General features: G+C 71.2%; 55 protein-coding genes and 2 pseudogenes (1 of these 57 only partly in view). 33 read left to right on the top strand and 24 right to left on the bottom strand.

Annotation, left to right across the window (positions count from 1 at the left end; translation table 11 throughout):
* Nucleotides 1–142: 142 nt before the first annotated feature.
* From AC07FY_RS29030 to AC07FY_RS29020, 3 genes are all read right to left on the bottom strand, one after another.
* The gene (locus tag AC07FY_RS29030) at nt 143–2,770 is read right to left on the bottom strand and encodes an RICIN domain-containing protein (RefSeq protein ID WP_479012038.1); all 2,628 of its coding nucleotides are present in this window, start codon (nt 2,768–2,770) and stop codon (nt 143–145) included.
* A gap of 42 nt (nt 2,771–2,812) precedes the next feature.
* A complete protein-coding gene (locus AC07FY_RS29025; protein WP_479012036.1) occupies nt 2,813–5,182 on the bottom strand; it encodes a non-reducing end alpha-L-arabinofuranosidase family hydrolase in 2,370 nt (789 codons plus the stop codon).
* Nucleotides 5,183–5,823: 641 nt separating this feature from the next.
* Complete coding sequence (locus AC07FY_RS29020; protein WP_479012034.1) at nt 5,824–7,392, bottom strand: sigma-70 family RNA polymerase sigma factor; 1,569 nt, start codon at nt 7,390–7,392, stop codon at nt 5,824–5,826.
* Nucleotides 7,393–7,622: 230 nt separating this feature from the next.
* Between AC07FY_RS29020 and AC07FY_RS29015 the strand changes: the two genes are divergently transcribed.
* Nucleotides 7,623–9,608 carry a bifunctional metallophosphatase/5'-nucleotidase gene (locus AC07FY_RS29015; protein ID WP_479012031.1) on the top strand — a complete coding sequence of 662 codons (1,986 nt, stop codon included), beginning with the start codon at nt 7,623–7,625 and terminating at the stop codon, nt 9,606–9,608.
* A 327-nt stretch (nt 9,609–9,935) separates the two neighbouring features.
* On the opposite strand, the gene AC07FY_RS29010 is transcribed toward AC07FY_RS29015, so the two are convergent.
* Nucleotides 9,936–10,472: a DUF4240 domain-containing protein gene (locus AC07FY_RS29010; protein ID WP_479012028.1), complete on the bottom strand. Its 537-nt coding sequence runs from the start codon at nt 10,470–10,472 to the stop codon at nt 9,936–9,938.
* 590 nt (nt 10,473–11,062) lie between these two features.
* Between AC07FY_RS29010 and AC07FY_RS29005 the strand changes: the two genes are divergently transcribed.
* From AC07FY_RS29005 to AC07FY_RS28985, 5 genes are all read left to right on the top strand, one after another.
* Nucleotides 11,063–11,272: a hypothetical protein gene (locus tag AC07FY_RS29005; protein WP_356799253.1), complete on the top strand. Its 210-nt coding sequence runs from the start codon at nt 11,063–11,065 to the stop codon at nt 11,270–11,272.
* Between the two features lie 145 nt (nt 11,273–11,417).
* Nucleotides 11,418–12,044 (top strand): restriction endonuclease, encoded by a 627-nt coding sequence (locus AC07FY_RS29000; protein WP_479012058.1) that lies wholly within the window; start codon nt 11,418–11,420, stop codon nt 12,042–12,044.
* A gap of 911 nt (nt 12,045–12,955) precedes the next feature.
* The gene (locus tag AC07FY_RS28995; RefSeq protein ID WP_199885690.1) at nt 12,956–13,321 is read left to right on the top strand and encodes a hypothetical protein; all 366 of its coding nucleotides are present in this window, start codon (nt 12,956–12,958) and stop codon (nt 13,319–13,321) included.
* On the top strand, nt 13,318–13,992 hold the full coding sequence (locus tag AC07FY_RS28990; protein ID WP_479012024.1) for a nucleotidyl transferase AbiEii/AbiGii toxin family protein: 675 nt from the start codon (nt 13,318–13,320) through the stop codon (nt 13,990–13,992). Before AC07FY_RS28995 ends, AC07FY_RS28990 begins: the two co-directional genes overlap by 4 nt.
* A 380-nt stretch (nt 13,993–14,372) precedes the next feature.
* A complete protein-coding gene (locus AC07FY_RS28985) occupies nt 14,373–15,743 on the top strand; it encodes a tetratricopeptide repeat protein (protein ID WP_479012021.1) in 1,371 nt (456 codons plus the stop codon).
* Here AC07FY_RS28985 and AC07FY_RS28980 read toward each other — a convergent pair.
* From AC07FY_RS28980 to AC07FY_RS28970, 3 genes are all read right to left on the bottom strand, one after another.
* Entirely contained in the window at nt 15,740–16,057 is a 318-nt protein-coding gene (locus AC07FY_RS28980) for a hypothetical protein (RefSeq protein WP_479012018.1), read from the bottom strand. The genes AC07FY_RS28985 and AC07FY_RS28980 overlap by 4 nt on opposite strands.
* A 561-nt stretch (nt 16,058–16,618) precedes the next feature.
* A complete protein-coding gene (locus tag AC07FY_RS28975; RefSeq protein ID WP_479012015.1) occupies nt 16,619–17,167 on the bottom strand; it encodes a YrhB domain-containing protein in 549 nt (182 codons plus the stop codon).
* 111 nt (nt 17,168–17,278) lie between these two features.
* Nucleotides 17,279–17,623, bottom strand: coding sequence for a hypothetical protein (locus AC07FY_RS28970; RefSeq protein WP_479012013.1), 345 nt, complete (start codon nt 17,621–17,623; stop codon nt 17,279–17,281).
* 6 nt (nt 17,624–17,629) lie between these two features.
* Here AC07FY_RS28970 and AC07FY_RS28965 point away from each other — a divergent pair, with 6 nt between their 5' ends.
* The 12 genes from AC07FY_RS28965 to AC07FY_RS28910 all read left to right on the top strand — a co-directional run bounded on the left by AC07FY_RS28965 (nt 17,630) and on the right by AC07FY_RS28910 (nt 29,477).
* Nucleotides 17,630–17,782, top strand: coding sequence for a hypothetical protein (locus AC07FY_RS28965; RefSeq protein WP_479012010.1), 153 nt, complete (start codon nt 17,630–17,632; stop codon nt 17,780–17,782).
* Nucleotides 17,783–18,102: 320 nt separating this feature from the next.
* The gene (locus AC07FY_RS28960; RefSeq protein WP_479012055.1) at nt 18,103–19,518 is read left to right on the top strand and encodes an anthranilate synthase component I family protein; all 1,416 of its coding nucleotides are present in this window, start codon (nt 18,103–18,105) and stop codon (nt 19,516–19,518) included.
* Complete coding sequence (locus AC07FY_RS28955; protein ID WP_361760190.1) at nt 19,515–20,099, top strand: anthranilate synthase component II; 585 nt, start codon at nt 19,515–19,517, stop codon at nt 20,097–20,099. The genes AC07FY_RS28960 and AC07FY_RS28955 overlap by 4 nt, the downstream gene beginning before the upstream one ends.
* A 105-nt stretch (nt 20,100–20,204) precedes the next feature.
* The gene (locus AC07FY_RS28950; RefSeq protein WP_479012007.1) at nt 20,205–20,924 is read left to right on the top strand and encodes an SDR family NAD(P)-dependent oxidoreductase; all 720 of its coding nucleotides are present in this window, start codon (nt 20,205–20,207) and stop codon (nt 20,922–20,924) included.
* 213 nt (nt 20,925–21,137) lie between these two features.
* On the top strand, nt 21,138–22,580 hold the full coding sequence (locus AC07FY_RS28945) for a phenylacetate--CoA ligase family protein (RefSeq protein ID WP_479012004.1): 1,443 nt from the start codon (nt 21,138–21,140) through the stop codon (nt 22,578–22,580).
* Nucleotides 22,570–23,205 (top strand): hypothetical protein, encoded by a 636-nt coding sequence (locus tag AC07FY_RS28940; protein ID WP_479012001.1) that lies wholly within the window; start codon nt 22,570–22,572, stop codon nt 23,203–23,205. The genes AC07FY_RS28945 and AC07FY_RS28940 overlap by 11 nt, the downstream gene beginning before the upstream one ends.
* Before the next feature lie 90 nt (nt 23,206–23,295).
* Complete coding sequence (locus AC07FY_RS28935; RefSeq protein ID WP_479011998.1) at nt 23,296–24,681, top strand: amidohydrolase family protein; 1,386 nt, start codon at nt 23,296–23,298, stop codon at nt 24,679–24,681.
* Nucleotides 24,681–25,880, top strand: coding sequence for an MFS transporter (locus AC07FY_RS28930; RefSeq protein WP_479011995.1), 1,200 nt, complete (start codon nt 24,681–24,683; stop codon nt 25,878–25,880). The genes AC07FY_RS28935 and AC07FY_RS28930 overlap by 1 nt, the downstream gene beginning before the upstream one ends.
* Before the next feature lie 20 nt (nt 25,881–25,900).
* Nucleotides 25,901–26,575, top strand: coding sequence for a flavodoxin family protein (locus AC07FY_RS28925; RefSeq protein ID WP_479011993.1), 675 nt, complete (start codon nt 25,901–25,903; stop codon nt 26,573–26,575).
* 288 nt (nt 26,576–26,863) lie between these two features.
* Entirely contained in the window at nt 26,864–27,358 is a 495-nt protein-coding gene (locus AC07FY_RS28920; protein ID WP_479011990.1) for a phenylalanine--tRNA ligase beta subunit-related protein, read from the top strand.
* On the top strand, nt 27,355–28,056 hold the full coding sequence (locus AC07FY_RS28915; RefSeq protein WP_479011988.1) for a hypothetical protein: 702 nt from the start codon (nt 27,355–27,357) through the stop codon (nt 28,054–28,056). Before AC07FY_RS28920 ends, AC07FY_RS28915 begins: the two co-directional genes overlap by 4 nt.
* A gap of 59 nt (nt 28,057–28,115) precedes the next feature.
* Nucleotides 28,116–29,477: a recombinase family protein gene (locus tag AC07FY_RS28910; RefSeq protein WP_479011985.1), complete on the top strand. Its 1,362-nt coding sequence runs from the start codon at nt 28,116–28,118 to the stop codon at nt 29,475–29,477.
* Between the two features lie 45 nt (nt 29,478–29,522).
* Here the strand turns inward: AC07FY_RS28910 and pdxR are convergent, their stop codons facing one another.
* Complete coding sequence (gene pdxR / locus AC07FY_RS28905) at nt 29,523–30,911, bottom strand: MocR-like pyridoxine biosynthesis transcription factor PdxR (RefSeq protein ID WP_361760161.1); 1,389 nt, start codon at nt 30,909–30,911, stop codon at nt 29,523–29,525.
* Nucleotides 30,912–31,035: 124 nt separating this feature from the next.
* On the opposite strand from pdxR, the gene trpD reads away from it, so the two are divergent.
* The 5 genes from trpD (at nt 31,036) to AC07FY_RS28880 (ending at nt 38,294) form a co-directional block, all read left to right on the top strand.
* Nucleotides 31,036–32,106: an anthranilate phosphoribosyltransferase gene (gene trpD / locus AC07FY_RS28900; protein WP_479011982.1), complete on the top strand. Its 1,071-nt coding sequence runs from the start codon at nt 31,036–31,038 to the stop codon at nt 32,104–32,106.
* Between the two features lie 109 nt (nt 32,107–32,215).
* On the top strand, nt 32,216–33,493 hold the full coding sequence (locus AC07FY_RS28895; RefSeq protein WP_479011979.1) for an ATP-grasp domain-containing protein: 1,278 nt from the start codon (nt 32,216–32,218) through the stop codon (nt 33,491–33,493).
* The gene (locus AC07FY_RS28890; protein WP_479011976.1) at nt 33,490–34,749 is read left to right on the top strand and encodes an MFS transporter; all 1,260 of its coding nucleotides are present in this window, start codon (nt 33,490–33,492) and stop codon (nt 34,747–34,749) included. Before AC07FY_RS28895 ends, AC07FY_RS28890 begins: the two co-directional genes overlap by 4 nt.
* Before the next feature lie 6 nt (nt 34,750–34,755).
* Nucleotides 34,756–37,986 carry an amidohydrolase family protein gene (locus tag AC07FY_RS28885; protein ID WP_479011973.1) on the top strand — a complete coding sequence of 1,077 codons (3,231 nt, stop codon included), beginning with the start codon at nt 34,756–34,758 and terminating at the stop codon, nt 37,984–37,986.
* An 8-nt stretch (nt 37,987–37,994) separates the two neighbouring features.
* Complete coding sequence (locus AC07FY_RS28880) at nt 37,995–38,294, top strand: chorismate mutase (RefSeq protein ID WP_479011970.1); 300 nt, start codon at nt 37,995–37,997, stop codon at nt 38,292–38,294.
* Nucleotides 38,295–38,978: 684 nt separating this feature from the next.
* Here the strand turns inward: AC07FY_RS28880 and AC07FY_RS28875 are convergent.
* Nucleotides 38,979–39,146 carry a hypothetical protein gene (locus AC07FY_RS28875; RefSeq protein ID WP_479011968.1) on the bottom strand — a complete coding sequence of 56 codons (168 nt, stop codon included), beginning with the start codon at nt 39,144–39,146 and terminating at the stop codon, nt 38,979–38,981.
* 137 nt (nt 39,147–39,283) lie between these two features.
* Here AC07FY_RS28875 and AC07FY_RS28870 point away from each other — a divergent pair, with 137 nt between their 5' ends.
* A complete protein-coding gene (locus tag AC07FY_RS28870) occupies nt 39,284–39,844 on the top strand; it encodes an ATP-binding cassette domain-containing protein (protein WP_479011966.1) in 561 nt (186 codons plus the stop codon).
* Nucleotides 39,841–40,605 carry an ABC transporter permease gene (locus tag AC07FY_RS28865; protein ID WP_479011963.1) on the top strand — a complete coding sequence of 255 codons (765 nt, stop codon included), beginning with the start codon at nt 39,841–39,843 and terminating at the stop codon, nt 40,603–40,605. Before AC07FY_RS28870 ends, AC07FY_RS28865 begins: the two co-directional genes overlap by 4 nt.
* A gap of 27 nt (nt 40,606–40,632) precedes the next feature.
* Here AC07FY_RS28865 and AC07FY_RS28860 read toward each other — a convergent pair.
* A pseudogene (locus tag AC07FY_RS28860) lies at nt 40,633–40,788 on the bottom strand (mycothiol transferase); the annotation flags it as partial.
* 146 nt (nt 40,789–40,934) lie between these two features.
* On the opposite strand from AC07FY_RS28860, the gene AC07FY_RS28855 reads away from it, so the two are divergent.
* Both AC07FY_RS28855 and AC07FY_RS28850 read left to right on the top strand, forming a co-directional pair.
* Nucleotides 40,935–41,345: a HEAT repeat domain-containing protein gene (locus AC07FY_RS28855; RefSeq protein WP_479012053.1), complete on the top strand. Its 411-nt coding sequence runs from the start codon at nt 40,935–40,937 to the stop codon at nt 41,343–41,345.
* Nucleotides 41,346–41,655: 310 nt separating this feature from the next.
* On the top strand, nt 41,656–42,642 hold the full coding sequence (locus AC07FY_RS28850; protein WP_479011960.1) for an SDR family oxidoreductase: 987 nt from the start codon (nt 41,656–41,658) through the stop codon (nt 42,640–42,642).
* On the opposite strand, the gene AC07FY_RS28845 is transcribed toward AC07FY_RS28850, so the two are convergent.
* On the bottom strand, nt 42,633–43,691 hold the full coding sequence (locus tag AC07FY_RS28845; protein WP_479011958.1) for a helix-turn-helix transcriptional regulator: 1,059 nt from the start codon (nt 43,689–43,691) through the stop codon (nt 42,633–42,635). The genes AC07FY_RS28850 and AC07FY_RS28845 overlap by 10 nt on opposite strands.
* Before the next feature lie 163 nt (nt 43,692–43,854).
* On the opposite strand from AC07FY_RS28845, the gene AC07FY_RS28840 reads away from it, so the two are divergent.
* Complete coding sequence (locus tag AC07FY_RS28840; RefSeq protein ID WP_479011955.1) at nt 43,855–44,241, top strand: hypothetical protein; 387 nt, start codon at nt 43,855–43,857, stop codon at nt 44,239–44,241.
* Between the two features lie 52 nt (nt 44,242–44,293).
* Here the strand turns inward: AC07FY_RS28840 and AC07FY_RS28835 are convergent, their stop codons facing one another.
* The 9 genes and pseudogenes from AC07FY_RS28835 to AC07FY_RS28795 form a co-directional block, all read right to left on the bottom strand.
* Nucleotides 44,294–44,938, bottom strand: a complete 645-nt coding sequence (locus AC07FY_RS28835) for a CBS domain-containing protein (protein ID WP_479011952.1) — start codon at nt 44,936–44,938, stop codon at nt 44,294–44,296.
* A gap of 232 nt (nt 44,939–45,170) precedes the next feature.
* Nucleotides 45,171–45,800: a class F sortase gene (locus AC07FY_RS28830; protein ID WP_479011949.1), complete on the bottom strand. Its 630-nt coding sequence runs from the start codon at nt 45,798–45,800 to the stop codon at nt 45,171–45,173.
* 94 nt (nt 45,801–45,894) lie between these two features.
* Nucleotides 45,895–46,866, bottom strand: a complete 972-nt coding sequence (locus AC07FY_RS28825; protein WP_479011946.1) for a hypothetical protein — start codon at nt 46,864–46,866, stop codon at nt 45,895–45,897.
* A 777-nt stretch (nt 46,867–47,643) separates the two neighbouring features.
* Nucleotides 47,644–47,991 carry a VOC family protein gene (locus tag AC07FY_RS28820; RefSeq protein ID WP_479011944.1) on the bottom strand — a complete coding sequence of 116 codons (348 nt, stop codon included), beginning with the start codon at nt 47,989–47,991 and terminating at the stop codon, nt 47,644–47,646.
* Between the two features lie 63 nt (nt 47,992–48,054).
* Nucleotides 48,055–48,273, bottom strand: a complete 219-nt coding sequence (locus tag AC07FY_RS28815) for a hypothetical protein (protein ID WP_479011942.1) — start codon at nt 48,271–48,273, stop codon at nt 48,055–48,057.
* A gap of 371 nt (nt 48,274–48,644) precedes the next feature.
* Nucleotides 48,645–48,902, bottom strand: a complete 258-nt coding sequence (locus AC07FY_RS28810; RefSeq protein WP_479011939.1) for a hypothetical protein — start codon at nt 48,900–48,902, stop codon at nt 48,645–48,647.
* Complete coding sequence (locus AC07FY_RS28805) at nt 48,899–49,270, bottom strand: hypothetical protein (protein ID WP_479011936.1); 372 nt, start codon at nt 49,268–49,270, stop codon at nt 48,899–48,901. The genes AC07FY_RS28810 and AC07FY_RS28805 overlap by 4 nt, the downstream gene beginning before the upstream one ends.
* Nucleotides 49,271–49,666: 396 nt before the next feature.
* Nucleotides 49,667–49,956, bottom strand: a pseudogene (locus AC07FY_RS28800) (NAD(P)/FAD-dependent oxidoreductase); the annotation flags it as partial.
* Nucleotides 49,957–49,989: 33 nt separating this feature from the next.
* Nucleotides 49,990–50,421, bottom strand: coding sequence for an arsenate reductase ArsC (locus tag AC07FY_RS28795; protein ID WP_479011933.1), 432 nt, complete (start codon nt 50,419–50,421; stop codon nt 49,990–49,992).
* 71 nt (nt 50,422–50,492) lie between these two features.
* Between AC07FY_RS28795 and AC07FY_RS28790 the strand changes: the two genes are divergently transcribed.
* From AC07FY_RS28790 to AC07FY_RS28775, 4 genes are read left to right on the top strand one after another with little or no spacing between them, the layout of a single operon-like run.
* Entirely contained in the window at nt 50,493–50,807 is a 315-nt protein-coding gene (locus AC07FY_RS28790) for an ArsR/SmtB family transcription factor (RefSeq protein WP_479011930.1), read from the top strand.
* A gap of 53 nt (nt 50,808–50,860) precedes the next feature.
* Nucleotides 50,861–51,646, top strand: coding sequence for an aquaporin (locus AC07FY_RS28785; protein WP_479011927.1), 786 nt, complete (start codon nt 50,861–50,863; stop codon nt 51,644–51,646).
* On the top strand, nt 51,643–52,683 hold the full coding sequence (locus AC07FY_RS28780) for an ArsO family NAD(P)H-dependent flavin-containing monooxygenase (protein WP_479011924.1): 1,041 nt from the start codon (nt 51,643–51,645) through the stop codon (nt 52,681–52,683). The genes AC07FY_RS28785 and AC07FY_RS28780 overlap by 4 nt, the downstream gene beginning before the upstream one ends.
* A 36-nt stretch (nt 52,684–52,719) precedes the next feature.
* Nucleotides 52,720–53,262 (top strand): DinB family protein, encoded by a 543-nt coding sequence (locus AC07FY_RS28775; RefSeq protein WP_479011921.1) that lies wholly within the window; start codon nt 52,720–52,722, stop codon nt 53,260–53,262.
* Here the strand turns inward: AC07FY_RS28775 and AC07FY_RS28770 are convergent.
* The 4 genes from AC07FY_RS28770 to AC07FY_RS28755 form a co-directional block, all read right to left on the bottom strand.
* Nucleotides 53,255–53,755, bottom strand: coding sequence for an N-acetyltransferase family protein (locus tag AC07FY_RS28770; protein ID WP_479011919.1), 501 nt, complete (start codon nt 53,753–53,755; stop codon nt 53,255–53,257). The two genes, AC07FY_RS28775 and AC07FY_RS28770, sit on opposite strands and share 8 nt — an antisense overlap.
* The gene (locus AC07FY_RS28765; RefSeq protein ID WP_479011916.1) at nt 53,745–54,068 is read right to left on the bottom strand and encodes an ArsR/SmtB family transcription factor; all 324 of its coding nucleotides are present in this window, start codon (nt 54,066–54,068) and stop codon (nt 53,745–53,747) included. The genes AC07FY_RS28770 and AC07FY_RS28765 overlap by 11 nt, the downstream gene beginning before the upstream one ends.
* Nucleotides 54,069–54,130: 62 nt before the next feature.
* On the bottom strand, nt 54,131–54,499 hold the full coding sequence (locus AC07FY_RS28760; protein WP_479011913.1) for an ArsR/SmtB family transcription factor: 369 nt from the start codon (nt 54,497–54,499) through the stop codon (nt 54,131–54,133).
* Nucleotides 54,500–54,543: 44 nt separating this feature from the next.
* Entirely contained in the window at nt 54,544–55,602 is a 1,059-nt protein-coding gene (locus AC07FY_RS28755; protein WP_479011910.1) for a flavin-containing monooxygenase, read from the bottom strand.
* Nucleotides 55,603–55,706: 104 nt separating this feature from the next.
* Between AC07FY_RS28755 and AC07FY_RS28750 the strand changes: the two genes are divergently transcribed.
* On the top strand, nt 55,707–56,268 hold the 5' portion of the coding sequence (locus tag AC07FY_RS28750) for an NAD(P)-binding domain-containing protein (protein ID WP_479011907.1). It continues 794 nt past the right edge of the window; only the first 562 of its 1,356 coding nucleotides appear in the window; the start codon lies at nt 55,707–55,709; the stop codon falls past the right edge of the window.

Raw genomic sequence — 56,268 nt, 5'->3', positions numbered from 1 at the left:
GCCCGCTGGCCTTTTGGGGGTGGGGGGGTTTTTGGGGGAGAAAAACAGACAACAGACCGGGAAGGCCCCCCCCCCCCCCCCCCGGGGGGGGGGGGGGGGGGCCCCCCCCCCCCCCCCCCTCCCCCCCCGCCCGGTTGTCGGGTCAGGAGGGATCGCCGTACTGCAGGCCGCGGCCGTTGGTTCCGACGTACACGCGCCCGAAGGCGTCGGGGTCGCCGGTGATGACGCCGGTGCCGCCGATGCCGCCCCACTGGTGGGCGTCGTCGTTGACGCGGAGCCAGGTGGCGCCCTTGTCGGTGGAGCGGAAGACGCCGGTGACGTCCTTGACGGTGCCGATCAGGTACAGGGCCTGGTAGGAGGCGCCCGGTGCGGCCTTGCCGAAGCCGACGGCGGAGGCCGACTTCACCGGGGCGAGCCGGGTGAAGGTGCGGCCGCCGTCGGTGGAGTGCAGCAGCCCCTGGCCGCCGCCGGCGATCCACAGGTCGCCCGCGGCTCCGGGGACCGCCTCCAGCCGGCCGTCGGCGGGCAGGCCCGTGGCCCGGGCGCTGAAGGTCGCCCCGCCGTCGGTGCTGGCGTACAGGGTGCCGCCGGCCAGGGAGTAGAACGTCCCGGCCGAGGAGCGGTCGGCGACGACGACGGCGTTGGTGCCCAGGCCGTTGACCTTCGACCAGCTCGCTCCCTTGTCGGTCGAGCGGTACGGGGCCTGGCCGGTCTGCGTCCAGACGATGGCCGAGCCGTCGGCGGAGAGCGCCACCCGGCCGCTGTCGGCGCCGGCCACCGGCTCGGACGCGAAGCCCTTCCAGCTGCGGCCGCCGTCGGCGGAGTAGGCACCGTCCTGCGCGCCGCCCCGGCCGACGCGGACCATCATCGAGGGGTTGGACTGGGCGAAGTCGATGGATGTGCTGTTGGCCATCATCGGGTTCGTCAGCCGCCCGGAGGGCACCTCGGTCAGGGAGTCGTGGCGGAATCCGCCCAGGTCGCCCAGGGCCGTGACGACGTGGGCGCCGCCGGGCGGCGCGATCGCGTCCAGCACGGCGGTCTCTTCCAGCCCGCGGGCGCCCACGCTCCAGTGGCTGGTGCCGCCGCTGTCGGAGGCGTTGGCGTCCTTGCTGCGCAGGATGCCGCTGCCGGTGCCGTACAGCACGTGGCCGGAGTCGAAGGGGTCGATGGCCAGGGCGGTCATCCAGTGCCCGGTGCCGGTGCCCACGTACGGAGCGGCGGAGGCGTCCCGCACCGACGTGGCGGCCAGCGCCTTCCACGTCGTGCCGCCATCGGTCGTCCGGTAGATCTCGTCCTCCGGCCACCAGCGGTCGAGGGTGGTGACCATCACCGTGGAGGGCTTGCGCGGGTCGACGGCCAGACCGGAGAACCCGTAGGTGCCCTGGGAAGGGGAGACGTTCTTCCACGTTCCGCCTGCCGGCGTGTGCTTCCAGACCGAGCCCCCCGTCACGCCGTTGGGGCCAAGGGCGTTGGTGTACGTCAGGTACAGCGAGCCGTCGCCGGAGAGCACGCCGTGCTGGGGCATCTGTCCGGTGGGCTGTCCGGGGACGGCCTGCCACGTGCTGCCGCCGTCGGTGGAGCGGTAGAGGGAGGTGGTCTTGTCGGCGACGCCGACGTAGACCGTCTTGCTGCCGGCCGGGCCGTACGTCACGAAGGAGATGCCCGCGCCGCTGCCCGCCCCGTCCTTGACGGGGAACGAGGGGACCTGGCTCCAGGTCGCGCCGTGGTCGGTGCTGCGCCACAGGCCGTTCTTGCGCGTGCCCAGCAGCAGGGTGCCGTTGTCCGCGGGGTTGACCGCCAGCCGTTCGCCCGCTCCGCGGCCGTCCTCGTTGCCGCCCAGCTTGAAGGGCAGGTCGGTGCGCTGGAAGGTGCGGCCGCGGTCCGTGGAGCGGAGGATCGCGCCGTTGCCCGCCCAGTCGTTGGTGTAGGTGCCGGTGGCGAGGTAGAGCCGGCCGGGGTCGACCGGATCGGTGGCCAGCGCGTCGATGCCCAGCAGGTTCCAGTCCTTCTCGCCGATCCAGTCGGTCAGCGGGATCCACTGCTCGGCCCCGGTGTCCCAGCGGTAGGCGCCGCCCATGTCGGTGCGCGCGTACAGCAGGCCCTTCTCGCGGGGGTTGAACACGACTCCGGTGACGTAGCCGCCGCCCACCACCTGGGCGTTGCGCCACGCGTACGGTCCGGACCCGGGCGTCTTGGCCCCGGTCGTCCTGACCAGCTTCCACTGCTGGTTGGTGCCGCCGTGGCCGCGGTACTGGATGACTTCCGCGCCGTCGGCCGTGGAGCTGCCGGAGACGTCCAGGACCTGGCCGCTCCTGCGGGAGGTGAGGACGACGGCGTCGGATCCGCTCACGTCGTCGATCCGCCATTCCTGCGAGGTGGCGGAGCCGTCGGTCTGCTGCTCGGCGGCGGCCGCCTGGGCGGTCGAGTCGCCGGCTATGCCCAGCACCTTGCCGCTGTTGCGGTTCACCAACTCGTGGTAGCCGTCCCCGGTGGGCCGCAGCTGCCACTGCTGGTTGGCGGTGTTCTGGTCGGTCCACTGCTGGATGCGGGTGCCGTCGGCGGTGGAGAAGGCGTTGACGTCCAGCGCCTTGCCGCTGCGCACGGAGACCAGCCGGTAGTAGGCGCCGGCGTCGACCGTCGCGGCCTGCGAGTCGTCCTGCACGTACAGGAGGTACGGCACCAGGACGGCGGGTACACCGAGCAGCAGTCCGGTCCCGGTCCAGCGGCGGCGGTGGCGTCCGCGGCGCCCGCCGTTCGTGGGGTTCTTCATGGGGGGTTGTGCTCCTTGCTTGGCTCTGTGGATCGGGGCAGGTCAGCGCTGGAGGGTGAGGAGACCCGGCCGGTAGGGCAGTCGGTCGTAGGGGCCGCCTGCCGCGGGCGCCTTGCCCTGGTAGAGGAACCGCAGGTTGCAGGGGTCGACGGTCATGGTCTGGTCGGGGTTGTCGCGCACCAGGTCGCCGTGACTGATGTCGTTGGTCCAGGTGGCTCCGCTGTTCGCCTTGCCGGCGAAGGGGTTGCTCTCGGTGGCGGCCTGGGGGGTCCACGGACCGTTCAGGCTGGAGGCCGTGAACGAGCGGAAGTAGCGGGCCTGGTTCGCGCCCCTGGCTTCGACGATCATGAGGTACTGGTTCTGGCCCTGGACCTTGTAGACCTGCGGCGCCTCGAACAGGTTGTCGGGCGAGTCGCTCATGACCGTCGTGTAGGAGGAGCCGAAGTTGCCGGGGAAGTTTCCGATCGGCATGCTCGCCCGGTAGATCTTGCCGTTGTCACCGGCGAAGAACAGGTACATGTTCTTGTCGTCGGCGATCAGTGTCTGGTCGATCGGGCCGGTGGGGGAGTCGGTGCGGGGGATGCTGCCGGTGAACAGCGGCTGCGGCGCGGACCAGCCCTCGGGGTTGGCCGGGTCGCTCGACGTGCGGTAGATGAAGGGCCACGCCCCCCACTGGTACGCCAGCACCCAGATCTTCTTGGGCGCGAAGTAGAACAGCGTGGGAGCCACCGTGGCCTGGCTCATCCCGCTCTGGCGGGCCGACGCCATGTCCGACCAGTTCGCGAAGGGCCCCGACATCATGGAGCCGTACGAGGATCCCGAGAAGTACGAGCCGTAGACCAGGTGCTTGCCGTTGTACGTCACGTGGGTGAAGTCCTTCAGCGAGGCCCACCCGTTCGCCGGCTGCGCCAGCGCACCCGTCGACGTCCACCGGTAGGTCGACGGAAGAGCACACGTGCCCGTCGGCGCGGGAGTTGTCGGGGTCGGCGTCCCGGACGGGCCGGTCCACTTCTGGTTGCCGCCGGACCAGCAGGAGTGCAGCTGGATTTTGGTGCCGTTGGCGGTGCCCGCGCCGACGGCGTCGAGGCACAGCCCGGACTGGACGCCGGAGATCGTGCCGTCGGTCTTGATGTTCCACTGCTGGCCGGCGCCGCCGTTGCAGTCCTCGATGACCACCGCGGTGCCGTTGCCGGTGCCCTTGTCCTTGGCGGCGAGGCACTTCTTGCCGTAGACCGTCAGCTGTTTGCCGGAGGTGTGGGTCCAGCGCTGGTTGGTCCGTCCGTGGCAGTCCCACAGCTGCGCCTGGGTTCCGTTGGCGGTGGTGGAGCCGTTGATGTCGATGCAGCGGCCGGAGGCGACGCCCTTGATCGTGCCGGTGCCGGTGCCGGTGCCGGGGGCGGCCTTGAAGGCGTTCACGACGGCGGTGTAGGCGGCCTTGGGGTTGCCGTTGCTGTCGAACAGCAGGGGGTTCTCACCCTTGCGCCAGGAGTCGCTGTCCCGGATGCCCCAGACGGTGATGCCGGTACACCGGGCCACCGCCAGGCAGGACTTCACCGTGTTGGCGTAGTGGGTCGGCGACGCCTGGGCGATGTCCAGCTCGGTGATCTGGACGTCGACGCCCAGGGCGGCGAAGTTGGCCAGGGTGGTCTGGAAGCTCGCCGGGGGACCGCCGGCGCCGAAGTGGCTCTGGAACCCGACGCAGTCGATCGGCACGCCACGGGACGTGAAGTCCTTGACCATGTTGTAGACGCCCTGGGTCTTGGCGTCCGACCAGTTCTCGATGTTGTAGTCGTTGTAGCAGAGCTTGGCGGAGGAGTCGGCCGCCCGGGCGGTGCGGAACGCTTCCTCGATGAAGCCGTTGCCCAGCACGTTCTGGAACACCGAGCTGCGGTGCTGGGTCGACCCGTCGGCGAACGCCTCGTTCACCACGTCCCAGGAGTGGATCTTGCCTTTGTAGCGGGTCATCAGGGTGGTGATGTGGTTGTTCATCACCCCGCGCAGGGTGTTCGCGTCGCTGATGGAGCTGACCCAGGAGGGGAGCTGCGCGTGCCAGACCGCGGTGTGGCCGCGCAGGCGCTGGCCGTGCGTCGCGGCACGGTTGACGATCTGATCGGACGCGCCGAAGGTGAATGTGCCGCGGGACGGCTCGACGGCGTCCCACTTCATCTCGTTCTCCGGGGTGATCATGTTGAATTCCCGGTCCAGGATGGCGGTGTACTTCGCGTCGCCGAGCCTGCCGGCGGCCACAGCGGTGCCGAAGTACCTGCCCGAGGGCGCCGCCTGCGTGCCCAGGGGCGTTGCGGCTCCGGCAGAGCTCGGCAGGAGCGTCACGGCACCCCCCACCAGCGCCGCGGCGGCCAGTCCGATCGTCAGTGTCCGCCGGCGCCGACCGTGCCGGTGCAGGCCCTTCATGCTGCTCCTCGGAGGTCTCGGGTCGCCTCGCGGGGCGTGACCGTGGGCGCACCGGCCGATGCGGCCTGATCCGCCGCGGGGGCGGGGTGGGTGCGGTGCAGGACGAGGCGCCGCTCCTGCGTACGGGGCGTGCGGCGTTCAGGGGTATGTCGCGTCATGGGGCGCTTCCTTCCGGGGATGTGCCGATGGCTGCGGGGGCCTCTCACACCGCCTCGCATGGTGAGCGGCGGGAAGAACCCCACGAAGTGGAGGCTTCCGAACGCGAGGCGGCGTAACGAAAAAGCCGCGCCATCCCGAAGATCTGCCCGTGATGCATCTCGCAGGCAGGAAGTGTTACGCCCAGCCCCTCGGTTTGGACGTCCACGGGGGAGGGGAGGGCAGCGCTGCTCACGGGTGCTGTTCGTCAGAGCACCGGCCGATAGCCCGCCGTGCTCGGCCTTCAGGCCGACCGGTTCGGCGAGGCGCCCGTCGACGCAGGCTGATCGACCCCGGACCGGTGCGGCACGGCGGCGGCCCACCGCAGGGGTGTGCGCTGCGCAGTGCCGGAGCCGGCTGCGAGCGGCTCGCCGGCTGTCACTGCGCGGCTCGCGGCTCGCGGTTCGCGGCTCGCGAATCCGTGCGCGCTGCTCAGCGACCGGTTTTCAGAACCAGGCCTTGCGGACGACGAAGGAGGCTTGGCCGGCGAAGGCCCGGCTGCCGTCCGAGCCGTCGAGCCAGATGCCGCCGTCGCGGTGGCGGAGGACCGATCCGGGGTAGTTGTGCGAGTGCAGGGTCACCGACCCCGCGACCGCCCCGGGACGCGGACAGAAGGTGGCGTCCTTCCGGAACAGTTCGCTGCCGTCGTCGGTGCTCAGCCGCAACCGCAGGTAGTGGTGGCGCAGGTAACGGCCGTCGGCCGAGCGGAGGGTGACGCACCCCGTGTCGGCCAGGCCCCGGACCACCGTGAACGTGACGCGCTGCCGTGCCTGCGTACTGCTGGACGCGGAGACCGGACCCAGCGCCGCGAAGTCGCCGCCATATGTCAGGTAGAGGTCGGGTCGGTCCACGGACTCCAGAGAGTGTGCACCCAGCGGAACAGTGCCTCCTGTGACGGCGGACGGACTCGCCGACGGCGGTACGGCCGACGGCGGTCCGGCCGACGTGGGGGTGCCCGACGGGGCCGGCCCGGGATGGCCGGCCGTGGGAGCGGCACTGACGCCGGGCGCCCGGGGCTCCGGTTCCGGCCAGGTCGCGTAGGTGGCGGCCCCGGTGATGAGCACCGCGCCGGCGGCCAGGCTCGCCAAGGGATGGGCGGTCACCACGTGGAGTTTGCCGGCCACCGCGCCGTGCGCACTGCCTCCCATCGTCGCCGTGCCGGCGGCAACGGGGACCATGGCCGGCGCGGCGGCGATCGCAGCCGAACCCGACAGCAGGCCCTTGGCGGTCAGCGTGGCGATGAGTCCGGCAGGGACGGCCAGGGGCGCGAGGCTGAGGAGCAGCACCTCGACAGGGACCCGGTTCGTCGTCGTCGCCGTGCAGAGCGGGCAGTCGCGGGTGTGCCGCGCGATCCGCTTCCGCCACACCGAGGTACGTAGACCGTCCCAACCGGCGACGGTCTCGCCCAGCTGCGGGCACCGCGGGTCGGCCGCCAGGGCGGCGACGATCGTCCGGCTCAGGTCCAGCTGCTCGCGCATGCGTTGCAGGCGTACCCCGGCGTGGGCGACAGTCAGGCCCGTCGCGGCGGCGATGTCCTCACGGCTCAGCAGTCCGGCGCGCTCCTGCCACCACAGCGAGAGCAGCACCCGGTGGTCCGGGTCGAGCCACCGACCGGCCTCGGCGATCTGACGGCGCTCGTCCGACACATGGAGACGCAGGATCGTCGCGTCCTCGGGTTCGGGGCCGGCATCCGGTATGTGGAGTGCGTCGTCGAGGACCGCGGTCCGGCCGGCGAAGACGCGCTGCCGCTGCCCATGGGTGTGGATCTGGCGAAGCGTGATCGACACCAGCCAGGAGCGGAAGCTGTCGGGGGCGCGCAACGCAGGCAGATCCCGCACCACGCGCAACAGCGTCTCCTGGACGACGTCGTCGACGTCGGCATGTCCGCTCAGCGCCCGGCGGACGATGTTGTAGACCAACGGCAGGTAGGCGGCGATCAGCTCTTCGCGCGCCCGGGCATCCCCGGCCTGCGCCGCGACGACCAGCCCGGCGTGATCCGCGTCCATGAGCCCCATTCCCACCCTCCTCACCAAGGCGTCAGACCCTAACGTCCGCAAAGGTGTACGACCAAAGCTGAGGCCCCAGGCCAAGGATCGGGACCCTGCCGGCGGCAGGGTCCCGGCACAGCGGCCTCGCCGCCAAGGGGGTTGCTGCAGCTGGAAACAACACCTGTCGGAGTGAACGCGGCTATCGCACAGCGGGCGTTGGGCCGATCGCGTCGAGGCGTCACGGCATAGTCCGCTGCATGAGTTCACTGGAAGCGGCCAAGCCGTGGAATGACGTACGCACCGGTCGCCGTTCCTTCCTCACTGCCCTGGGCGCCATCGGTACCACCATCGCAACCGGCGTCCCCGCCTACGCATCGGACAGCGCGCGGGACGTCGGCAAGGCCGACGGCTACGTGGACGTCCAGTTGCTGAGCATCACGGACCTGCACGGCTATCTGGCCGCAGCTCCGGGCAGCAACGCCACCATCCACGGCAACAGTGGCCAGACCTACACGGTGGGCGGAGTCGCCTACATGGCCGCACACCTGAAGCGGCTCAGAGAGGGACGGGTGAACTCCCTCTTCTTCAGCCCGGGCGACAACTTCTCCGGGTGGGAGTTCGACTCGGCGGTCTTCGCGGACGAGCCGACGATCGAGGCGCTCAACCTGATGAGGCTGGACTTCTCCACTGCGGGCAACCACGAGTTCGACAAATCACCGGCCATGATCACACAGCACATGGAGCAGGGAATCCCCTTCCCGGTCGTAGGCCAAGACACGTCGTTCATCGACTCCACCGGCCGAAGGTTCCGCGGGGCGGATTTCCTCTACTACACCGGCAACGTGCAATGGCGCGCGGACGGCACCGACGTGCTCCCCTCCTACAACATCAGGTACGTCTCCGGCCCCGGGGGAGAGGCCATCCCCATCGGCTTCATTCACCTGACGCCCGTCGGTACGGAGTCCAGCACCACCGCGTACCTGCCCGCCGTGACGACACGTGACGAGCTCCAGACGGTCAACCGCTGTGCCGCACTCCTCAAGCAGCGAGGAGTCAACGCGATCGTGCTCAGCATGCACGACGGAGCCGTCGCCGGCGGCGACTTCAACGCCGGGCACAATCCCTCCGGGCCCGCCTACGAGCTTGCCCTGCACGCATCGCCCGACATCGACGTCATCGTCACCGGCCACTGGCACACCCGGTTCAACATGATGCTGCCCGACCCTGACGGGGTGCCCCGGCCGTTCGTGGAGGCCGGTTGCTACGGCCAGCTCATCAACGAGATCAACCTCAAGCTGGACCCGCTCACCGGCACGGTGGTACGCGAGCTGACCGTGTCCACCAACCACCCCAACACACGGACCGACATCGCGCCGGACCCCGAAATGCAGCAGCTCGTCTCGTACTGGAACGTGCAGGCAACAGCACGTGCCCATTCGAAGATCGGCAGGCAGAGCGGCTCGTTCCTCCGCAAGAGGAACGCCGCGGGGGAGAGCACGATGGGCGATCTCGTCGCCGACTGGGCGCTGTGGGCCGGCAGCCGGCCGACGGACAAGAACTTCAACGGCAACAGCCACCCGAACGTGCCGGGGCAGCTCGCCCTGGTGGCCACCGCTCCCCGCGTCGGGCAGTCGGTCATCGCCGGAGACCTCGTCTACGACCAGGCCACAGACGGCGCGGTCCAATTCGTGCAGGCGTGGCGCGGCGTGGGATACGGCGACCCGATCGTCAGCGTCTGGGTCACGGGGCAGCAGATCCACGACGCCCTGGAGCAGCAGTGGACGACGAAAGAGGGCGGGGGAATCCAGTACGCCCCGCTGGCCGTGTCGAAGAACGTGCGCTACAGCTTCGACTCGGTCGCCGCCGTCGGATACCGAGTCGACCCCTACGACGTGTACATCGACGGCGAGCGCCTTCAGCTGGAGCAGCGCTATCGGCTGGCTACCTTGGCTTACACCCTGCTGGGGGCTGACGGGTATCCCGCTCTGACCGAGTTCGAAGAGCCCTTCACCCACCAGCGGGACTTCGAAAGCTTCGTGTCGTTCGTCAGGCAGGCGGGCACCCTCATCCCCGCACCGACCGACCGTGTGTCGGTGATGTCATCCGGAGAGCTGGAGTCGAAGCTGGGGGAGATCACGGATCCGGCGCAGCCCGTCTTCTCCGACGGAACCCCGCTCCCTCGGCCCGAGGCCGCCATCGTCACCGCCGCAAGGCCGGACGACCGCCCCTACCCGCCGTGCTGACGGACCACCGGCAACGGCGTACCGGCAGCCCGTCAGCATGGCTCACGCGGTGGACGTTGCTGCGTGCGACTCTCTCGCAGTCGCGTCGCAATCCGTGGAGAGCTGGGGTACTCGACGTGCATGCGCTGTGCCTGTCGCCCAGTGCCGATCGAGCGGACCCGCGAACGGGAACGCAAGCCCTCGCCGACTCTCTCCTGAGCTGATCACCGGCACTGGCGGAATGCGCCATGTCCTCCGAACGACGCGAACACTCGCAGGGGGCGGAGACAGGGGCAGAGACAGGGGCAGACTCGACGTGACCTCATCTTCTGGCTGCGAGCTTTCCGCTTACTCCAGGTAGAGAGCTGCCAAGCGGGGCAGTCGGCGCGTCATTTCGTCGTGGTCATCGAAATCGAAGTTCCAAGCGGGGTCCAGCTCCCGGTAGCGGATGGTGAATGAGTCCGCGGGGAGCTGATCACCGGCCGCGGAGATGTGTGCGTTCCAGGCGATGCCCAGCATGTCCTCGCCCTCCAGATCGACGCCGTCGGCTGCGGCGGCTTGAACGACGGGCAGTTCTGCCAGGGCATCGGGATCAGCGACTACGCGCTCGAACACTTCACGGCCCTGGGCGATCAACCAGCCGCGGAAGTAGTCGAAGCCGTCGTCGGAGCACCCGCCGTTGACGCTGTAAGCAGCGGCCCACAGAGGATTGGTGTAGGAGTCGACCATCAGATCCCACAGCACCTGCTCAGCGGCGACGATCTCCTCGACCGGCCGGGAGGCGAGCAGCGAGGTGGCTTCGCGAGCGACCGCTTCGCCGTCGTTCGGATTGGACGCCTGTTCGCGGGCTGCCTCGATGAGCTGCCAGAACTGCTGCTTGTTCATGGAGGCAGAGCCTGCCACCTGGTACTGACATCGGGCTGATCGGGAGAGCCCGCCATCAGAGCAGCCGCGTCGCTCCTGTCAGCTTGTGTTCTCGCCGGGTGCACAGATCGGCTCCAGGTTCGGCTTGGAAGACGAGCTGGCGGATCGCGGAGGTCCTGGGACGGGTGCGCCCTGGCGTTCGCAGATCCCGAAGCCGTTCCCTTCGGCGCTGCCGGAGTCGTTGGTGGGTCAATCCCCGCCTGCGCGGGGAGCAGGTCCAGCACGATCGCGGCGACAAGGGGGACGCGGGTCAATCCCCGCGTGCGCGGGGAGCAGGCTTGCTGACCTGGGACTCTACTCAAGCAGACCGTTGTTTTCCGCGTACTTTCGCCGAGTCCGACATACAGCACGAAATCTCAGTGACACGGCGAGCAAGGCCGGCGGACAGCCCCGTGCAAGGACGCTTTCGAACGCGCTGCCTGCCGAATTCGGCCAGCCCGTTGCATTGCCGCCAATCCCCTGCAAACCGGCCCCATCGTCGCTGACCTCCCACTACACAAGAACCGGGGGCTGTCGTCCGCTGCCCCTTGTTCTGGCGGGGGGACGGGCACTTGCTGACGATCAATGTCGCGGTACTGCTGGTGGTCATCGTTGTGCTGCGGCTGCGCCGGCGCACCGAGGCCCGCAGCCGGTTCGACGAGAAGATGACCGTGGTCATCGTCCTGGCGCTGGGCATCATGCTTGCCCCCACCGACGTAGGCCAGGGCATCGCCGGCTTCCTCGGCCAGCTTGTCAGCGGCGTATCGCAGGCGGGCCAATGACCTCTGCCGATTCCCTTCGCCCATCGCTCGGCTGCGATACGGCGGGTTCCTCATCCGTGTGGAGGAGCAGGTGAGCGGGCGGCGCCGTCCGGTCCGGCGCTCCGTACGGCGACCCCGGCGGCGCAAGAACCAGAACGTGGAGCAGATGCTCCTGTTCGCTTTCGCGGCCGCGGTCGTATTCAGTCTGGTTGCCACCGCACTGCGGTGGCTGGCCGAGCATCCCTGGGTCGTCGTCCTCCTCGTCCTGGCGGCGGCAGGGGCGGGCGGGGCCTGGATCTGGCGGCGCGGGGAAGCAGCGCGCTGGGAGCAGGTGCGCGCGCAGGGTCTTCGCTACGCGATGGAGCAGCTGGACCGCCTGCACCACACGCAGTTCGAGTTCGCGGTGCGCGACCTCATGCACCGGGACGGCTGCGCGGACGCGCAGCGGGTCGGCGGCCGCGGCGACAACGGTGCGGACGTGAAGGCGACCGATCCGTACGGGCGGCGCTGGGTGATCCAGTGCAAGCACCGCACGGCCGGCTGGTCCGGGAAGCCGGTCGGCACCCCCGATCTCCACGTCCTCAACGGCACCGGCCGGCAGGTCCACGGCGGCGACGTCCTGGTCATGCTGACCAACGGCAGGATCACCAGCAACGCCGTCGACTTCGCCAAGGACCAGCGCCTGCACCTGGTGGACCGCCACGTGCTCGCCGAATGGGCCGCTGGTTCGCGACCCCTGTGGGAGTTGCTGCGCGCGGTACCTCCGCCCCGCCGCCAGTCCCCCCTCTCCTAGCGATAGCGGCACCCGTGCTCGGCCCGTGCGCGATCTGCGTGCCCGGCGTTGTCAGTGAGCGGGTCTACTTTGAAAATTGCGGCCGAGCGGGCCGTCGTCGCGCACCTCCCCGACTCGTCAAGGGATGGACCACCCATGGCTCACGTCAAAGGGCACTACCGCAAGGACGGCACCTACGTCCGGCCGCACACACGGCGGACCCGGCCCAAGTCGGCTCATGCGATCCCATCGCAGCGTACTGGCCCGCGCCCTTCGCTCCCGCAGGACGTGGTCCTGACCACGGGCGTGCGCGGGCACTACCGGGCGGACGGTACCTACGTACGGCCTCACCGCCGGCGGATCGGGACGCCGGCGGCCGCGGCTGCCGCAGGCGGCGGGGGGCTGCTCATCCTCATCCTGATCCTGGCGGCACTCGGCGGCGGAGGCGGCGGCACGCCGCAGACCTCGAACCCGTCGGCCCCCGCCACCACCGTGAGCTCGCCGTCCGGGTTATCCCGGTAAGCCGGCTCCCAGCAGGGCCCGGCTGATGGCCGGGCCCTCCTTGTCCTACGGCCGCGGACCAGCCGCTCCGCGCAGGGCCCGCGCTCCCACTGTCGTGGACGCGCGCTCGCCAGTCCCGGAACCTTTCGCGTCTGGGGCAGTCCGCGAACCGGAGTGCGAGGCGCAGGCACGTGCCCCTTGTGGGCCCGTGGGCCGGTGACTCCTTCTGCGAGGTCGGCACCCTTGCGGCCGTCGACCGCGTACATGAGACATGGAAGACCTCTTGCAATCGCCCGATTCCGCACGGGCCCGGATGATCTCGGCACGGACCGGGCTGGGTCGGCAGCCCCACGGCGTGCCGGTGTAGCCGTCGGGGCGGAGTGCCGCGTCTGCGGTACCGGAGACGGACGGGACACGGGATAATCGGGTCCATGGTCACGCTCTCCTCCAGCAGCGCGGCGCCGTCGGCCGCCGAGGTACTGCACGCACGGTACGCGGGCCGGTTGCCCGCCTCGCTGGAGAAACTCGCAGGTCCGCGGCACGGCGTCGTCGAGCTGCCCCTGCACGTGGCCTGGTCCGGACTGCGCGCCTACGACCTGGACCGCCCCCGCCTGCGCATGGGCCTGTACCGCACCGTCCTGGCCGAAGGACAGCACGAAGACCTTGTCACCCTGCTGAACCGCGACCTTCTCCTGGCCCAGTGGCCCGTCCTGCGCACCTTGATCAGCAGGCATCTGCGGCAGGTGTGGGAGGAAGCCTTCCCCGAGCTGGCGACCACCGAATCCGCCGCAGCGTGAACCTGAGCGACCTGCATCGCCGGCTCCTGGCCGCCGTCATCGACATCGGCGCCCCCTACCCCCTCGTGATCACCGGGGGGTACGCCGTCCAGGCCCACGGCCTCGTCGAGCGGCTCAGCCAGGACCTGGACGTGGCCACCGAGAACCCGGCCCCCATGGCCGAGATCGTCGCGGACCTCGAGCGGGGCTTGACCGCACGGGGCTGGCAGGTGCGCGTGATCGACGTGGACGCCCTGACCGCCCGCCTGATGGCAGCCGACCCCGACACCGGCGAGGAGTGCGAGGTGGACGTCCTCAAGGAACACTTCTGGACCCCGCCGGCACAGACCGAGTACGGGCCGGTCCTCGCCTTCGACTCCGTCATCGGCACCAAGGTCCGCGCCCTGGCCGACCGCGGCGCCGTCCGCGACCTCATCGACGTGCACGCGGCCTCCCGACACCGCACCACCAACGAGCTGGAGCGCCTCGGCAGGCGGCACGGGCGCGACGAGTTCCGCCTCCACGATCTGCGCGACCGCCTCGCCGGCGCGGACTGGGCCGACGACGAGGAGTTCGCCGCCTACGGCCTCACCGAAGACGAGACGGCCGAGCTCCGCGCCTGGGCCCAGCGCTGGGTGAACGATCTGGAGCAGCGCCTGCACGATGACGACGGCCAGGACGGCGACAGCTGACCCCATGTGCAGGCCAGTGAGCTGCGGGGATCCTGCCACACGTAGGTATTGAGCACGGGCCGGCGGCACTCCTGAGGCTGATCGGTCACGCTCGCACCGAAGAGCCAGCGGTGCCTCCGTAGCGGGCGCGCGCGGCGCGGTCTCTCGGGTTCCTCCCCGCATGCGGGGGAGCCGGCCGCGGGGACCTGGACGGACGACGGTACGCGGGGTTCAACCCCGCGTGCGAGGGGCAGGTCGAGCCGGCGCCGAGGCCGACGGAGCAGCTGGCTATCGCAGAAAGCCCCCAGGGATCGCTTCTCCCGTCGTGAGGCGAGCCGACCCGGTCGGGAACCCCTGGACAGCGGGTGTCAGGGGGTGCATCTACGCTCCCGTTCATGCACATGGATGATCTTGCCTGGCAGGCGAGCAACTTCGGCGGCCTCGCCCCGAGAAGCGTGGACTTCCTGTTGGAGCACGGTCACCTGGAACTGGTGATCCAGGCGGCGGCGGAACGCGGCGAGTGGTTCTGCGCGAAAGGTGCGGTGGAGGAGCTGTGCCGGGCAGGGGAGTTCGGGCGGGCGCTGCAGGTGATGGAGCCGTTCGTCGCGACCGGGTGGCCGACCGCCTTGTGGGCGAAGGCCGACATCCTGCTCCGGGCGGGACGGCCGCAGGAAGCACTGGATCTGGCACGCCCGGACGCAGCCGGTGGGATCTCGAAAGCCGAGTGCCATGACTTCGCCAGGTTGCTCGCCAAGGCAGGGTGCATCGACGAGGCCGTCGATCTGCTCGTCCCGCACATCGACGGATGGTGGACCCTGTCCGTCCTCGTGGAAATCACCGAGGGCCAGAACCGTGACGAGCAGATACTGGAGCTCATCGCCCCGCACGCCGACAGTGCGCGCCACGCCCAGGGCGAAAGCCGGTGGAACCACCCCTTCTCCAACGCGCAGGAACTCCAGGCCCAGGTACTGGAGCGTGCTGGGCGTACTGACGAAGCGATCCGGATCCTCGGTCAGGACATCGCCGGCCACCACTACCTCGCACAGAACACTCTCACCGCTTACGCCGGGCTTCTGGCGCGTCATGGTCGGCTCGACGAACTGCGCGAGTTGGCCACCGGGCGGAACACGCGCACCGTCCTGGACATCTACGCTGGTGCCCTTCGCGAGCACGGTCGGGCCGAGGAAGCCGAGACCGTGATGCGCGAAGCCATCGCCGCCGACGACTGGGTCGGGTACCGGGCCTGGCTCTCCTCGGCCTTGCTGCGGGACGGCCGACTGGACGACGCGATCGCCGTGGCCGAACCCGGCTTCGGCTGGTACGACTGCTCCAACCTCCTGGTACCCCTCGTCTACCCGCTCCTCGAGCACCCCGAGGAACTGCTCCACCTGGTGGAGCACCCCAGTGTCGTGCCCCACCACGACCACGAGGAGTTCCAGCACTGGTGGCGAGCGTTGGCCCTCGCCGGCCTTGGTCGAGTCGACGAGGCGATCGCCCTGGCCGAGGCCGACCCGCGCCCCTGGACCGACTGCCGCATCGTCAAGGCCGACCTCTTCAGCGCGGCCGGCCAATTCGACTCCGCTGCTGCCGAACTGCGAGCCCTCGGCACGATCAAGGCACGTGAGGAACTGTGCAAGGTCTTGGTCCGGCAAGGGCAGGCGGCCGAGGCGATCGCCATCCACCCCACGGCGGCCGAGCAGCGAGCTGCCAAACCGAAGCCCGGGCCCGTCCCACTGGGCGAGAACGGGTACTCCTTGGAGTCGCCCTTCTAGAGGTGTCGCTGGATGTCACCCTCCGTGGTGACGCGCTGGATGTGACCTACCCACGAATCCGGCGTCAGGGAGGACCACACAACGTCGATCTCGACGCCGTGGAGTGTGCGGGTGTGGTCCGCGAGTTGCGTGAAGATCGCCGCCTGTACGTCCTCGAGAGCCGCGTCGGCGGGCAGCGGGACCTTGCCGCATCCGCCACCCGAATCATCGGCAATGAACGTGTAGGGCCACGTCTCTTGCCCGGACAGCAGGATGATCTCCCTCGGTATGCCGAACGGAGGTCGCTTCTTCTTCGTCTTGGGTCGTCTCTCCACGGTGCCATCCAACCCGACGGACCGCAGGGTCAGGCACCCTGCACAGACACCGCAGCCCCTTCGTGAGGTGAGGACCGTCCCACTGACACAACTCTGAGCGCCACTGACATTTGCTCTGCGCACGACACTTACATGTCCATTGCGCTGTAGAGGGTGCAGTTCTACTACTCGCTTCCCACGGCACGGACATGGACGAGGCGATGTCCCGCACGCGTGTGACAGGTCCCGGCTCGGCCGGCAGCTGGCCGGCCACGACCGCGACCACGCGGAGGGCCGCGTCCCGCACAAGCGCGACGAGCTGCTGACGCTGCTCGCCACCCTCGCCGACCACGACCAGACCGACCGCGAGTCACCGCACTGGCCCGGCAGCCCGGTCGCCATGATCTGCACGGAGATCTCCCGGCTACTCCCGGAGGCTGCCCTGCCTGACCGACCCCGAGCGCGAGGTGCGTCGGGCTGCGGACGGCATGGGCGAGGAAGGGGTCCCCAGCTCATCGGCGTACCTTCGTGCGGTGCGCATGTTTCATGCCGGTTCCCGGTACACCGCATCGGGTGCCGTGGTCAGCGCAGCGGCTGGGTAGGTTCTGGGTTCGGGCCGCTGTACGTGGTGATCGCCGGATGGCTGGTGTCCCTTTGGGGCAGACGGGACAGCAGATCCGCAGGAGGCTCAGCTCCGGCTGCGACCGCATCGACGTAGCGCAGCGCGTCTGCCGGACTCAGCCCGCCACCGGCTCGCCGCACAGCCCGGTATGCCTCCGCTTTGCGCCCGAGAGCGCAGAGCCGGTGCACTTCGACATCGAGCTCCCGGGGCGGGATCTCGCCCCGAACCTTCTCCCGGTACTGGTCAGGCCATTCCAGTCCGTCGACGCAGAAGTGCCTGCGCACCATGTGCAGGCTCCCGTCCAGCGCGTCGACGAGGAAAGGGCCGTTGCCGATGAACATGTCGCGGTCGTCGCGGGAGCGCGCGTACGCCGTCGACTGGCAGGTGACCAACCAGCCCAGTTCGTGCGGCTGAACATCGATGACGACCATGGCCGTCTCGGGCGAGGCCCCCGCTTCCGCGCGCAGTTGGCGCTCCACGACCTCGATGGCCCACTCACGGGAAATCATCCGGCCACCGTACGAGCCGGACTCGGCTGCCGCTCGCCTATTTCCGGGCTCGGTAGGTCTCGGCACGACCCGGGCCTCTCGGGCATCTGCTCCGTAGCGAGGCCCAGCGTGTCACTCCTGCTCCGCGTCGAAGGGCTCGTCGTGCCAGCGCCAGCCGGCGGTGCCGTCGTCGTGGATGTGCAGCATGAACTCAGCTACCGGGGTGCCGTCGGGGAACGTCATCGTGAGCGCACCGCGGATCTGGGTGTAGCAGGCCTCGGCCCGCTCCCAGTCCTCTTCGTCGCCTGCCCGCTCTTGCTCGGCGAAGAGGGAACGGAACCGTTCGAAACCGGGAAGTGCCTCGACTGCGGCGTAGGTCCAGGGCATATCGGCTCCAGTCACGGTCAGCCGGGCGATCTCGCGATTCCCGTGGTAGAGCCGCCAAACACTGTTGGTGGTCAGCTTCAGGTTCGTCATTGCCCCATGATGGCGATCACTGTCACCTACTGGTGCGGCACTCTGGCCGCCTCTGGAGGGCTGGGCGTTCTCCATCAGGAGCAGGGTCAGCTCTTCGTCGTGCTGCGCCGACATGATCGCGGCGATCGCCTCGACGCGCTGCTGCCCGATCCCGCGTGACGACGCTGCGGGCCCGCGGTTCACGGCTGCCCCGGTCGTTCAGGACGTCGGCCGTGGTCGGGGTGGGTGCGGCCGGGGGAGGGGCTGGGGGCCGGATGGCAAGAGTGGTCCCCTGGGGAATCGGGCAAGTGGTATGGACCGTTCGTTCCCCGTGCGATGAAGTCGTCGTACAGCCGTGGATCGCCGGAGTTCGGCTCGAGTCGCGGCACATACCGGGGGAGAGGCTTTCATCAGTGGCTGTGTTGTCAGTACCGAGGACCACCAGGGGCGTTCGGGTCCGGGTTGAGTCCGCCGCACATGGCCCCAGTGACCCGTTGAGCGTGTACGAGGCCCTGTCACACGTCCGGTCCGCGGGCGACGTGTACCTGCTGGAGAGCCTGGACGGGCCGGCTCAGGACCGGTTGTCCGCGGCCGTGGGGTGGGGGCTGCTCGCCGAGCTGAGGGTGTTCGCCGGGCGGGTGGAGCTGAGCGCCCGCCCCGAGCTGGGGGCGGTGCTCGGGCCCCTGCTCGGGGGGACCGAGGCCGGCAGCGGGTGGGTGTGGGAGGTGCGGGGGCCCGAGGAGGTGTGGCGGATCCTGCGGCGGTTCCAGGGCGCGTTCGAGGTGGACACCGAGGTGCCCACCGACACCTTCGCCTTCGGATTCCTCACCACCCTGTCCTACGAGGCGGCGTGGAACATGGAGCAGCTCCCGCAGAGCCAGGACGAGACGGACGTCCCGCGTTGCACCCTCGCGCTGTTCCGCGACACGCTCTGGTACGACGTGCCCACCGGTTCGGTGCGCCACCTGTCGGCGCGGTCTGATCTGTGGCCGCGGGACACGGGGCAGCCGCTGGCGGAAGTGCTGGTGAAGGCCGCCGCGGCGGCGGTTTCGGAGACGGCCGTGCCGCCCGCACCGGCCGCCCGGTCCGTGCGGGGCACGGTGGACGAGGAGACCTTCGCCAAACGCGTGGACCGCTGCCTGAGCCACATCCGGGTCGGTGACAGCTACCAGATCCAGATCGGCCACCGCTTCGACGTCGAGACCGACCTGACGCCCAAGGAGGTCTATCGGCGGCTGCGCCACCGCAACCCGTCCCCGTACATGTACCTGGTCCCCTGGGCCGGGCGGACGGTGATCGGCGCCAGCCCCGAGCTGTTCATCCGCATCGCGAACGGCACCCTCTCCATGCGTCCCATCGCGGGCACCGCGCCGCGCGCCGCCGACCCGGCCGAGGACGCCCGCCGGGTCGCCGGGCTGCGGGCCAGCGCCAAGGAGCAGGCGGAGCACGTGATGCTGGTGGACCTGTGCCGCAACGACATCGGCCGGGTCTGCCGCCCGGGCACACTGGACGTCGGCACGATGATGGAGGTCGAGCCGTTCGCGTACGTGCACCACCTGGTGTCGACGGTGACCGGCGGGATCGACACGGATACGGACGTCTGGGCGGCCGTCTGCGCCACCTTCCCGGCCGGCACCATGACCGGGGCGCCCAAGCTGCGCGCCATGGAGATCATCAACGACATCGAGGACGACGCGCGCGGCATCTACGCGGGCGCCCTCGGCGTGGTCGACGTGCGCGGCTTCACGATGCTGGCGCTGTGCATCCGTACCGCGGTCCACGACGGTCACCGCTACTCGACCCAGGCGTCGGCCGGCATCGTCGCCGACTCCACCCCCGCCGGAGAGTGGCGGGAGACCCTGGCCAAGATGAGCGCCACGTACTGGGCGCTGACCGGTGAGGAACTGCTTCCGTGAAAGTCCTGCTCGTCGACGCGTACGACAGCTTCAGCCACATCATCGACCAGTACCTGCTCATGCTCGGCGCGCGGACGGAGGTGGTCCGCTCGCGGACCCGCTCCGTGGAGGAGCTCCGGGCGTCCGCGCCCGACGCGGTGGTCCTCGGCCCGGGGCCGGGGCACCCCGCCGACTCGGGGCACGTGGAACTCGTGCACGCCTTTGCGGGACAGGTGCCGCTGCTCGGCGTGTGTCTGGGGCACCAGGCCATCGCCCTGGCCCACGGCGGGCGGATCGCGGTGGCGCAGAACCTGATGCACGGCAAGACCAGCCCGGTCGAGCACGACGGGGAAGGCGTCTTCGCAGGGGTGCCGGGGCCGCTGACCGTGACCCGCTACCACTCGCTGATCGTCACCGACCCGGTACCGCGGGACCTGCGGGTCACGGCGACCTCGCTCGACGACGGGTACGTCATGGGCCTGCGGCACCGCACGCTCCCCGTCGAGGGCGTGCAGTTCCACCCGGAGAGCGTGATGACGCAGGAGGGGCTCACGCTCTTCGGGAACTTCCTCGAAGGGGCTCGAAGCCCGGCGGCCCACTGACCGGTGGCCGCCAGGCGCACCACCGCACCACCGCACCACCGCAGCACCGCAGCACTGCTTCGCCGCTTCACCGCACCACCGTCACATCCACGGGGGAACACGGAAATGAGCACAGCAGAACGCACACCGCCGCCGCTCGCCGTCGTCACCGGCGGCGCCGGGGCCATCGGGCGGGCCGTCACCGCCGCGCTGGCCGGAGCGGGGCACCGGGTGCTGTCCGTCGACCGGTCCGACGCAGCCGATCCGGCGGCCCACGGCACGCTGGTGGCCGACCTCGGTGACCCGGCGGCCGTCGAGAAGACCTTCCGGCTGATCGACGAGGAGTACGGGCTGCCCGCGGTCCTCGTCAACAACGCCGGGATCTACGAGGCACGGGACTTCCTCGACTACCGGCCCGAGGACTACCGGCGGGTCTTCGACGTCAACGTCGGGGCGGCCTTCTTCGCCACGCAGGCCCTGGCCCGCGGCCTGATCGCGGCCGGCCTGCCGGGCAGCGTGGTCAACATCGCCTCCATCAGCGGACAGTCCGGCAGCCCCGACAGCGCGTACGGAGCCTCCAAGGGAGCCGTAATCGCCCTGACGCTCGGCCTGGGCCGCTCGCTCGCGCCGTACCGCATCCGCGTCAACGCGGTGGCCCCGGGGCTGATCGACACCCCGATGGCCGCCCGGATCCCCGCGAAGCGCGCCCAGGACTACCGGGACCGCATCCCTCTGGGGAGATTCGGCGCCGCGTCCGAGGTCGCTTCCGCCGTGCTCCACCTGGCCGGCCCCGACGCGGGCTACACCACCGCGAGCGTCCTGGACGTCAACGGCGGCCTGCACTGACCCGACCTGACCGGACCGGGTAACGCAGGCCGGCCGCCGTACGGGGCACGGAGCCGTACGGGCCCGTCCGCCGGGCGCACCCCGGCGCACGGGGGACCGACCCCGCACATCGGCGCCCCACATCGGCGTCCCGCGCCCGGAGCCCCGTACTGCCCCCGCGCGCACGCCCCCGCACGCCTCGCCCATGCCTCGTCCGTCCCACGCGTGTCGGACATGACCGAGAGGACCCACACCATGTGGCTGCCCACCCAGGGCTCCGCCGCGGAGTTCGCGGAGCGCTACCTCGCCCTGCACCAGTCCTTCTACGACCGCACCCTCAGCGCGCAGGCCCTCGACGACTGGCGCGCCCGCCAGCTGCGCACGGTGTTGGAGCAAGTGCGCGCCGGTTCGCCCTTCTACGCCCGCCGGCTCAGTGGCGTGGACCTGGACGCCGTCACCCCGGCGACGCTGGCGGAGCTGCCCTTCACCACCAAGGCCGACCTGCGCACCGAAATGCTGGACGTGCTCAGCCGTCCGCTGTCCGAGGCGGTGTTCTTCTACGAGACCACCGGCACCACCGGCGCGGCTACCCCCTGCCCACGTGATGGCCGCGAGGTCGTCGCCAGCAACGCGCACGTCACGGAGTCCTGGGCGTCGATCTTCCGGCACCACTTCGGGGGCCACCGGCCCCGCATCGGGCTGATGGGCCCCACCGAAGTGCACTCCTTCGGGGACACCCTCGGCGACGTGGCCCGCAACACCGGCTCGATGAACGCCAAGATCTGGCCGTACTCCCCGGTGATCGGCTTCCCCAAGGCCCTCCAGCTGATGAAGGAGCTGGAGCTGGAGGTGATCTGCTGTACGCCGGGCGTGGCGCTGACCCTGGCCAAGGCCGCCGAGCACTTCGGCTACGACCTGCGTCGGGACTTCGGCGTCAAACTCCTCTTCGTGACCGGGGAGATGTGCACGCCGGCGCTGGCCACCAACCTGGAGTCCGTCTGGGGCGCCGACGTCTACAACATCCTCTACGGCTCCCAGGAGGCCTTCGTCATCGCGACGGCCTGCCACCGCAAGCGGATGCACCTGTCGCAGACGAACTACCTCATCGAGGTCGTGGACCCGGAGACCGGGGAACCGCACGGATCCCACGGCAGTGGTGAACTGACCGTGACGATGCTGGTGGACGGGGTGAAGCCGCTGGTGCGCTACCGCACCGGCGACGCCGTCGTCATCGAGCCGTCCGACTGCGATTGCGCGATGCCCGGTGACGTCGTACGCATCGTCGGCCGCACCCTCGACCGGCTCGTCCTCGGCGGCCGGCGCTTCACCGCCGGGCAGATCGAGACCGCCGTACTGACCGGGGTGACCGGTTCCGTCGGATACCAGGTCGTCATCGATCGGGACAACACCGGCCAGGACCAGCTGACGGTCCGCCTCGAACTCCTGAAGGGGCTCGCCGAGGACCCGGAGGGACTCGCCGCCGCGGTCTCGGCACGGGCCGGCGAGGCCCTGGGCGTACCGGTGGAGACCGAGCTCAGCGACGGTCTCGACCCGATCGTCAGCACCGGGGCCTTCGTCAGCTGGAAGGCCGCCCGCATCGTCGACCGGCGCTCGGCGCCCGACCACGAGACCCAGGTAGCCCAGCGAATGGCGGCGAACCGCGGCTATGAGCGCTGACACCGCCCGGCGGCTCACCGAGGAGTACACCGCGCGCTGGAACAGCCTGACCGCCCTCTGGTCCGAACGGCCCGGCACCACCCTGGGCACGCTCGGCCCGTCCGGGACCTCCAGCCATGTCGCCGCCGGTCCGCTCGTGGAGCGTTACGGCCTGGACATCAGGCTGTTCAACACCTTCGACGACGTCCTGGCGGCGCTGGTCGACCGGAAGGTGGACTACGCCCTGGTACCCAGCGCCTACCAGGGGCTGACCCGCTTCCACTGGCACCGCGACCTGCGGCTGGTGGCGTTCTTCCCGCAGGCGACGCCCGAGTACGGGATCGCGTCCGCTCCGCACACGGCCGTAGTGGACGAAGACACGGGACCGCTGCGCGTCGCCGCCATGTGGGAGGTGCGCCGGATCTACGCCGAGGTGGCGCCCGCCGCGCTCAGCGGGCGCGAGGTGAGGTGGGTGGACGTCGACTCCACGCAGCACGCCGCCGAGCTGCTGGCGGCGGGCGGCGCTGACCTGGCGGTCACCAACGCGCCCGGGGTACACGCCCACGGGCTGGGCTGGGTGGCCCGCAGACCCGGGGCCGAGATCGTCTGGACGGTCTTCGGCCACGCCGGCCCGTCCCACACCTGAACGCCGGACCCGGCCGGGCTCGACCACGCCGGACCGGCCCCATCACGCCGAACCAGGCTGGAGACGGCCGAACACGGGGGAGCACAGACCATGCCACGCAAGACCCTGCTGCACCGCGCCACCGTTCAGGAAGGCCTGGGCCGGGCGTCGGTGCCCCGCCGCAGCGTGCTGCTCGACGGAGACCGCGTCGAGGCCGTCCTGCCGGAGGACCTCGCGCCCGTCCACGCGTCCGGTGTGGACGTCCTGGACCTCGACGGCCGCACCGTCATGCCCGGGATGACGATCGGGCACACCCACATCGCCTACCTGAACGTGGTCGACGGGCGGGAGATGCTCTTCAAGCACTCCATACCCGAGGTCACCCTCGCCGCCGCCGAGAACGCCACCCGGCTGCTTCCGCTCGGCTACACCGCCTTCGTGGGCGCCGGTTCGGTCGCGGGCATCGACATGGCTCTGCGCCGGGCCGTCGACTCCGGGCGGCTGCGCGGCCCGCGCATCACCCCGTGCAGCCGGGACCTGATGGTGTCCGGACCGCCGGAGCGACGCAATCCCGAGGTCAAGAAGCGGATCCCGACCGACCTGATGCGGCTGGCCGACACCCCGGAGGAAATGGCCGCGTACGTGGCCGGAGAGATCGCCGAGGGCGCGGAGATCGTGAAGGTCTTCTCCTCGGGCGACGACACCTTCCCGAACGGAAGGTCACACGAACTCCTCTTCACCGCCGAGGAGTTGAAGATCGCCAGCCGGACGGCGCACGAGCACGGCGCGCTGATCCGCGCCCACTCCCGGGGCCTCGGCGGCATCCGCAACGCCATCGCAGCCGGGGTGGACGTGATCGACCACGCCACCTACGCCGACGACGCAGCGCTGGAGGCCATGGCCGAGCGCCGCATGTTCGTCGTCCCCAGCCTGCACCAGCCGCACAAGCTCCTGACCACCGGGACCCAGCACGGCAAGACGCCGGACTACCTGGAGACGCTGGAGTTCCAGGCGGAGATCGACAACACGCTGCGGATCCTGCCGCTCATGGTCGAGATGGGCATCCCCATCGTGGCAGGCGACGACTTCGGCTTCGCATGGACCCCGCACGGCAGCTACGCGGAGGAACTGGAGACCTACGTGACTATGGCGGGCATCCCCGCGGCCACCGTGCTGACCTGGGCGACGGCCAACGGCGCACAGCTCGCAGGGCGGGGGGACGAAGCGGGCACGGTCCAACCGGGACGCCTCGCGGACCTGGTGATCACCGGCGGCGACCCGGCCGAGGACATCACAGTCCTCAGCCGTCCCGGCGGCATCGAGGCGGTCCTCCTCGGCGGCGAGTTCGTCGCCGGCGACCCCGCCGCCTTCCGTACGGGCCCGGGCGCGGGTACGGATACGGGCGCAACCGACGGCAGCCCGGCCAAGGCCGCGGCCGACGGCAGCCCGGGAAAGGGCGCCCGTGCAGACGCCCGTACCACGCTCGGAGCCGTGTGATGGCCGCGGTCCCCGCCCGGCTGCCCGTCCTGCCGCTGCTCGCCGTCGGCGCGTTCGCGATTGGGACGGACACCTTCGTGGTGGCCGGTGTCCTGCCGGAGGTGGCCGCCGACCTCGCGGTGAGCCACGCCGACGTCGGCTGGATCAGTACGCTCTTCGCCCTCACCTACGCCGTCTTCGCCCCGGTGCTCGGCGCGTTCACCGGTGCCTGGGAGCGGCGCGCGGTCCTGGTGGTGTCCCTGGCCGGCTTCGCCGTCGGGAACATCGCCTCCGCGCTGGCCCCCTCCCTCGGCCTGCTCTTGGCCGCTCGGGTGCTGACCGCCGCGTGCGCCGCGCTGTACATCCCGGCGGCCTCGGCCTCCGCCGCCGCCCTGTCCCCGCCCGAACGCCGCGGCCGGGCCATGGCGGTGGTCCTCGGCGGGCTGTCCGCGGCCACCGTCGCCGGTGTCCCGTTCGGCACCTGGGTCGCCGCCGACCTGGGCTGGCGCGCCACGTTCTGGCTGCTCGCCGGGCTGGGCCTGGTGTGCGCGGCCGCCGTGGCCCTCTGCCTGCCCCGGCTGCGGCTGCCGGCCTCGCCCGGTCTGGCCGCCCGGCTGGCGCCGGCCAGGGACCCGCGGGTGCTGCTCACCGTGGGCACCACGCTGCTGTTCATGACGGGCGGCTACCTCTGCCTCACCTACATCGGCGCGGTCCTCGAACCCGTCACCGACGGCGACGGCTCCGTGCTCGCCCTGCTGCTGCTCTCGTTCGGTGTCACCGCGATCGCCGGTACGGCGCTCGGCGGCCGGGCGACGGACCGCTATGGCGCCACCCCGGTGCTCGCCGTCTCGGTCGCGGTGCTCGCGGCGGTCCTGGCGACCCTGCCGCTGACCCGGAACACGATGGCGGGCGCCGTCGTCTCGATGGCGGTGTGGGGCCTGGCCGCGATGGCGACCCAGCCCCCTCAGCAGCACCGGATGTTCGCCATCGCGCCCACCTCGGGTCCGCTGCTGCTGTCGCTGAACTCCTCGGCCACGTTCGTCGGGATCTCGCTGGGCGGTTTCCTCGGCGGGCAGGTCATCCGGGACGGCGGAGCGGACGCGCTGGACGCCCTCGGGGTGTTCGGTGGCTGCCTGGCCGCGCTCTCCCTCGCCACCGCCTTCGCGGGCGCCCGCTTGCGGACCCGCCAGGAACCCGCTCTCGTCACCGAGTCCCGTTGACCGGCCCACTAGGGGGAACCGTGAAAGGCCAGCACGTGGAAGGCCGACGCCCCGTCGTCCTCGGCATATCCGGCTCCGAACGGGCCGGCGGGAACACCGATCTCGCCCTCGCGCACGCGGGCGCACTGGTGGCACTGCGGGACGCAGAGTTCCGTACCGTGGCCCTGCGTGACCACCGCATCTCACCGTGTAGTCCCTGCGGCGACTGCAACTACCGCGCCGACCCCTGTGCGCTGCCCGACGCCATGCCGCAGATCGTCGAGGAGATGAAGCGGGCCGACGGCATCATCTACGCCACACCCGTGCACGGATTCGGCCTGGCCCACCTGATGCAGATCTTCATCGAGCGGGCGGGCGTGGGCTTCCTGCGCTTCGAGCGGCCCCTCGCCAACAAGGTGGGCGGGATCATCGTCACCGGCCGGCGCTACAGCGAGGCGTCCGTGCACAACCAGCTCGTGGACAACCTGCTGCTCAACCGGATGATCCTGGTGGGCAGCGGTTTCCCGGCGCTGCTGCGCAGCACCTCCCGGGAGCCGGCCCTGACGGACACCGAGGGACTGGAGGCGGTGGAGCGGATGGTGCACCGGATGCTCGACATGATCCTGCTGCTGCGGCGCCACGAGGACGTCACCGGAGAGGCCGTCCTGCCGTTGGATGACCGCAATGAACGTGTCGTGCGGGTACGTACGCACTGAACCGGTGGCCGGATATGTCCACATGTCAAGACTGGTACGGACCACGGTGTCCTGAGTGGCCTTGGGCGGGTTCCGTCCGGCTGTTGGAATGATCACGCGAAGTACGCGCGGCAAGTGAATCGGGAGAACCCTTTGAAAGCCCCAGCACTGAGCGCAGGCCGTAAGCCGTCCGGATCGGCTGGAACGGCCCGCTTCTGCGCAGTCGCGGCAGCGGTCGACCCCGCTGCCCTCGGCGTCCTGCTCGATGAGCGGCGCCGGGAACTGGCGCGACGGTCCGACGTCGCAGACGTGTTCGCGCGCGCGGCCGAGGTCGCGCGGGTCTACGCCCGGTGGTTCGAGGCCCAGGGCCACACCTGTCCGCTGCCCGGCCAGATCGCCGCGGCCCGGAGCAAGGGCCTGCCCTCGATCATGCCGGCCGTCGACACGCTGCTGTATGCGGAGCTGACCACCGGGGTACTGATGGGCGTCCAGGACGCGGACGCCATCGACGGCGAACTGCGCTTCGACTGGGCGTGCGAGGGCGAGTCCTTCACCGGGTTCCGCTCCACCGTCACCTGTGTCCGCGACGAGCCCGTGGTACGGGACGCGACGGCGATCGTGGCCTCGGTACTCCAGGGCCCCGATCGCCGCACCAGCGTCACCAAGAGCTCCCGGCACCTGGTCTTCACCGTGTACGACGCCCCGGGGCTGCCCGCCGAGGCGTTCGACGCGGGGGTGGGTGTGCTGCGTGAACTCCTCACGGCGGCCGGGTCCGAGCCCGAGGTGTCGGAGGTGCTTCTGTGAAGGGTGTAAGCGCGGCCGAGTGCGAGCGGCTTTCCCAGGACCCGCTGCCCAGCCGCCACCAGCGCCGCATCCTCATATCCGCCGATCCGGACGGCACGTCCACCGGCCCGGACGACGCTGGACCGGCCGACCTCCAGCGGGCCGCGGCCCGCTGGCAGCGCCAGTACGTCGGCGGGGTCTACGTCCGCGTACCGGGTGACGCCGCCCGGCAGAACGCCACCGTCGCCGGGTTCACGGCCGCCGGGTGCACCCTGCAGGCCATCCACTTCTACCGGCCCGCGGACGTCTCCGCGCTGTCCTTACTGGCAGGGCGCATCGACACCCTGCCCCTGGACGCGGAGTTCGACCCACTCCGGGCGGCGGAACTGGTGCTGCTCGGAGCGACCGACGTGGTCGGCCCCTATCCGCAGCGGGACATGGACGCGGCACGTTCCGCGGCCGCGTACGTCAACAGCCGGCTCGGTGAGGGCGTCCTGGCGTTGCCCCTGTTGACCCGGGTGCCGGGACCCACGGTCACGGCCGGGGGGCCGGAGGGGCCCGCGGCCCCGGGTCGGGCCGCGCTGGAGGACCACTTCGCCGACACTGCGCGGGCACTGGCGGCCGAGGCCGAGAGCCGGCTGGAGGTCTTCGACGCACTGGACCGCTTGCCGGGCGGCGGGAACGCCCTGCCCTTCTCGGCGGCCCTCGCCGGCGAATGACCCGGCGCACCACCGACCACACCGTTTGAAGCGTCACCAGCGATCCGGGGGGAACCGCGATGCGCACCACGACCACCGCCACCACTACGACGACTCTGCGCGCCGTACTCGATTTCGACCTGGCCGACTACGTCCGCCACGCCCGCGCCGCGGGCCGCGACCACCTTGACCCCGGACTGCGCGCCTGGATGGCCGAGGCCTACGAGGACATCGTCGTCCTCCTCGCCCTGGACCGTGACCGGCTCACCCGTCAGGAGCGGGCCGTGCTCCGCTTGGCCGAGCTCGTCTTCCAGGCGGAATGGAAACTGGCCCTCCCCGACGGCGAGAGTCCCCAGGAGGTCGCCGCCCGTGGCGGCGGTCCCCTGGACCGGCGCGGCAAGCGCTACCAGCCCTACGGCAACGTCCGTCTCCTCAACCACGTCCTCGGCACCCGCGCCCACGTTCCTGACGGAGCCGTCGAGCGGGCCTGCTGGCAGGCGATCCGCGCCATCGCCGCGGGCTGGCGGGCGTACGAACAGCGCACCGTCGAGGGCACCGAGAAGTGGGCCCAGGACGCCCTGCCCAGCGCCGCGCAGCTCACGGAACGCATCGCGCGGCTCGGCTCGCTGGTCTCGCTGACCGCCGGGCGCGCCCCTGCGCTGCGGCCTGCCTCCGTCGAACCGCCCCGCCACTGGCAGGATTACCTGCTCCCGCACGGCCGCGCCGACATCCTGGAGCACCTGGCCGTCCTCCCGCAGACCACCCAGCACGACGAGGTCACCTTCCTGCGGGTGATCCACCTCGTCGAGGCCACCACCTGGGGCGTGCTCACCCGGGTGATGTCCGCCGCCGAATGGCTGCGCGCTGGGCGGTGGGAGTACGCCACCGAGTGCCTGGAACGCGCCGCGACCATGGCCGCCGCGCAGACCGAGGCGCTGCTCGTGCTGCGCAGGACCATGCCCGTCGAGCACTTCCACGGCTTCCGGGCGGCCACCGGTGACGCCAGTGCCGTCCAGGCCTTCCCCACCCAGCTGCTCCACATCCACCTGCTCGGAGTTCACCCCGAGAAGGTCGAGGCACTCGGAGAGGCCACCGAGAACTCCTATGTACTGATGCACCAGAACCCGGACTTCGAGCCGTTGCGGAGCCTGCTGCGCAGGGTGCCCGACGAAGGGTCCGGGCAGCGGGTACTGGACGCGGCCCACCGCCTCGACCAGGAACTCTTCGCCTGGCGGAAGGTCCACTACGGGGTGGCACTGCGTTACCTCTCACCGGGGGCAACCGGCTCGGGCGGCACCTCTGGCGCCCCGTACCTGCGCGGCTTCTACCAGGACCGGCTGTTCGACGCCGACCGCACGCTGCTGCCGCAGCACCGCGCGGCGGGGACAGCCGTGCTCGATCCCTGGATCCGGGCCCGCTCCGCGCTGTCTCCCTTCAACTGACCGGAAGGGAAACGCCGTTCGTCCGGGGAGGCGTACCGTGCGGGATCACTCCTCGTACGCCTCCCCGATGCGTCGGATCGCCTCCGAGATGCCCGACCGGCCCATGGCCGTGTACCCCAGGACCAGACCGGGCAGGGCGGTGCCCGGCCGGTCGTAGAACACCCGGCCGCCCTTGACCAGGACGGACCGTGCCAGCGCCCGGGCCACCAGCCGCTCCTCATCCGCGCTTTCCGGCAGCGTCGCGAACACGTGCAGCCCGGCCACCGGACCCACCAGCGTCGCGGCCGGCAGGTACCGCTCCACGGCCTGCATCAGGGTCCCGTGCTGCGCCCGGTAGCGCGTCCGCATCCTGCGCAGGTGACCGTCGAGCAGCCCGCTGCGCAGGAAGTCCGCGAACGCCAGCTGCATCAGTCCGTCGCCACCCAGGTCCCGCCTGACCCGGACCATCTCCGTCACCCGCGTCAGCTCGGGCGGCAGCACCAGCCACCCCAACCGCAGACCGGGCGCGAGGAGCTTGCTCGCCGTACCGGCGTAGATGATCCGCTCGGGGCTCACGGGCTGCATCGCGAGGTGGCGGCCGCGGTGGTCCAGCCACAGCCCGCCGTCGTAGTCGTCCTCGATGATCCAGCCGCCGGTGTCCTGCGCCCAGCGCACCAGCTCCTGCTTGCGCTGCTGGGACATGGGGACGCCCAGGGGGAACTGGTGCGAGGGCGTGACCAGCACGGCCCGCACCCCGCTGGCGTAGAGCGGTTCGATCTCCACCCCCTCCGCCCCCACCGGCACCGCCACCGTCCGGATGCCGTTCTCCTCGATGAACTGACGCTGCCGGTCGTGGCTCGGGTCCTCGACCGCCAGCCGGTGCACGCCCAGTTCGACCAGGGCCGCGCAGATCAGCCCCAGACCGTGCGCGAACCCGCCCGTCACCATGGTGTTGTCGGGGTGCCCCAGCACACCGCGCACCCGGCCGAGGTAGGTGATCAGCTCCGTGCGCAGCTGGTCGACACCGAGCAGCGGCGGATAGCCGAGCCCCTGGTAGCGGGCCGTTTCCACCGCCCGCTGGTAGGAACTCGTCCACTCGCGGTGCGGAAAGGTCGCCGCGTTCGGCGTACCCGGCAACAGGTTGAACCGGGCCGGGGGCACCGTCCGGTCCACCAGCACCACCGGCTTCCTGATCCGGGTGTCGGCATGGGCTGCCACCCGCGTCCCCGACCCGCGCACCGACTCCAGCAGCCCCTCCCCGGTGAGCTTCTCGTACGCCTCCACCACCACGCTCCGGGACACCCGGAGGTCCTGGGCGAGCTGACGGCTGGACGGCAGCCGGGAACGGGGCGCCAGCCGGCCCTGTTCCACCTGGCGGCGCAGCTGGTCCGCGATCTGGGCGCCCAGTGGCTCGGGCCCGTCCCGACGGACCTCTAACACGACGTGCCACGTCATGGAATCCCCCTGTTCAAACGTGTGTTGCGTCAATCACGAACTTACAGGCGGACTGCGATTGGTCCGGTTCCGAGCCGGTCAACTGGTCTGGCGTGGTGTCACCTGGATTCGCAGACTGAGTTCCGTGACAGCCCGCGAACTGACGACGACCTGGCCGGACCTGCTCGATTCCCTGCTGGACGGGCAGGACCTGGCGGCGGCCGAAACCTCCTGGGCCATGGAACAGGTGATGACCGGCGGGGCGACCTCCGCCCAACTGGCCGCGCTGCTCGTCGCGCTGCGGGCCAAGGGGGAGACGGCCACCGAGGTGCGCGGCTTCGTCGACGCGATGCGCGCCCACGCCGTGCCCCTGGACGTGCCGGGCCCCACCATCGACGTCGTCGGCACCGGCGGCGACCGCGCCCGTACGGTCAACATCTCCACCATGGCCGCCGTCGTGGCCGCCGCGGCCGGGGCGCGCGTCGTCAAGCACGGCAACCGGGCCGCCTCCTCGTCCTGCGGGTCCGCCGACGTCCTGGAGGCGCTGGGCGTCCGGCTCGACCTGCGGCCCGAGGACGTGGCCCGGACCGCCGCCGAGACCGGCATCACCTTCTGCTTCGCCCAGCGGTTCCACCCGGCCCTGCGGCACGCCGCCCCAGCCCGCCGGGAATTGGGCATCCCCACCGTCCTCAACCTGCTGGGCCCGCTGACCAACCCGGCTCGCCCCGCGGCCCTCGCGGTCGGTACGGCCTTCCCCGACCGGGCCCCGCTGCTCGCCGAGGTCCTCGCGCACGGCGGCGGATCCGCATTCGTCTTCCACGGCGACGACGGTCTCGACGAACTCACGGTCACCACGACCTCCCGGGTGTGGAGCGTGTACGGCGGCGAGGTGCGGGCCGAAGCCTTCGACCCTCGCGACGTGGGCATCGCCCCGGCCCCGGCCGAGGCCCTGCGCGGGGCCGACACCGCCCACAACGCCCGGGTGGCCCGCGCGGTCTTCGCCGGGCAGCGGAGCCCGGTACGGGACGCCGTCCTGCTCTCCGCGGCTGCCGCCCTCACCGCGCTGGCCGCCGTGGAGGACCCGCGGGTGGCCGCTCTCCCCTTCACCGAGCGGATCGGGGACCAGCTGGAACGGGCCGCCGAGGCCGTCGACTCCGGCGCCGCCACCGCCCTGACCGGCCGCTGGGCCGAGGTCTCGGCCAAGTTCGCGCCCTGACCCGGCGACCCCGTACCCGTAGCCATTCCTCCGCTCGCCTTGCGCTCCGCGACGACCGGCCGTCGCACGGCCCGCGGCACGCAGCCGTTCCCGAACCGAAAGGTGCCCGATGCCCTCCCCGTCGCCGTTCCCACCCTCGTCGGACGCCCCCGGCCCCGATGTCCGTCCGCTGCTGATCCTGATCAGCCCCATGGACCAGGAGACCCGCGGCCACCTGCTGGAATCCGTGGCGCACGAGCACCGGATCTGGCTGTTCTCCGACCGGGAGCCCGGCTGGGAGGCCCCGTTCATCACCGGGCACACCCTCGTCGACACCCTGGACGCCGAGGGCATGACCCGCCACGCCGGTCCCGTCGGCGCGGACGCGATCCTGTGCTGGGACGAGACGCGCATCCTGCCGGCTGCCCGGGTGGCCCGAGCCCTCGGTCTGCCCGGGCTCACCCCGGAGGCGGTACTGACCTGTCGCGACAAGCACCTGACCCGTCTCGCGGTGGCCGCGGCCGGCGGCCCCCAGGCCCGCTCCACCGCCGTGTCCACGCTGGACGAGGCGTACGCGGCGGCCGCTCGGACGGGCTACCCCGTCGTGGTCAAGCCGCGCGCGCTGGTCGGCAGCACGGGCACCCGCATGGCCCGCACGCCCGAGGAACTCGCCGCGATCTTCCCCGGCATCCGCGGGACCACCATGGTCGAGGTACGCGAGCGCTTCGAGCAGCCCGTCCTCGTGGAGGAGTACCTCGACGGCCCCGAGATCAGCGTCGACGCCCTGATCTGGGACGGTGAGGTCACCCCGCTCTTCGTGGCCCGCAAGGAGCTGAGCCCGCCCCCCAACTTCGAAGAGGTGGGCCATGGCGTCGACGCCGCCGACCCGCTGCTCACCGACCCCGAACTGCTGAGGGTACTGACCACCGTGCACGCCGCCGTCGGCATCACCCGCGGCTGGACGCACTCGGAATGGCGCCTCACCGCCCGCGGCCCGGCCCTGGTCGAGGTCAACGCGCGCAGTGGCGGCGACTTCATCTCCTACCTCGGCCTGCTGGCCACCGGATGGAACGCCGGCCTCGCCGCCGCCTCCCTGGCCCTGGGCAAGCACCCCGAACAGGGCGTCGCCCGGCACGGCGCAGCCGCCGTCCGCTTCCTCTACCCCGAGGTGGAGACCGTCGTGGGCCGGGTCACCATCGACCGGGACCGGCTCCCCGCCGCCATCGAGATCGCCCGGGTCGTCGCCCGGCCCGGTCACATCCTGGAACTCCCGCCCGCCTCGCACACCGGCCGCTACGCCATGCTGGTGGCCGCCGCCGACACGGCGAACGCCTGCCGGGCGGCCCTGGACGCGGCCGAGGACGCCGTACGCCTCGAAGCGGCTGCCCCGGTCACCGCAGCGCGATGAGCGTGGACGAGGGCACGCGGAACGCCGCCGGGATGGAAGCGGTGGGCATCGCGCGCACCTGGCGCGAAGCCCCCCTGCCCGTCAAGGCGGTGATCGCCGGGATCATGGTGAACCGCCTGGGCGGCTTCCTCCAGGTGTTCCTGGTGCTCTACATGGTGGCGGGCGGCTTCCCCGTGGTGCGGGCGGGCTTCGCCCTCGCCGCACACGGCGCCGGCGCGGTCGCCGGGATCCTCCTGGGCGGTTGGCTCGTCGCCCGGATCGGCGTCCGGGCCTCGATCGTCTCCTCGATGACCGTCAACGCCGTCCTCACCGCGGCCCTGCTGTATGCCCACTCCTACCCGGTACTGCTGCTGCTCGCCGCGGGCACCGGCGCGGCGAGCCAGGTCTACCGGCCCGCCTCCGCGGAGCTGGTCAGCCGCCTGACCAGCGAGCAGCGCCGCGTGATGGTCTTCGCCATGTACCGGCTCGCCACCAACGTCGGCACCACCGCCGCCCCGCTGATCGGGGCGCTGCTCGTCGCCCACTCGTACGCCCTGCTCTTCTGGGCGGAGGCGGCAGCGGCCCTGGCCGTCGCCGTGCTCGGGCAGCGGCTGCTCCCGCGCGACCGGCCCCCGCGCGGTACGGCCGCCCCGTCGGCGCGGCCGCGGGGGACCGGCCCCACCGGCTACCGGGCCGTGCTGCACGACCGGGGTTTCGTCCTGTTCCTGCTGGCCATCTTGGGCTTCTCCGCCGTCTACACCCAGTACCTGTCGACGCTGCCGCTCGCCGTGCGCGCCCACGGCTTCGACGTCTTCGTCTACGGCGTGCTCGTCGCGGTCAACGGGGCCATCGTCATCCTCTGCGAGCTGCTGGTCACCCGGCAGGTGCAGCGCTGGCCCGCCCGGGTGTCGAGCATCGCCGGGATTCTGGCCGTCGGCGCGGGCCTGACGGCCTACGCCCTGCCGCTGGGCCTCGCCGGACTGGTGCTCGCCACCGTGGTGTGGTCCGTCGGCGAGATCATCGGCTCCCCGACGATGACCGCCTACCCCGCGCTGGCCGCGGCTCCGGAGGATCGCAGCCAGTACCTCGGCGCCTCGCAGGCGATGTTCGGCGTCGGCTCCGCCGTGGGTCCCGCCGCCGGGGTTGCCGCGTGGGCCCTGATGGGCGACGCCGTCTGGCTGCTGTGCGGGGCCGTCGCGGTGCTCGCGGCGCTCGCCGCCCACTTCGGGATGCCGGCCTCACCGCGCCGTACGTCCCCTTCACACAAGGAGAGTTGAGAGAACGTGTCACCGGTTCCCCGCAGAAGCGTACTCACGGCGGCCTCAGGAACGGCTCTGACCGGAGCGCTGCTCCTCGACGGATTCGCCGCCCCGCCCGCCCGGGCCGAGGCGCCGTCGCCCGATCCCGTACCGCCGGCCCCGGCCGCCGCGGAAGCCGGCGAGCAGGTGTCCCTGCGCTTCACGGACGCCACCAACGGCGCCGCCACCGCGACCGCCGGCGGGGATCGGATCGTCGCCGAGGTACAGGGCGTCCTGTGGGCGGTGCCCCGGGACGGCTCTGCCGCCACCGCGCTCACCCCGCCGGACCTGGAGCCGAACCGGCCGGTCTTCTCGCCCGACGGCCGCCAGGTCGCCATGAGCGCCTACCGGGACGGGGCCTTCCACATCTGGCTGATGCGGGCGGACGGTTCCGGTCTGCGCAGGCTCACCGACGGCCCCTGGGACGACCGCGCGCCCGCCTGGTCGCCGGACGGCCGCACCCTCGCCTTCTGCTCCGAGCGCGGCGGTGACCCCGTCGCCGGCACCCCGTACCGCATCTGGACGGTGTCCGTGCGCGACGGCGCCCTGACACAGGTAACCGGCCGCCCCGGCCAGGACGGGCCCGGACAGGACCGCCCGTGGGAGGACTTCGACCCGGCCTGGTCCGCCGACGGCTCCCGGCTGCTGTTCGTCCGCGCGGGTTGGACCGCGCCCGCGCTGACGGCCCGCATGCTCGTGTCCGCCGCGGCCGACGGGAGCGCGGCGCGCGTCGAGCACACCACCGCCGAGGGCAACCTGCTGACGCCCGCCGTCTCCCCGGCGGGGCGCACCGCGTGGCTGCGGAGCACACCCGGGCCGCCGAAGACCGAGGCGATGGCCCTGTTCGTGGACGGCCGGCAGGTGGCGCTGGACGCCGAACTCGCGCCCGCCCCGCCTCGCTGGATCGACGACGAGCAACTGCTGCTGACCGTCGGCGGCCGCTTTCGGGTGATCCGCCCGCACCGCGACGACCGGGGGCGCGAGATCGCCCTCGACGCCACCCTCCGGGTCCGCCGGCCCCGCTACACGGTCAAGGAGTACGCGCTGGAGGCCGAGTCCTCCCGCCCGGTGCGCGGCATCCACCAGCCGAGCCTGTCCCCGGACGGGCTCGGCATCGCCTTCGCCGCGCTGAACGCGCTGTGGGTGGTGGGCGTCTCCGGCGGCTCCCCGCGCAAGATCCTGCAGAGCCCTCCCACCGCCTACGTCCAGGGCCCGGTGTGGTCCCCCGACGGCCGCGCGCTGATCTGGACCGACGACCGGGACGGGCTGGGTGCGGTGCGCCGCCGCGAGCTCCACGGGGGAGCGGAGAGCGTCCTCGCCCCCGGCGGCCGCGTCCACGGGGTGCCCTCGCCGGACGGAACGCGGCTGGCCTGCCTGGACATGGCGGGCAACCTGCTGGTGCGGGAGCTGTCAACCGGCGCCGAGCGGGTGCTGGCCGCCCCGCTGGGCGGCGGCGGGCTCCCGGGCCGGCCGAGCTGGTCACCCGACGGCCGCTACCTCGCCCTCTGCGACCGCAACCGACTCAACTTCCGCTTCCGTGAGGGCCACAACCTCATCCGTGTCGTCGACACGCACACCGGCGCGGCCCGCCTGTACGGCCTGGCCCCGCACGTGTCCCTGTCCGACCGGTACGCCTCGGGGCCCGTATGGTCACCGGACGGACGGGCGCTGGCCTGCGTCAGCGAGTCCGCGCTGTGGCTGCTTCCGGTGGGCCCCGACGGCGCCCCGGCGGGCGAGGCCCGCCTCCTGACGGAGGAACCGGCCGACCACCCGTCCTGGTCGGGGGACTCCCGGACCCTGCTCTACCAGTCCAGCGGCCGGCTGCGGCTGCTCGGCGTCGACGCCGCGGGTGCGCCCGCCGGAGCCCCGCGCACCGTGCCGGTGTCGCTGACCTACCGCCGTCCCACCCCCGTCGACACGGTCGTGCACGCCGGACTGTTGTGGGACGGCACCGGATCCGCGCCGCGCGCCGACGTGGACGTCCTCATCAGCGGCGGCCGGATCACCGCCGTCGAACCGCACCGTCCGGGTCGCGCCGCCGTCCGTACCGTGGACGCCTCCGCGCGTACGGTCCTGCCCGGCCTGTGGGACTCTCACGTGCACCCCTGGCAGTACACCTACGGCGCCCGCCAGGGCGCCCTCCAGCTCGCGTACGGCATCACCACGGCCGTCTCCCTCGGCGGGTTCGCCTACGAACAGGCGCGGCTGCGCGAGGACATCGCCGCGGGTTTGCTGGCAGCGCCCCGGCTGCTGGCCACGGGGGAACTGCTCGACGGCTCGCGCGTGGGCTACAGCATGGGCCGCGCGCACCGCACCGACGAGGGCTTCGCCCGCTCCCTGGCCCGCGCGGACGCGCTGGACTGGGACTTCGTCAAGACGTACGTGCGCGCCCCCTACCGGCAGATGGCCGCGGCCGCCCGCCACGCGCACGAGCGGCTGGGCGTGCTGAGCGGTACGCACCTGTGCGCCGCCGGGATCCAGTCCGGGATGGACCTCACCACGCACCTGCTGTCGACCGACCGCGCCGAGTACGGGCACGGCGCGAGCGCCGAGGGCCACACCCACCAGGACACCCTGGAGATCTACAACCGGGGCCGCTTCGACCTCATCGCCACCCCGTTCACTGCGATGGCGTTGATCGGCGCGCACCCGGAGGTGGCGCAGGACCCGCGGGTGACGGCGATGATGCCGCCCTGGGACGTCTCCGTCGTCCAGGGGCTGGCCTCCCGGCCGCCGACGGACGGTGAACTGGCCGTGCTGGAACGCGAGGTCGACGCCTACCGACGGGTGGCGCGCGGCGGCGGCAGGCTGGTACTGGGCACCGACGCGCCCCTGTCCCCGGTCGGACTGCACCTGCACATGGCCATGCGCGCCCTGCACCGGTACGGGCTCTCGCCGGCCGAGGTGCTGACCACGGCCACCCTGACGCCCGCCCGGGTCTTCGGGGCGGACCGGCACCTGGGCACGGTGGAGCGGGGGAAGCTGGCGGACCTCACGCTGGTCGACGGCGACCCCTTCGAGGACTTCGCCTCCCTCATCCGTACGGCCGGTGTCGTGCGGGGCGGGGTCCTACACGAACGGGCCGCACTGGAAGGGGCCTTCGGCGGTCCGCGGACGGGCCGGATGGCCGACCTGGCGGCGCCTGCGGGCGGCTGGGCGGCGGTCACCGAGCAAATGGTCAAGGACGGCTGCTGCGAGGACCACCGCATGAAATGATGGCGCCCATGCCGAGCACCAGCCCCCGGTCCCTGACCGAGATCCGCTCCCTGATCGACGCGCTCGACGGGGAGCTGGTCGACCTCCTCGCCCAGCGCCAACGGCTGGTGCGGGCGGCGGCGGGCTTCAAGGCCGACGAACGGGCCGTACGCGCCCCCGACCGGGCGGAGCGGGTGATCGCGGCGGCCCGGGCCAGGGCCGAGACCGCGGGGCTGGCCCCCGAGGTCGCGGACGCCGTCTGGCGGGCCATGGTCGGGGCCTTCATCGACCTCGAACTCACCGAGCACCGCGGCGCCACCGCGCCGTAGCGAGCGGAACAGCGGCGCGCGGGACTCGGGGCCCCACCGGGTCCTTTCCGAGAGTGATGGATGAAATGCGACATGGTGCGGAGGGGCTTCCGGACCGGAGGAGTCCCCGCCGAGCCTCCGAGGGATCACAACGACGGTAGCCCGTTGGCGCAGATCCAGCGCCTGGAGGCCCTCATCGCCCCTACGGGGGGTCACAACTACGGGCTGGACGCTCCGGCGCCGGACTCGTCGCAGTCCTCATCGACCCTCCGGGGGGTCACAACAGGACGGGGCGGTCGGAACAGGGCTCGCACGCTCAGCCAGTCCTCATCGCCCTCTGAGGGGTCACAACAGCGCGATGCCGCGCCAACTGGTGGAGTCGAAGGTCCGGTCCTCATCGCCCCTCGGCGGGATCACAACGGGGCGTGGGCGTAGTTGATGGCCGCTGCGACATCGGGAGCGGGTTCATCGGCGCCGGGGACTGGGGCATCACGGAGCGCGGCGTCTGCACGGACAAGAAGGCGCGGCGCGAGATCGTCCTCTTCCTGACCCCGGACCGGCGTCGTCCGCCACTGACGCCGCGCCGCAGGGGTCGCGTACGGGCCGCGCCGAGCGGCCGGCCCGCACGCCTTCGGCCCTCGGCTCCAGCCGGGGGCCGAAGGCGTGGTCCCGGGCGGGAGCCCGGGACCACGCGGCGGTGCCGGGTCAGCCAGGGGTGACTTCCCGGCGCAGTTCCACCAGTGCGCGCAGGGCCGCGCTGTACATGTGGAGGCTCTTCTCGTTGTGGCTGTTGATGGCCGTCTTGACCTCCCGGAAGGTCTTGGCGATGACCTCGTCCAGATCGGTGATGTCGATGCCGTTCATGTCGTTCATGGCTGTGTCTCCTTTGATGGTGTCGGTGGTCAGCCGATGGGCCAGCGGGTGAGGCTCGTCCACGGGGCGCAGTCGGTCGCCTTGTCCGTGCCCAGACCGTCACGGACGCGGTGGTGGTGGGCATGTAGGAGCTGCGGATGCGGACCTCGGCCGTTCCGTCACCGCACACCTGCGTGTGCTTGCGGGTCGCGACCCTGTCCCACCCCGAGGTGCTGTTCCTCGACGAACCCACGGCAGGCATGGACGCCGAAGGCCGCCACGCCACCTGGCGGCTCGTCCGGGAGCTGCGGGAGCAGGGCACGACGATCCTGCTCACCACGCACTACCTCGAAGAAGCCGAATCCCTCGCCGACCGGTTGGCCATCATGCACCGGGGGCGGATCGCCGGCACCGGTACCGTCTCGCAGATCGTCGCCGATCACCCGTCGACGCTGTCGTTCGGTCTCCCCGAGCAGTGGAACGTCCGCGACCTGCCGGTCAGCGGAACCGCGGAGGAGCGCGACGGCCGGGTGACCGTCACCACGGACCGGCTGCAGAAGGACGCCGCCCGGCTCCTGGCCTGGGCCGAGGACAACGACGTCGAGCTGGAGCGGTTCACGGCCCGCCCGGCCTCCCTCGAGGAGGCCTTCATCAGGATCGCCGGTACGCACGAGGACGCCGAGGACACCCGGCACCAGCAGGAGGGGGAGGACGAGTGAACGCTCCGGCCATACGGCACATGAAGGCCCTGTTCCGCATCGAGTGGAAGCTGTTCAACCGGATCAAGGCGAACTACCTGTTCGTGGTGTTCGTACCGCTGATGATCCTCGTGACGATGCGGGCCGTCCAGGACCAGCTGGACATCGCCAAGTACGGCCTGAACGCGGGACCGCTCATGGTGTCGACCGCCGCGGGGACCCTGCTCATCTTCACCCTCTACTCCTCCGTCACCGGCCTGTACGTGGCACGCAGGGAGGAGCTGGTCCTCAAACGGCTGCGGACGGGAGAGCTGTCCGACCCGGTGATCCTCGCCGGCGGCGCGTCCATGTACGTGACGATCGCCGTCGTGCAGATCATCGTGGTGACCGCCGTGCTGTCGGTGATGTTCGACGCGGCTCCCCAAGCGCTGCTCGCGGCGCTCGCCGGACTCGTCACCGGCGTCGCACTGATGACGGCGATGGCAGCGGCGACCGCGGCGCTCTGCCGCACCGTCGAGTCGGTGATGGTCGCCACGCTCCCGGCCATCTTCATCCTGCCGATGATCTCCGGGGTCTACATCCCCCGCGAGGTGCTGCCCGATCCGCTCGGCGAGGCGCTCCTGTTCGCGCCGCTGTCCTCGACGGTCGATCTGATCCGCTCGGGCTGGACGGCGGAACTGACGGTGGGCGCGGCGCTGGCCCGAGTCGCGCTGACGGTCGCGTGGACGGCCCTGTTCGCGTGGATCGCGATCCGCAAGTTCCGCTGGGAGCCCCGTACGTGACGCCGGCCGCCCCTCGCGCCGAGCGGTGGAGTTCGCACCGTCCAAGACCTCGCGGATGATGTCCGCGTGACCGGCGTGCCGGGCCGTCTCCTTGACCAGGTGCAGCAGGATCCGGCGCGCCGACCAGGAGACGGGCTCCGGCGGGGGCCAGGGGGGGGCAGGGAGGGGAACGGCCACGCCCAACATGGTGTGGTTCCGCGCGGCCGGGCTGCCCGAGAAGCGGGGGGGGGGTGCCTCTATGTTCTTCGTTCTTCGTCAAGCGTGTGGGCAACCCCGGTCCGGGGTTCGATCTTCTTCGTGGGGCATGAGACTGTCTGGTCGTGCCACAGATGATGAGCGGGTTGAAGGCGGCCTTGGCTGAGGCGTCGTCTCCTTCATGGGCGCAACGTGTTCGTGCCGGGCGCGACCTTGCTTCCTTCGTTGATGTTCCTGAGGCTGCCGAAGTGCTGGTGGGGCTGCTGCTGGACGTCGAGGACACGGCGGTGACCCGGGAGACGGCAGAGGCCCTGGCCCGGGTGGGGACGGTGGCCGCGGTAAGGCTCATTGCTCTCGCGGTTGCCGAGGCTGACGACAACCAGGCTGACTGGCTGCAGACCGGGGTGCATGACGCGCTCGTGGGTGCGGACGGTGGTGTGCCGAACGTCGCAGCGGCTTGCGCGGGCCTTGCCCGGGACCAGGAAGACGCTGTCCGACGGGCTGCCGCTGATATCTCGGCGTGGGCAGACGACACAAGGCGTTGACGTGAATCGGCCTGCCTGTGGGCTGGTTCACGCAGCCGCCGCTTGGGGGAAGCGGGGTTCGTAGAAGGTGCTGTCGCGGAGCATCGCGAACAGCACGCTGATGCGTTGGCGGGCGGGGCGGAGAACGGGGGGCATCGCTGCTCTGCTGCGATCGTGCCCGCTACCGCACCCTGCACCCATGACGTCCCGCAGGTGGGCGACGCCGCCGCCTGCATCTACCTGGGGTGTTTGCGCTGTGGTCCGAGTGATGCGCGGGACCCCCGGTAAAGGGTGACGTGTTCTGTCAGTTTTGGCATGAACGATGGATGACATGAACAACGAGGACATCTCTCAGAACGCCCAGAGCACTCAGAGCACCGTGCAGGCCAGCCCAGCGGGTCCGCTCGCGGGGCGGGTCGCGCTCGTGGCGGGTGCTACCCGCGGGGCGGGCCGGGCGCAAGCCGTGGAGCTGGGCCGGGCAGGGGCGACCGTGTACGTCACCGGCCGAACCACCCGGGCCCGGGCCAGCGAGGTCGGCCGGACCACCGAGACCATCGAGGAGACCGCCGAACTCGTCACCGCAGCGGGCGGCGCCGGGATCGCGGTTCCCACCGACCATCTCGACGAAGCCCAGGTACGTGCCCTCGTCGAGCGGATCGACCGGGAGTACGGCCGCCTCGACATCCTCGTCAACGACTTGTGGGGCGGCGAGCACCTGCTGGTCAGCTCAGTGTTCGGGAAGAAGAGCTGGGAGACACCGCTCGCCGACGGCCTGCGGATCCTGGAGCTCGGCGCGCGCTCGCACGTGATCACGGCGGCGCTGCTGCTTCCGCTGCTGATCCGCTCCGACGCGCCGCTGCTTGTGGAGGTAACCGACGGCACCGCGCACTTCAACCGCCGCTACCGGGAGAACATCTACTACGACCTGGCGAAGAACGCCCCGATCCGCCTCGCGTTCGGGCTGGGGCAGGAGCTGGCGGAGTACGGGGGCACGGCGGTCGCGGTCTCGCCGGGCTTCCTGCGCTCGGAGCAGATGCTCTCCCACTTCGGAGTGAGTGAGGAGAACTGGCGTGACGCGATCGCCCAGGAGCCGGCGTTCGCGATCGCGGAGTCCCCGCGCTACCTGGCCCGTACGGTCGCGGCGCTGGCCGCCGACCCGGATCGCGCGAAGCGGTGGAACGGCAAGTCCACCTCCAGCGGGGAACTCGCCAGGGTGTACGGGGTGACGGACGTGGACGGCAGCCGGCCCGACGCCTGGGCCTACTTCGAGGACGTCGTCTACGGCGGCAAGGATGGCTCCCCCGAGGACTACCGCTGATCCTCGGCTTCCCCGGGTTCCGCCTCCTGAGGGTCGGCCCGGTAGAGGGCGGCCAGGGCTGCGGCGCGCTCACGAAACCGGGCACGCAGGCAAGCCGGGGCGAGCACCTCGGCGTCCGCGCCGAGCCGGGCCAGCTGGTCGAAGGCGACGTCCTCGGACTCCGTCGGCAGGTCGAGGGTGACCAGGCCGGCGGGGTCCGGGGCGCTCGCGGAGGCGAGCGCGTCCGCGACGGCGGCCCCGTCCACGACGGCGGGCAGCCGCCGTAGCCCCCGGCCGGTCAGTCGGATCGTGACGGTGGTGCACAGCAGGGTGCGGGCGAAGGCGGCCGAGTGGGCCTCCCAGTGCGCGGCCAGCTCGAAGGACGGGTCGCGCACGAACGGCTCCTCCGCGCCGGGAGCGGGGCCGAGGGCGGTGATCCGGTCGACGCGGTAGGTACGCCAGGCGCCGTCGTGATCCTCCCGCTCACCGGGGATGCGGGCCACGGCGTACCAGGTGCCGGCCTTCAGCACGAGCCCGTAGGGCTCCACCACCCGCGCCACGGCAGAGGACCGTGCACCGTCCCGGCCGGGCCGCGCGTAGGACAGTTGGACGGCCCGGTCCGCCCACACCGCGCGGGCCAGCTCCGGCAGCAGTTCCGGGGTGGCGGGTTCGCGGAACCACGCCGGGGCGTCGAGGTGGAAGCGGCGCACCGAGGACTCGGCGGCCTGGCGTACCGACGGGAGCAGGGTCGCGGTCAGCTTCAGCCGGGCGGTTTCCGCCGCGTCCGACAGCCCCAGATCCTGCAACGCCGAGGGCAGACCGGACAGGAAGAGCGTCTCCGCCTCGCTCGGATGGAGCGTGGTGAGCCGGGTCCGGTAACCCGCGGCGAGGAAGTACCCGCCCACCCGACCCCGCTCCGATCGGACGGGGACGCCGGCCTCCTGCAACGCCTGGGCGTCGCGGATCACGGTCCGCTCGGAGACCTCCAGCTCACGAGCGAGGGCGGCCGCGGTCAGGCCGGGGTTCGACTGGATCAGGAGAGCCATACGGATCAGGCGGGCGGCACGCATCCTCAAAGGATCACCGACCCGACGAACAAACGGGATCTCCTGCCGCCGCTGGGCCCTCGCTGAGGCTCTGTGGCGTGTCGCGGCGGACGCGGACGGGGCAGTCGCCGTTCTGGACTCGGTCTTCGCACGCGCCGAACAGAACCCATGGTCCCGGTGGTCGGTGGTGCGGGCGGCCCGCACGACGGCCCTCCTCGGCCCGGCGGGACGGCCGCTCGCCGCCCGTCTGGAAGCCGCCCTCAATGATCCGGCACAGGCACCGGCCGCAGTGCTGGCCCTCACGGCCGTGGCCGAACCCGCCTCACTGGACCGCACCGCGCTCGCCGAGGCCGTCCTCCGCTCCGCCGGACAGGGCGCCGATCCGGAGGGTGCCTGCGACGCCCTGGAAGCACTCGGCCCCGACGCATTGACCAGCGACCACGTGAGCCGACTTGCCGCTCTCGCCGACGGAGACGAACGGGTGATCCGCTCGGGGGTCGAAGACCGCGTCATCCGCCAGGACGAAGCACTCCGAAACCGCGCCCGGATACTCCTCACCCACTGCCCGCCGTGAGCGTCGTAGGTGGTCAGTGTCAGCGCCTTGCTGGCGCGCTGGCAATCCTGACCTACCGCGCCCCGGCGGTGGCGAGGTGGGCGTCCACGGCGACGACACCGTCGACGCCCTGGCAGAGGCCCACGACCACCGGCACCAGACGCGGCTCCGGGACGTGACCGCGCAGGGCAACGACCCCCTCCCGCACCTCGACTGCGACGGCGCCCTTGTCCAAGCCGAGGATGCGTCCCAGGACGTCCTGCTCCACCTCGCCGCGGATCTCGGCGTCGGAGCGGATGAAGGCGTCGAGCAAATCGCTGCGGCTGACGATGCCGGTGAGGAGCCCGTCGTCGCCGACCACCGGCAGCTGCTTGACGTGCCGCCTGCGGAGTTCCCGAGCGGCCCGGGGAATCGTCCAGTCGGCGCGGGCGGTGAAGACGGGTCTGCTCATGAGCGCGCCCGCGGTCCGAGCGCGGGCCTTGCCCCAGGCGCCCTCTTCGCTCCCGTCCTTCCCCTGCGGATCGGGCATCCCGGTCTCGTGCCGCAGCACGTCGGACGCGGACACGACGCCGACGAGGGCTCCGTCGTCGTCGACGACCGGGGCCGCGACGATGTCGTTCGCATCGAGCAGGCCGACGACGTCCTCGACCGATGTGTCGGGGCGGACGGTGACGACATCCCCGGTCATTACGTCCCCGACGGTGCGGCGGTGCAGCATGGCATCGGCCTCCTCCGTTTGGCGAGGGGGCGGCCGCGGTCGGACCACCCCGGGCGGACGACGCGCGGCGCTCCGGCTTCCAAGACCCTGCCGGCTCGTCAACGCGTCTTCCCTCTTCATGACAGCACCCCGCCGCTCCAGCGACCACCGACGTTTGACCTGGCGAGGAGGCGACGGCCCCACGCCAGAGTGCCTCCGAGCGCGGTAGGTGCCGGCTGTGCTGCCGGGCGAATCAGCCCACGAGATCGGCGTACAGAATGATGTTGTCGGGCCGGTGGCCGTCGGTGATGTCCCCGCCGCAGGTGATGACGCGCAGCTCGGGGCGGGCGGTGTCGCCGTACACCTTGTGGGTGGGGAACCGTTTCTTGTCCACCTGCTCCAGCTCGCGTACGCGGAAGACGGCGGTGCTGCCGTCCGCCCGGGACACCGTGATCTCGTCGCCGGTGCGGACGCGCGAGACGTCCTTGAGCACGGCCGGTCCGCGGACGGTGTCGAAGTGGCCGATCAGCACGGAGGGGCCGGTCTCCCCGGGGGTGACGCCCTTGCCGTACCAGCCGATCTTGTCCGCGTCGGCGACGGAGGGGACCTCGACCGTGCCGTCGGCTGCCAGCCCCAGCGTCAGCAGCGGTGAGGCGTCCACCCCGGCCGAGGGAATGCGTACGCGGACGGGAGCGGAGGCGGGCAGCGGAGCGGCCGGCGCCGGCGCCGCGGGGGCGGTGGTGGGCGTGACCGAGGGCGGGGCGGCGGCGGGGGCCGGGTCGGCGGTGGTGGTGGCGGTGGTCGCGCCGCTGCTGCCGCACCCGGTCAGGGCGGCGGCGAGGAGGACGGCGGCGAACAGCGGGCGGGCGGCGCGGTGGGCCATGGGGGCGCTCCGGGAACGGGCTGCGGCGGGCCACCGGAAGGGTGGCCCGCCGCAGGCGTGGCAGGCGTGGCAGGCGGGTCGGGCAGGGGCGGGGTCAGTCCTGCACGCGGCGGCGGCGCAGGACCACGCTGGCCCCGAGCGCACCGAAGACCGCCATCAGCCCGGCCCCGGCCGCCACGGTGGTGGTGTCGCTGGGGGTGTCCCCGGCCGCGATCTCGGCACCCGCGGCGACCCCGCCCTTGGGCACGACGGAGGTCTGGCCGGAGGTCGGCGACTTCGGGGCGGCGGTGGTGGGCGCGGTGGACGGCTTGGCGGAGGGCTCGTGGGACACCGGGGTCTCCGGCTGAGGCTTCTGGGTCGGCGTTTGCAGCGTGTAGAAGGGCGTGCAGCCGGGGCGCAGCTTCGGGAAGGCGGCGTGGCCCCACGGAGCGCCGTTCTGCAGGTGCCACTCCAGGACCGGCTCGGCCGAGCTCGCGTTCAGGATGCGTACCTCTCCCTCCCTGGCCGGCAGCGTGGGGTTGGTCCGGTCGAGCGTTCGCCACGGGGTCTCGGAGGCGGGCCCGTACAGCGTGGCGACGGGGCCCGACGGCGACATGGTCAGCTGGGCCTCCAGGCCGCGCCCCAGCACCTGGTGCACCGGCCCGGACTGGCACTCGGAACCCTGGCCCTTCGGCAGCGGGTAGGAGGTGCTCTTGCCGTCCTTGGTCACGACGAGGGTTTGGACGTGGATCTCTGCGCCCTCGACCAGTTCCAGCTTCAGGTCGTTGGCCGAGCCGGAGCGGTGCTTGTCGTCGAGGACGGTGACCACCGAGCCCATGTAGTCGTCGCCCGGCTTCCAGTCCGCGGAGACGGAGCGGATCCAGGCTTCGGGTCCCTCCGCCCGGTAACGCAGCACCGCGACCAGGCCTTTGTCGATGGAGACGGGGGTGCCGGCGTACCGGTCGGGGACGGAGGACGGCGCGGCCGCGGCACTCGCAGGGGTGGCGGCGAAGGCGGCACCGGCGGGGGCGAGAAGAGCCCCGGCGAGCACGGCGGTGGCGATGGCGGTGCGGGCGGCGGTACGCATAACGACTCCTTGAAGCGGTTTGGAAAGGAAGGGAGAGCCGCATGCCGCGTTGTCTCTGTCGGGTTTCGTCCGGGTGAGGGTCCGGCGGGCTGCTGAGGAAAAAACTACGGATCTTGTGCGAGCGGACGATCTGCTTCCTGTCATCGCCGCGTAACAGCGAATGGATATGTCGATTCCGCAGCGAATTTCCGGTGGGCAAGGGTCGTCATTTCACTGCCCACAAAGAACCGTTGTTCGAGCGTAAAAGACTGGCCTACGGCCAGACTGCACAGGTCGATGGGGTCGATCCGGCCCGTGCTCGAACGTTGTTTGTTCAACACGGGCGAAGCGCCCGGCCGTCCCTATTGGCTTCACCCGACCACCCTCCCAGCCGAGGCTCCGCGGCCGGCTCGATCGTCGCCAACGCCATCGGCCTGGCGGAGTCCGCGGGCAGGACAAGGCGTGAGACGACACGGAAGCGCAAATCCCCGGCCGCAGCGTGAACCTCTTTTGGAGAACCTCCGGCTCGTTTCAACGGCCTGGCTCTCCTCGATTGCGTCGCGGTGCCGCATATCGATTCACCCGGCCACCCCGAAACCGAGAGCCGCGGCACTATTGCCCAACGACACCTCGTGACGGACGCCTTTCCAGCAGCCGAACTGCGGGGCGTCCTCACCCCACAACGTCGGCATGGTTGGCCAGTGATAGGACAAACTCGGTCCGTCAGGAGGCGACGGTGCTGGTCGGGGCCATCGACGAGTGGCTGTCACCAGCAAGGTCGCCGACCGCAGGAGGACGTCAGCGGTGGCCCAACACGTTGACCACCCGGCCATTGGGGTCACGGACGAAGAACCGCCGTACTCCCCACTCCTCCTCCTGCAACGGGTAGACGATCTCCACCCCACGCTCCTGCATGACCGCGTAGGCCGCATCCACATCGTCCACCTCAACGCTCATGTCCGGCGTGACCGGTGCGGTCTTGTCGCTGGACATGACGCTGATCTGCGCTGCCGGGCTGGACGGGGAGGCGAGCGTCATGATCCAGCCGTGGTTCATGACCTCCTCGAAGCCCAGCAGGCCGTAAAACTCCCGGCTCTCCTCGGCGGCCTCGGACTGGATGTTGGGCACGACGCGACGAACTGCCATCGAAGACTCCAAACAAGATCGGGGGGCGGCGAAGCGGATCTCGATTGAGCGGACTTTGGTGGGTCAGTGCCAGGAGGAGGGCGAAGACGATCCGGAGCCGTTCCAGGAGATGATCAGAAGGATGACTATGATCGCCAACGGGACGGCGACGAGCAGGGCGCACCGGATCGCACCGGGCAGGTTCTTCCTCGGAAGGTGCTGAGCGAGCAGCTTGGCCTCGGAGGTGTCGTTTCGCCAGTGCGGCTGGAGCTCCGCGGTGCCGTCGGAGATCGCCGCGGCCACCCGGGCGGCGCCCGCGGGGTGGTACGTGCGCCGCTTGCTCTCGCCCCAAGTGGAGTGCGATACGTGGAGGTTGCTGCGGACCTCGTTGGCATTCGCGGTGGCGTCCAGGCAGGTCGTCCGAAGAGCCGGCCAGGCTCGGGCCAGCTGGCCCTTGAGGGTCTACTTGCCGGCATAGGTGCTCCAGATGGCGGCGGCTGCCGCGCCGCTCGACCATCAGTCAGCCGTACGGCACCTATGAAGAGACCGGCGCGTCGAACGCGGACAGGCTCTCGACAGCCCCGGCGCGGCTGGCTGGCCGCAAGCAGCCATCTCCACGATCACGGACGCGGTGATGTCACCGCAGGCCGCCGCATCCGCAGTCAGTGGGGTGTTCACCATTCCAGGGCGATGATCTGCACGATGTAGACGCGTTCGCGGCGGACGACGACCTGGTATGTGATCATTCCGCCGGGGAGAGTGAGCGTGTCGCCGTTGGGGTCGAGGCCTTGGTGGTCGCTGGCGTGGAGGTAGCCGACCTCGCACACGCGCACCAGCTCGTCCGCCTTCTTCTCCACCTCCCGCAGGAAAGCGGCGGGCGCCGTCCTGGCGGCTGCCTCGGCGCTGAAGGCGTACTCCCATTTCCAAGTCAACCGCGCACCGCCCGATGGGCTTCATCGAGTACAGCGCTGATATCGGCGAGGGCCTTGTTTACCGCTTCTTCGTCGTCATGCCCGGTCTTGTCGTACGTGGCCAGCACGTCCTGCGCGTGCTGGTAGCGCGACCGCAGGTCCACACGCCGGGCGATCTCGATCTTCTGCGCCCAGACCAACAGCCAGGCCTGGATGGGAGCGAGCGACTTGTGGTCGATGGCCTGGGCGAAGGCCTCGTCCATCGTGCGCTGCATTTCCCCCAGCCGAGACGGATCAACCCTTGCCAGGGCCGCACGCAGGGCGCTCGCGGTGCGTTCCGGGCGGGGGATCAGCTCGTTCGCGGTGTCATGCTGCGGTACCGGTGTCACGGGGTGCTCCTCTCCATCGGCACTCCGAACCTACCGGCTCTCCCGTGATCATTTCTTCTCGTCTCCTTCCGGGCTTGCGGAGGGTCCAGCGGTCGTGAACTACCTGTTCGATACTTCGACAAGCTCTCAATTCACGACCCGAATGCCGAACCCCTGCTGTCGGAGCGTCGTGTGCAAGGGGTTCGATCTTGATTGGCCCTGGAGCGACGGGATGCTCGGGACGCCACACCCGGGAGTGGCCTGCGCTCACCATGTCCGGGCTTGTTGGGTGATGGTTGGCCGGGGGCCGGCGGTGGTGTCCATGCAGCCACAGATGAACCCCATCGCGGCCGCCGCGATGGGGTTCATCTCGTCTCTCGTCTCGCAGGCAGCCCAGGGAGCCGGCTTCGCCCCTCAGTGGACCGTACCCTCGGAGTCCGTCAGCGGCTTGATGTCACCGCTGAGGTCGACGGAGACGATGTCGTCGTCGATCATCTCGGCGCGAACTTCTCCGCCTGGGCCCGCATGTTGTCCATCAGGTCCGGGCCGTCGATGCCGGTGGGGAAGCCGGGGTAGTTCTCCACCTCGGTGGTCGTGGTGAGCGAGCCACCGACGCATATGGAGCTGCCGAAGAGCAGGGGCTTCAGCCGTGCGCGGGCCGTGTACGGCGGGGCGGTGTAACCGGCAGGGCCGGAGCCGGTGATGATGACCTCGCGTCGTCGTCATGCGTCATGATGCGGTCAGCTCTCCTGCTCCTTCGCGTTCTTGGCGTCGATCTCGGCGACAAGGCCCTCGATGAGGCCCTTGATCTCGTCGCGGATGGAGCGGACGGCGTCCACGCCCTGGCCGGCCGGGTCCTCGAGCTGCCAGTCGAGGTAGGTCTTGCCGGGGAAGTACGGGCAGGCGTCCCCGCAGCCCATCGTGATGATGTAGTCCGATGCCTGGGCGGCCTCGGGAGTGAGGACCTTCGGCTTCTGGTCGGAGATGTCGATCCCCAGCTCGGCCATCGCGGCCACCGCGGCGGGGTTGATCTGCTCTCCGGGGACGGAGCCGGCGGAGCGGACCTCGACCCGGTCGCCCGCGAGGTGGCGCAGGAATCCGGCGGCCATCTGCGATCGGCCTGCGTTGTGGACGCAGACGAACAGCACGGATGCGAGCGGGGTGGAGGACATCGTCTCTTCCTTCAATCCAATGACTCATCCCGGACTGGTATCAGCCCCGAGTGATGTGACAGTATCAGCACATGATGATGTCAGTCGACACTGATCTGCTCAGGGTTCTGGCCGACCCGCTCAGGCTCCGGATCGTGACCCTCCTGGCCAGGGAAACGCTCTGCACCACCCACCTCGTGGAGGAGACGGGTGCCAAGCAGACGAACCTCTCCAACCATCTGAAGGTGCTGCGGGAGGCCGGCGTCGTGGAGACGGAGCCGTGCGGAAGATTCACGTACTACCGCGTGCGTCCGGCGGTCATCGAAACCATCGCCGGCCAATTCGCCGCTCTTGCCCAGACCGCGCGCGTCACCGCCGAGTCGAACGTCAAGCGGTCCTGCCCGTAGTCCGCCCCCTGCCTTACTCGCACCTGCGCACGCACCCGCCCGAGGAGAAGTCCTTGTCCGTCGCCGAGCCCGTCGCGGAGACCGTCATAGCCACCGACGCGTCCACGCCCCAGCCCGCACCCGGTGCGACTCCGCCCCGCACTCCGCTCGTCGCCCGGGCCGCCGCCGAGCTCGTCGGTACCGCCGCTCTGGTGGCGGTCGTGGTCGGCTCAGGCATCCAGGCCACCGAGCTGACCCAGGACGTGGGCCTGCAGCTCCTGGCGAACTCCCTGGCCACCGTCTTCGGCCTGGGCGTCCTCATCACCCTGCTGGGCCCCCTGTCCGGAGCGCATTTCAACCCGGCCGTCACGCTCGCCGAGTGGTGGACAGCCCGCCGCGGCGGCGCCGGAGTCACCGCCCGCGAGCTGGCGGTGTACCTGCCGTCCCAGATCGCCGGTGCCATCGCGGGCGCCGTCCTGGCCGATGCGATGTTCGGCGAGCCGCTGGTCCAGTGGTCCACGCACGACCGCTCGGCCGGGAACCTGCTGCTCGGCGAGGTCGTCGCGACCGCCGGACTCATCCTGCTGATCTTCGGACTGGCCCGCACCGATCGCCTGCGCTTCGCGCCCGTCGCAGTGGCCTCGTACATCGGTGCCGCGTACTGGTTCACCTCCTCCACCTCCTTCGCCAACCCGGCCGTCACCATCGGGCGCGCCTTCACGGACACCTTCGCGGGCATCGCGCCCGCCTCGGTCCCCGCCTTCATCGCCATGCAGCTGGCGGGCGCCGTCGTGGGCCTGGCGCTGGTAGCGGTCATCTTCATGCGAGGAAAGACGGAGCAGGAAGTGGCCGGCGCGTGACGCAGCACGCGGACGTGGTGGTGATCGGCGGCGGCCAGGCAGGGCTCGCCGCCGGCTACCACCTGCGCCGGGCGGGCATCGACTTCACCGTCCTCGACGCCCAGACCACCCCCGGCGGTGCCTGGCAGCACGCCTGGGACTCACTGCACCTCTTCTCTCCGGCCGCCTACTCCTCCTTGCCCGGCCGCCTCATGCCGCAGCAGGAGGGCAAGCCCTTCCCGGACGTCGCGCACCTGCTGGAGTACCTGGCCGACTACGAGAAGCGGTACGAACTCCCCGTCCAGCGCGGCGTCCGTGTCACCGGCGTGCACGACGCCTCGCCACTGCTGCGCGTCGAGACGGACACGGGCGCCTGGACCGCCCGCGCTGTGATCAATGCGACCGGCACCTGGTGGCGCCCTTTCCTCCCCGCCGTCCCCGGCCGGTCTGACTTCCAGGGCCGCCAGCACCACACGGTGGAATACCGCACCCCCCGGGACCACGCCGGCCAGCGCGTCATCGTCGTGGGCGGCGGCAACTCCGGCGCCCAGATCGCCGCCGACCTCGCCCCGCACGCCACCGTCCGCTGGGTCACCCAGCGCCCGCCCCGCTACCTGCCGGACGAGATCGACGGCCGCGCCCTCTTCGAACTCGCCACTCGGCGCGTGCGGTCCGGCGGTCCCCGCATCTCCGACCTCGGCGACATCGTCGCCGTCCCGCCCGTCCGCGCGGCCCGCGACGCCGGCCTCATCCCCGACCACCGCATGTTCGACAGCCTGACAGCCGACGGAGGCCGCTGGGCCGACGGCGGCACCTGGCCCTGCGACGCGATCATCTGGTGCACGGGCTTCCGCCCCGCCCTCTCGCACCTGACTCCGCTGGGCCTGCGCACCGAGGGCGGCCGCATCCCCACCGAAGGCACCCGCGCCATCGCCGACCCGCGGATCCACCTCCTCGGCTACGGAGACTGGACCGGCCCGGCCTCCGCGACCCTCATCGGCGTCGGCCGCACGGCTCGTGAAGCGGCCCGTCAGATCGCCGAACTCCTCAGGGCCTGAACCGCCCAGCAGCGGGAATCATCGAGGCGGCAGGCCATGATGAGCGAGATCCCGATGGACCGGCAGGCCGTGTACGCGGACTACGAGCGCGCGCGGCAGACCTTCCACGACCTGCTCGACAGCGCCACGCGGGCCGAGCTCGCCCGCCCCACCCGCGGTACTCGGTGGACCAACGAGCAGCTGCCGTGGCACATGTTCTTCGGCTACGTGGTCGCCCGGGTGCTGCTGGTCCTCGCCAACGCGTTCGGACGGGCGCCTCGCAGCGTCGGCAAGGTCTTCGCCAAGGCACTGAACGCGGCGACCACACCGTTCGATTGGATCAACTACATCGGCCCGTGCGGCGCGGTGAAGGTCTTCGGGCCGCGCCGGACAGGCGCCGCCTTCGACCGCGTCATCGATTCCCTCCACCGCCGCCTTGCGGCCCAGTCGGATGCCGACCTGGCCCGTGGCATGCACTACCCCGTCCGCTGGGACCCGTTCTTCCGGGACTTCATGACGCTCGCGGACATCTACCGCTTTCCGACGCAGCACTTCGACTTCCACCGCCACCAGCTCACTCTGGAGGGGGAGCTCAGTTGATCAGCGGGCTCCGACGCTCCAACAGGACCACGTCACGCCACACGCCGCGCCGGCGGCCTATGCGCTCGCGGGTTCCGATGACGCGGAAGCCGACCCGCTCGTGGACGGCGAGGCTGGCGGCGTTCTCGGGGAAGATCCCGGACTGGATCGTCCAGATGCCCGCCGCCTCGGTCGAGGCGATCAGCTCCTGGAGCAGGGCGCGGGCGACGCCACGGCCTCGCGCAGCCGGGTCGACGTACACGGAATGCTCGACCACGCCCGCGTACGCGCATCGGTCCGAGACGGCGGTCGCGGCGACCCACCCGAGGACCTCCGCCTGCTCGTCCACCGCGGCGAAGCGGTGATGCGGCAGCTTGGCGGCATCGAACGCCTCCCAGGTCGGGGCGGCGGTTTCGAAGGTGGCGTTGCCTTCGTCGATCCCGCACTGGTAGATCGCCAGCACCTGCTCCGCGTGCGCCGGAGTCATCGCCGCGATGGCGAACTCAGCAGCCATCGGCGGGCGCCTCCTCGCCGAGGATCGCGCGTACGGCGCGGGGGAAGACGGTCAGGCAGGTGTGGTTGACCGTGTAGAGGGTGGAGGTGCCCTGCCTCTCGGCGAGGACGAACCGCACCTCGGCGAGAGTCTTGAGGTGGTGCGAGACGGTCGACTGGCCCACGTCGGCCCGCGCGACGATCTCGCCCACGCTCATCGCGCGCTTCTCGCCGGCGAGCAGGTGGAGGAGCCGCACACGGGTGGGATCGGCCAGGGCCTTGAACCAGCCCGCGTAGGTGCGGGCGTCTTCTTCGCTGAGCGGCATCGTCTTCATCGCCCATCGACGATAATCGATAGATGGGGCGGCCGCCACCCGGGCGCCCCCCGCGCGCGGCCCTACCCCTCGCGGGCGGAGTCGACCAGCAGCGCCCCCATCGCGGCGACCACGGACGGCTCGACCCGGTAGTACACCCACGTGCCGCGCCGCTCGGAGGACAGCAGGCCCGCCTCCTTCAGCTTCTTCAGGTGATGGGAGACGGTCGGCTGGGATACGCCCACGTCGGAGATGTCGCACACGCACGCCTCCCCGCCCTCGTGGGAGGCGACGGCGGAGAACAATCGCAGGCGAACGGGATCCCCGAGGGCCTTGAACATCTTCGCGGCGACTTCTGCCTCGCTTGCGGACATGGCGCGCTCGGTCAGCGGCGGGCAGCACGACACGACGGCGTCGGGCTCCAGGAGCGGCAGAACCTTCGCATTCGACATACGTCTATGTTGACACATGTCGAACCAGGTGGGCAGGGGCACCGTCAGGTGCGGTCCAGGAAGGCCGCAAGGCGGCGAGCCGCCCGCGCGGCGTCCCGACCTACCCCGCGCAGGGAGTTCGAGGACAGACTGCGCTGCCATTCCAAGCCCACGAAGGCCAGACCGGGGTGGGCGAGCGAGGCTCCGCCTCGATGGCGGGGCGCGCCGGATATGGCCAGGGCTCCGTCGAGTCCGGCGAGGTAGGGCACGTCGGGGCGGTACCCGGTGGCCAAAACGATCGCGTCCACCGCCTCCATGGCCCCGTCGGCCCAGGTGACCTTTTCGCCGTCCAGGCCGAGGAACATGGCGCGACGGTCCGGGGCGCCGGCGTCCAGGGCGGCTCGGTAGTGGCCGCTGTCGAGGACGGGCTGAGCGGGCGGGGTGCGCAGCAGGCGCCCCAACGGCGCGGTGTCCAGACCGCTGCGGGTCAGCCAGAAAGTCAAGTCCCGACCCAGCAGGTGCTGGGGGGCGAACTTCACCGGCGCCCGGGTCGCCAGCGTCGTACGGCTCACCCGCGCGAGCTCGGCTGCGATCTGGACCGCGGAGTTGCCCGCCCCGACCACCACGACGCGTTGCCCGGCGAAGGGGGCCGGGTCGCGATAGTCGGCCGCGTGCAGCACCGGCCCGGTGAACGACTCCAGGCCCGGCAGCGCCGGACGGAGGGGCCGGCCGAAGCTGCCGGTGGCCGCGACCACCGCGCGCGCCGCGAGGCGCCCGCCGCCCTCCAGCTCGATGGCGAAGCCGGCGCCGTTCGCCCTGACCGCGCTCACCCGGTGGCCGGTGCGGATGTCGGTCTGGAGCCGCTCGGCGTAGGCGGTCAGGTAGGTGACGACTTCGTCGCGGTGCGGGTAGCGGTCCGGGTCGCCGCCGAACGGCATGCCGGGCAGCGCGCTGAACCGGGCCGGGGAGAACAGGGTCAGGCTGTCGTAGTAGTGCGGCCAGGACCCGGCCGCCCGAACCGACGCTTCCAGGATGACCGGGGCACGGCCCTGCCGGGCGAAGGCGTCCGCGGCCGCCAGACCCGCCTGGCCGCCTCCGACGATCGCGACGTCCACGTGGTCCACGAGAACCCTCCGATTTGACGAATGTCTATGTTGACGCTCATCGAAGCAGGTGTCAGGCTGGAAACGCAAGCATCGATGGATGTCGAAACAAAGAGGAGCCCGCCGTGAACGCGCCTGCCACCGCCGAGCCGCCCGTCGTCGTCATCGGGGCCGGTCCGGTCGGCCTCGCCGCCGCCGCCCACCTGGTCGACCGCGGCATCGAACCTCTTGTCCTGGAGGCCGGACACTCGGCCGGCGCGGCAGTGCGCCAGTGGGCGCACGTGCGTCTGTTCTCCACCTGGGGCGAGGTCGTCGACCCGGCCGCCGGAAAACTCCTCGCCCCCACCGGCTGGGTCAGGCCCGAGGCCGACACCTACCCCTCCGGCGGGGACTGGGCCGACCTCTACCTCCAGCCGCTCGCCGACGTCCTGGGCGAGCACGTCCGCTACGACGCGCGGGTCACCGGCGTCTCCCGTACCGGACGGGACCGCATCGTCGACGCCGACCGCGAGACCCAGCCCTTCGTCGTGCACTACGAGACCACCGGCGGACACGAGCACCGCATCCTGGCCCGAGCCGTCATCGACGCCTCCGGCACCTGGTCCACCCCCGGCCCGGCAGGCGGCAGCGGACTCGCCGCCCTCGGCGAGAAGGCCGCAGCCGACCGCATCACCTACCGCGTCCCGG

The sequence above is a fragment of the Streptomyces sp. NPDC045967 genome, from assembly GCF_056430495.1.
The sequence above is the reverse complement of the archived record's forward strand: the minus strand, read 5'-3'. Positions and strand labels throughout refer to the sequence as shown.

Excerpts from the sequence above, each read along its gene's own strand:
- AC07FY_RS29015 (WP_479012031.1), top strand. The coding sequence starts at position 7,623 with ATGAGTTCACTGGAAGCGGCCAAGCCGTGGAATGACGTACGCACCGGT.
- AC07FY_RS28770 (WP_479011919.1), bottom strand. The coding sequence starts at position 53,755 with ATGGCTGCTGAGTTCGCCATCGCGGCGATGACTCCGGCGCACGCGGAG.
- AC07FY_RS29025 (WP_479012036.1), bottom strand. The coding sequence starts at position 5,182 with ATGAAGGGCCTGCACCGGCACGGTCGGCGCCGGCGGACACTGACGATC.
- AC07FY_RS28950 (WP_479012007.1), top strand. The coding sequence starts at position 20,205 with ATGAGCACAGCAGAACGCACACCGCCGCCGCTCGCCGTCGTCACCGGC.
- AC07FY_RS28970 (WP_479012013.1), bottom strand. The coding sequence starts at position 17,623 with ATGACGAACCTGAAGCTGACCACCAACAGTGTTTGGCGGCTCTACCAC.
- AC07FY_RS28940 (WP_479012001.1), top strand. The coding sequence starts at position 22,570 with ATGAGCGCTGACACCGCCCGGCGGCTCACCGAGGAGTACACCGCGCGC.
- AC07FY_RS28965 (WP_479012010.1), top strand. The coding sequence starts at position 17,630 with ATGATGGCGATCACTGTCACCTACTGGTGCGGCACTCTGGCCGCCTCT.
- AC07FY_RS28835 (WP_479011952.1), bottom strand. The coding sequence starts at position 44,938 with ATGCTGCACCGCCGCACCGTCGGGGACGTAATGACCGGGGATGTCGTC.
- AC07FY_RS28855 (WP_479012053.1), top strand. The coding sequence starts at position 40,935 with ATGATGAGCGGGTTGAAGGCGGCCTTGGCTGAGGCGTCGTCTCCTTCA.
- AC07FY_RS28825 (WP_479011946.1), bottom strand. The coding sequence starts at position 46,866 with ATGCGTACCGCCGCCCGCACCGCCATCGCCACCGCCGTGCTCGCCGGG.
- AC07FY_RS29010 (WP_479012028.1), bottom strand. The coding sequence starts at position 10,472 with ATGAACAAGCAGCAGTTCTGGCAGCTCATCGAGGCAGCCCGCGAACAG.
- AC07FY_RS28890 (WP_479011976.1), top strand. The coding sequence starts at position 33,490 with ATGAGCGTGGACGAGGGCACGCGGAACGCCGCCGGGATGGAAGCGGTG.
- AC07FY_RS29030 (WP_479012038.1), bottom strand. The coding sequence starts at position 2,770 with ATGAAGAACCCCACGAACGGCGGGCGCCGCGGACGCCACCGCCGCCGC.
- AC07FY_RS28875 (WP_479011968.1), bottom strand. The coding sequence starts at position 39,146 with ATGAACGACATGAACGGCATCGACATCACCGATCTGGACGAGGTCATC.
- AC07FY_RS28790 (WP_479011930.1), top strand. The coding sequence starts at position 50,493 with ATGATGATGTCAGTCGACACTGATCTGCTCAGGGTTCTGGCCGACCCG.
- AC07FY_RS28935 (WP_479011998.1), top strand. The coding sequence starts at position 23,296 with ATGCCACGCAAGACCCTGCTGCACCGCGCCACCGTTCAGGAAGGCCTG.
- AC07FY_RS28995 (WP_199885690.1), top strand. The coding sequence starts at position 12,956 with ATGGTCACGCTCTCCTCCAGCAGCGCGGCGCCGTCGGCCGCCGAGGTA.
- AC07FY_RS28795 (WP_479011933.1), bottom strand. The coding sequence starts at position 50,421 with ATGTCCTCCACCCCGCTCGCATCCGTGCTGTTCGTCTGCGTCCACAAC.
- AC07FY_RS28975 (WP_479012015.1), bottom strand. The coding sequence starts at position 17,167 with ATGATTTCCCGTGAGTGGGCCATCGAGGTCGTGGAGCGCCAACTGCGC.
- AC07FY_RS28910 (WP_479011985.1), top strand. The coding sequence starts at position 28,116 with ATGCGCACCACGACCACCGCCACCACTACGACGACTCTGCGCGCCGTA.
- AC07FY_RS28760 (WP_479011913.1), bottom strand. The coding sequence starts at position 54,499 with ATGTCGAATGCGAAGGTTCTGCCGCTCCTGGAGCCCGACGCCGTCGTG.
- AC07FY_RS28880 (WP_479011970.1), top strand. The coding sequence starts at position 37,995 with ATGCCGAGCACCAGCCCCCGGTCCCTGACCGAGATCCGCTCCCTGATC.
- AC07FY_RS28820 (WP_479011944.1), bottom strand. The coding sequence starts at position 47,991 with ATGGCAGTTCGTCGCGTCGTGCCCAACATCCAGTCCGAGGCCGCCGAG.
- AC07FY_RS28845 (WP_479011958.1), bottom strand. The coding sequence starts at position 43,691 with ATGCGTGCCGCCCGCCTGATCCGTATGGCTCTCCTGATCCAGTCGAAC.
- AC07FY_RS28765 (WP_479011916.1), bottom strand. The coding sequence starts at position 54,068 with ATGAAGACGATGCCGCTCAGCGAAGAAGACGCCCGCACCTACGCGGGC.
- pdxR (WP_361760161.1), bottom strand. The coding sequence starts at position 30,911 with ATGACGTGGCACGTCGTGTTAGAGGTCCGTCGGGACGGGCCCGAGCCA.
- AC07FY_RS28870 (WP_479011966.1), top strand. The coding sequence starts at position 39,284 with ATGCGGACCTCGGCCGTTCCGTCACCGCACACCTGCGTGTGCTTGCGG.
- AC07FY_RS28985 (WP_479012021.1), top strand. The coding sequence starts at position 14,373 with ATGGATGATCTTGCCTGGCAGGCGAGCAACTTCGGCGGCCTCGCCCCG.
- AC07FY_RS28775 (WP_479011921.1), top strand. The coding sequence starts at position 52,720 with ATGATGAGCGAGATCCCGATGGACCGGCAGGCCGTGTACGCGGACTAC.
- AC07FY_RS29000 (WP_479012058.1), top strand. The coding sequence starts at position 11,418 with ATGCTCCTGTTCGCTTTCGCGGCCGCGGTCGTATTCAGTCTGGTTGCC.
- AC07FY_RS28930 (WP_479011995.1), top strand. The coding sequence starts at position 24,681 with ATGGCCGCGGTCCCCGCCCGGCTGCCCGTCCTGCCGCTGCTCGCCGTC.
- AC07FY_RS28850 (WP_479011960.1), top strand. The coding sequence starts at position 41,656 with ATGAACAACGAGGACATCTCTCAGAACGCCCAGAGCACTCAGAGCACC.
- AC07FY_RS28830 (WP_479011949.1), bottom strand. The coding sequence starts at position 45,800 with ATGGCCCACCGCGCCGCCCGCCCGCTGTTCGCCGCCGTCCTCCTCGCC.
- AC07FY_RS29020 (WP_479012034.1), bottom strand. The coding sequence starts at position 7,392 with ATGGGGCTCATGGACGCGGATCACGCCGGGCTGGTCGTCGCGGCGCAG.
- AC07FY_RS28895 (WP_479011979.1), top strand. The coding sequence starts at position 32,216 with ATGCCCTCCCCGTCGCCGTTCCCACCCTCGTCGGACGCCCCCGGCCCC.
- AC07FY_RS28945 (WP_479012004.1), top strand. The coding sequence starts at position 21,138 with ATGACCGAGAGGACCCACACCATGTGGCTGCCCACCCAGGGCTCCGCC.